Consider the following 57671-nt stretch of genomic DNA (forward strand, 5'->3'; position numbering starts at 1 on the left):
CGCCGAAGATCAGCGTGAAGCCCAGCGCGAACAGTGCATACACACAGCCCAGCGACAAGGCATTGACGAATTGTTGTTCGAACATGATGGGACTTTCCAAAGCTGTGAGGGCCCCATGCAGCGCCCACTGCATGGCCTTGAGCCTCCCGGCGGGGAGGCATTTCTTTTAGGGTGACGGCCCTGCGATAAAAAGCGCCTTGCGAGCGGCCGCGCCGCCCGCAAGGCGCATCCCCCCGCGCGGGGATGCGCAGCGCTTACTTTTCGATGACGTACTTGCCGTCCTTCGTCACGCTGACGATGGGAGCCTGGTCGGCATCGTAGCCGGCGGGCTTGCCGGCGCGGTCGTTGGCCTGACGGAACTTGAACGGGCCAGTGGCGCCGGTCCAGGTGACCGCGGGCAGCGCGTCGCGCAGGGCTGCGCGATCCTTGGGCAGGTCGCCCGAGATCTTGACGTTCTTCAGCGCCTGGGCGGCGATGTACATGGCGTCATACGACTGGGCCGCGAACTGGTCCGGCGCGCCATTGAACTTGGCCTTGTAGGCGTCGATGAACTTGACGTTCTCGGGAGCCTTGTTCTCGATCGACCAGGGGCTGCCGATCCACAGATTGTTCGACGCGCCGCCAGGGGCCAGGTCGAAAATCTTGACCGAGTTCATGCCGTTGCCGCCGATGACGGGCACGTTCAGGCCCAGTTGGCGGGCCTGCACCATGATCGGGGCGCCTTCGGCCAGCAGTGCGGACAGCACGATGGCGTCGGGGTTGGTGCCCTTGATCTTGGTCAGCTGGGCCTTGAAGTCCACGTCGCCCTTGGCGAACGTTTCGGTCGTCGTGACCGGGATCTTCTGGTCTTCCAGGGCCTTCTTGAAGTTGTCGTAGCCGCTCTTGGTGAAGACGTCGTCGTTACCGTAGAGCACCGCCACGTTCTTCAGGCCGGTCTTGGCCTTGACGGTGGCGATGGTGGCCGGCAGCACGTCGGCTTCGGTGACCGAGTTGCGGAACACGTAGTTGCCGATGGAGGTGATGCCGTCAGCAGTATTGGAGGTGCCGAAGGCGACCGTCTTGGCGGCCTGGGCGATCGGGTCGGCGGCCTGGGCCGAGTTGGACAGCGTCGGGCCGAAGACCATCAGGACGTTGTCCTTGAAGATCAGCTTCTTGAAGACGTTGATCGCTTCTTCTTTCTTGCCTTGTTCGTCCTCGACCACGAGCACGATCTTGTTGCCGTTGATGCCGCCGGCGGCGTTGATTTCATCAGCGGCCAGCTGGAAACCGTTGCGGATCGACACGCCGTACTGGGCGGCGCCGCCCGACAGGGCTTCGGCCACGCCGATCTTGATGTCGGCTGCATGGGCAGCCGGGACGATACCGGCAGCGATCAGCGCGGCCAGCAGCTTCTTGGTCTTGGATTGCATGGTTGTTACCACCTTAAAGTCTGTCTCGGAATATTGGTAATCCGGGCTGATGTAATCCTGCCGGATTGACGTCGGATGCCGCCTAAAGACGCCATGTTTGCGCGTCAAGACCCGGGATATTACTCCTTTGTATCAGGCGGCTACTCGAACGCCATTCAACAAAAGCCTACAAACCGCCCATTTTTTTGTAAAAAACGTGTGGTTACTAGCAAAAACCCTAACGCTGGCCGAATGTTATTCGGCAGGCGTAAGTGTCCTACGTTCTGGCCGATAACGCTACGCCCAGGTATTGGTCGTAGGCGCTTTCGGTCAGGCGGAACCATGGCATTTCGCTGTCGCGAAAACCCATGTAACTATCATGCATCGCCTTGAATCTGGGGTCTTTGGCGCCCAAGTCCTTGTAGAGTTGCTGCGTGGCCTCGAACGCCAGGTCCATGATGGACCGCGGGAATGTACGGATTTGCGCACCGTTTGCCGTCAATTGGGCCAGAGTGGCCGCGTTGCGGGCATCGTAGCGGGCGATGGCGGCGGCATGCGCGGCCTGTGCGGCGGCATCCACCACGGCCTGGTAGTTCTTGGGCAGCGCGTTCCAGGCCTCGTCGTTGATATACAGCGACAGCTGCTCGCCGGGCGCCCACCAGCCGGGTGCGTAGTAATACTTAGCAACCTTATTAAGACCGAGCTTGTCGTCATCGTAGGGACCCGCGCCCGCCACCGCCTGCAGGCCGTCTTTCTCGAAGGCTTCGGCCAGCTTGGCTGGATCGGCCTGCTGCGGCGCCACGCCCAGCTTGGCCAGCACGTCGCCGGCCAGGCCGCCGACGCGCATTTTCAGGTCTTTCAGGTCGCCGGCGCGCTTGATTTCCTTGGTGTACCAGCCGCCCATCTGGGCGCCGGTGTTGCCCAGCGGAAAGTTGATGATTTTTTCAGGTTTGAAGAGTTCGCGGGTCAGCCTCAGGCCGCCGCCTTCGCTCATCCAGGCGTTCATCTGCCTGGCGTTCAGGCCGAAGGGCACGCCAGCGTCGAAGCAGAAGACGGGGTTCTTGGCGTAGTAGGCGCGGGACGAGGCATGGCCGCATTCCACCTTCTTGGTGGAGACCGCTTCCATCAGGTCCGCGGCGGGCACGATCTCGCCCTCGGGGAAATGACGGATGTTGAACTTTCCGCCCGTGGCTTCGGAGACGAACTTGCAGAAGCTTTCGCCGGCGCCGATGCGCAGATCCAGGGCGCTGGGGAAGCCGGAAGACAGGCGCCAGCTCAATGAGGGCATGTCCTGCGCGAACGCGGGCGCGCTGACGGCGGCTCCGGTGGCGACAGCGCCGAGACCGGCGTGCTTCAAGAACGAACGTCGTTGCATCTCTTTGCTCCTTTACCGCAACACCTGGGACATCACGCAATACCCGCTGGATATTACACGCCGATATGGGCCGACATTAACAGGACAGCGGGTAAAGGTTTGCAAATAGAGGGCGACGCGGGTCCGCGAATGGGCAGCGTGCAGGGGCTGCAAAGCAGTGCAAGGACCGGGGGCCGTGCAAGTCCGCGGCGGCCATGATGTGGCCGCCGCTCTAGCGACGTCAGATTCCGGCGATCGCCATCTGCTCGATCAGGATCGAGCCAGTGGTCTTGGTGCCGCGCGAAATCGTGTCGGCGCCGACCGCCACGATCTGCTTGAACATGTCGGCGAGATTGCCGGCGATGGTGATTTCCTGCACCGCGTGCTGGATCTGGCCGTTTTCCACCCAGTAGCCGAACGCGCCGCGCGAGTAGTCGCCGGTGACGTAGTTCACGCCCTGGCCGATCAGTTCGGTGACGAGAAAGCCCGTGCCCATCTTCTTGAGCATGGCTTCGAAGTCGTCGCCGCGGCGGGTCTGGGTGGAACTGAACACCAGGTTATGCGAACCGCCGGCGTTGCCGGTGGTCGTCATGCCCAGTTTGCGGGCGGTGTAGGACGACAGAAAATAGCCTTCCAGCACCCCGGCCGACACCACGCTGCGGCGGCGGGTGCGCACGCCTTCGTCGTCGAAGGGCGAGCTGCCCATGGCGCCACGGATGTGCGGGTCTTCGGTCAGGTTGATGTGCTCGGGGAAGACGGGCTTGCCCAGCGCGTCCAGCAGGAAGCTGGCCTTGCGGTACAGCGCGCCGCCATTGGCAGCCTGGGTCAAGGCGCCCACCAGCCCCAGCGCCAGAGGCGCTTCGAACAGGACGGGGAACTTGCCGGTGCGGATGCGGCGGGCCGACAGGCGCGACAACGTGCGCTCGGCGGCGTAGCGGCCGATGGCCTCCGGCGAGGCCAGTTTGGCCGGATCGCGTTCGGAGCTGTACCAGTAGTCGCGCTGCATGCCATTGCCGCGTCCTGCGATGGGCGCGACCGACAGGCTGTGACGCGAGTACGGATAGCCGCCCAGGAAGCCGCGCGTGTTGCCCATCACGAACTGGCCTTCGTAGGTGCCCACGGTGGCGCCATCGGTATTGGTGATGCGCGGATCGACCTCGCGGGCGGCGCGCTCGGCGCGCAGCGCCAGCTCGGCGGCCTCTTCGGTGGACACGCCCCAGGCGCGGTGCAGGTCCAGGTCGGGGAATTCGGTGGCCAGCTGATCGGCGTCGGGCAGGCCGGCGGCCGGATCGGCGGCGGTGTGGCGCGCAATGTGCCAGGCGGCTTCGACCGTCTGGCGCAGCGCCGCTTCGGAGAAGTCGGAGGTGGAGGCCGAACCGCGGCTCTGGCCGGCGTAGACCGTCAGGTCCAGCGAACGGTCGCGGGTCTGTTCGACGGTTTCGATGTCGTTCTTGCGTACGGAGACCGACAGGCCCAGGCTTTCCGAGACTTCCGCCGCTGCGTCGGAGGCGCCGATCTGGCGCGCATAGGCGAGGGTTTGTTCGACGAGTTCAGAAAAACGCGCGTGATTCGCCGCCAGCGGCAAGGATGAGGAGGTTTTAACCATTGCTGTCCAATTTGCAGAGACGGTTATCATAGCCAAGTCTGTCATTGCGCAGTTTTCCATGAATTCCCATATTGAAGAAGAATCCGTCGACGACGGTTACGACGAGAACGGCTACGACCGTCCCAGCAAGTCGCAGGTCAAGCGCGAAATGCACGCCTTGCTGGACCTGGGCAAGCAGCTGATCGAACTGTCCCCCGAACGCCTCAAGCAATTGCCGCTGGCGGAGCGCCTCTATGAAGCGATCCGCACCGCGCAGCGCACCACCGGGCGCGAGGGCAAGCGGCGCCAGGTTCACTTCGTGGGCAAGCTGATGCGCGACGCGCCCGCCGACGAGATCCGCGCCCAGCTCGACGTCTGGGAAAACGGCTCGCGCGAGGAAACCGCCGCCATGCACCGGCTGGAGACCTTGCGCGACCGCCTGCTGGACGACGACGAGGCCCTGACCCGGCTGCTCAATAACAACCCGCAGGCCGACGTGCAACAGCTGCGCGCGCTGATCCGCGCCGCCCGCAAGGAAAAGCTGGCCAACGCCGCCCTGCTGCAAGGCCAGGAGCCGCAGAAGAAGCACTACCGCGCGCTGTTCCAGGCCCTGAAGACCCTTACCCTCTGATTTTCACCGTCCGCCGTCCATGAACGCTCCGACCGACCTGCTCGATTGCATCGAGATCGAAACCGCCCCCAATCCCACGCACGCCGTGATCTGGCTGCACGGCCTGGGCGCCGACGGCAACGACTTCGCGCCCATCGTGCCGGAGCTCGACCTGCCGGCCGGCGCGTCGGTGCGCTTCGTATTCCCCAACGCGCCGGTGCAGCGCGTGACGATCAATAACGGCATGGCGATGCGCTCCTGGTACGACATCCTGGTCATGGACCTGGTGCGCGTCGAGGACGCCAGCGGCATCCGCGCCTCCGAGGCTGCGATCCACAAGCTGATCGCGCGCGAAAACGCGCGCGGCATCCCGACCTCGAAGATCGTGCTGGCGGGCTTTTCGCAGGGCTGCGCCATGACCCTGCACACCGGCATCCGCCTGCCGGAAAAGCTGGCGGGCATGATGGGCCTGTCGGGCTATCTGCCGCTGCTGGACACGGCCGAGGCCGAACGCCACAGCGCCAATCACGACACGCCCATCTTCCTGGCCCACGGCCAGTACGACCCGGTGGTGTCGCTGCCGCGCGCCCAGGCCTCGCTGGCCGAACTGCAGCGCCTGGGTTACGACGTGCAATGGCACACCTACCCCATGCCGCACTCGGTCTGCGCCGAGGAAGTGGCGGATATCTCCAAGTTCCTGAATCAAGTCCTGGTCTGAGGACCATGCAGGGCCGCGCCCGGCGGCCCTGATCGCGGCAGATAGGCGCCCGGCGCCCCTGCCCGCCCACTTGCAGGCCCTGGCGGCCTGCGATTTCATTTTGTATACCAAGTGGTATCCCAGCCTGGAATTTTCATAGGCTGGCTTTCTTGCGTCCATAGAGAAAAACGCCAACTGCAAAAAGCTTGTCGCCTATTTGTATTGAATATAGTATTCGATCCAAGCCTTACCGGCCCGAGCAAGCAGTTCGGGCTTCCCTGTTGTTGTTGTCGATCCATCCCATTGGCCGTGTCGCGCCGGGTTTCGGCGTGGCATTCAAGACGCAGGAGAAAGTCCCGTGAAATCCTTGCCATCGCCCCGTCTGGCGGTTGCGGCGCTGCTCGCGCTGTTCGCCCCCCTGGCCGTCCAGGCCGAAGCCCTCAATCCCCCCGTGAAGGTCCGCTACGAAGAAGTGGTGCGGTCCATTCTTTACGTGCCCAAGTACGTGGCCCTGTCGCAGGGCTACTTCAAGGACGCCGGCCTGGACGTGTCCATGAAGACCTCGCAAGGCACCGACAAGGGCATGACCGCCCTGCTGTCCGGCAGCGCCGACATCGTGCTGATCGGGCCCGAAGCGTCCATCTACGTCCACAACAGCGAATCCCCGGTCAAGCCCAAGATCTTCGCCGGGCTGACCGCCACCGACGGCTTCTTCCTCTTGGCACGCAAGCCGGTAGAGAAGTTCGACTGGTCCATGCTCAAGGGCAAGGAAGTGATCGGCTTTCGCCCCGGCTCCAATCCCATCGTGTTCCTGGAAACGGCGCTGCGCAAGCATGGCGTGGATCCGCAAAAGGACGTGAAGCTGCTGAACAATATCGGCATTCCCGCGCGCGCGGGCGCCTGGATGGCCGGCCAGGGCGAATACGGCATCTTTCTTGAACCCGAGGCCGGCGAACTGGTGCGCAACGGCAAGGGCTACATCGTCGCCTCGGTGGGCCACGAAGTCGGCCAGGTGGACTACACCGTTTTCACCGCCACCGACAAGTACATCCGCGACAACCCCAAGGTCATCCAGGCCTGGACCGACGTGGTGGCGCGCGCCGAAAAATACGTGAAGGACACGCCCGCGGCCACGCTGACGCCGCAGATCATGACTTACTTCCCCGGCATGGACCAGGCCGCGGTGACCGAGGCCATCGAGCGCTACAAGAAGTACCAGATCTGGAAAACCACGCCGCTGGTGACGGCCGAAGCCATGAACCAGTTGCAGGACATGCTGATCGCCAGCGCGGTCATGAAGGACAACGCCCGCGTGAAGTACGAGGACGTGGTGGTGACCGACTTCGCGAAGAAGGCCCAATGATGGGCGCCGTTATCCACAACCTGAAGCCGGACACCGCCACGGCGAAGATCGAACTGCGCGAGGTCTGTCTTTCCTATTTCACCCAGGAAGGCGAGACGGAGGCGCTGTCGAATGTGTCGTTCACGCTGGCGGCGGGCGAATTCGTCAGCCTGATCGGGCAAAGCGGCTGCGGCAAGAGCACCCTGCTGTCGCTGATCGCCGGCCTGATTCCGCCGACCTCGGGCGCCGTGATGATAGACGGCCAGGCCGTGACCAAGCCCAATCCGCGCATCGGCTACATGCTGCAGCAGGACTACCTGTTCGAGTGGCGCACCATCCTGGACAACGTCATGCTGGGCGCGGAGATCCAGGGCCGGCGCGATGCGCGCAGCGAGGCGCGCGCCGTGCATCTGCTGGAGAAATGCGGACTGGGCGCGTTCCTGTCGCACACGCCGCGCCAGTTGTCGGGCGGCATGCGGCAGCGCGCCGCGCTGGCCCGCACCCTGGTCACCGAGCCGGACGTGATCCTGCTGGACGAGCCTTTCTCGGCGCTGGATTCGCAGACCCGGCTGGCAATCTCCGACGAAGTGGTGGACATCCTGAGGCGCGAAGGCAAGACCGTGGTGCTGGTCACCCACGACATCGGCGAAGCCATCGCCATGACCGACCGTGTGATCGTGCTGTCGCGCCGTCCCGGCCGCCTGAAGAGCCAGTACCGCATCCATTACGGCGACGGCCAGGCGCGGCCGACGCCATTCCAGGCGCGCTCGCGGCCGGAATTCAATACCTACTTCAAACAGCTGTGGGACGAGCTCGATGTCCACGTGGAGGGTTGACCCATGAACGCGCCCGTCGCCAACACCGTTCCGCTGCGCGCCGTGCGCGCGCCCAGCGAGAAGTACCTGAACTACCTCCGGCGCGACCGCGCCCGCCGCCGGCATATCCGCGTCGCGCAGGCGCTGCTCTTGGCCGTGTTCCTGTGCGCCTGGGAAATCCTGCCGCGCATGCACATTCTCAACCCGCTCCTGACCAGCTACCCCAGCGCGCTGTGGCCGACGTTCATCGAACTCTGGAACAACGGCAACCTGGGCAAGCACATCATGACCACGCTGAGCGCCACGCTGGTGGGCTTCGGCCTGAGCATGGCGATCGGCATCGTGGTGGCGGCGGCGCTGTGGTGGTCGGACTTCCTGTACAAGGTGCTGGACCCCTTCCTGGTGGTGGCCAATGCCATGCCCAAGATCGCCTTCGTGCCGATCTTCTACCTGTGGCTGGGGTCGGACTACGCGGTATACGGCATGGCCGTGGCGATCGCGGTGTTCGTGACCATCATGGTGGTGTATGCGGGCTTTCGCGGCATCGACCTGAACAAGGTGAAGCTGGCCCACACCTTCGGCGCCAGCCGCTGGCAGGTGCTGACCAAGGTGGTGCTGCCGGGCAGCGTGCCCACGTTGATCGCGGCGGTGAAGATGAACATCGGCCTGGCGCTGGTTGGGGTGATCGTGGGCGAGTTCCAGTCGGCGGATTCCGGCCTGGGCTTTCTCATCATGAACGGCAGCCAGGTGTTCAAGCTGAATATCGTCATGACCGCCATCGCCATCCTGGCCGTGATCTCCAGCGTGATGTACCTGATCGTCTACCGCATCGAAGCCGCCATCGCGCGGCGCTACGGATAAGGAGCCGCCATGGAATTCCCGCAATGGGTGCAGGACCGCGTGATCGCCCGCCAGGGCCGCCTGCATCCCTATGACGAACTGCCCGCCGCGCGCCTCGCGGTGGTGGTGGTGGACATGCAGCAGTACTTCACGCTGCCCGGCTATCAGGGCGAATGCGCGCCGGCGCGCGAGATCATCGCCCCCATCAACCGCCTGTGCGACGCGGTGCGCGCCGCCGGCGGCACCATCGTGTGGGTGCAGACCGCTTCTGATAACGCCGACTCGTTCTGGTCGCACCATCACGGCGTGATGTTGACGCCGGAGCGCAGCGCCAGGCGCCTGGAAACACTGCGCCGCGATGCTCCCGGATATGCCTTGCATCAGGACCTGCATGCGCACGACGCCGACCTGCGCGTGACCAAGCGCTTCTACAGCGCGATGGCGCCGGGCTCTTCCGAACTGGAGCCGCTGTTGCGCGGGCGCGGCGTGGACACGCTGCTGATCGCTGGCACGGTCACCAACGTGTGCTGCGAATCCACCGCCCGCGACGCGATGATGCGGGACTTCCGCACCATCATGGTGGACGACGCGCTGGCCGCCGTCACGCCCGCCGAGCACGAGCATGCGCTGCACGGCTGGATGCTGTTCTTCGGCGACGTGCTGTCGGTGGACGAATCGATCGCGCGGCTCAAGCCCGCCCAGGCGGCCAGAAAGACCGCCTGAACGGGCCTGGGATCAGGACAGGTTCAACCAGACCCGGCGCATCGTCGGATCTTCCGGATCCGCGTCGTTGGTGAAGCCCAGGCTGGTCATCAGCGACAGCATGGGCCGGTTGGTCGACAACACCAGGCCGTCGATGTATTCCAACCCCTGTTCGCGCGCCGCGTCGATCAGCGCCGACATCAGCTGGCGGCCCAGGCCGCGGCGTTGCCAGTCGTCACCGATCACCAGCGCGTACTCCGCCCCCCTGCCGTCAGGATTGCGCAGGTAGTGCGCGAAGCCCACGAGGACCTCGCGCGGATGCCCGCGGTTGGCCGGGTTGGGCACCTGCGTAGCGGCCACGAGCGCCAGCTCGCGGTGGTAGTCCACCTGCGTGTAGCGCGACACCATGCGCGGGGTCAGCTCGCGCATCATGGACACGAAGCGCATGTAGCGCGAACGCTCCGACAGGCCGCGGATGAATTCCTGCAGCGGCTCGCCGTCCTCGGGACGGATGGGACGCAGCACCCAGGGGATGCCGTCGGCGAAGCGGCGCACCTGGACCAGCCGGGCCGGATACGGGTGGATCGCCATATGCGGATAGCCTGCGGTCTGCGGCGTTTCGCAGCCGGGCTTCTCGGTCAGCGTCATGCGCAATCCGCCAGCGCGCAGATGGGTTTCTCCGGCGTATAGCGGATCGATGTCCAGGGACTCGATATCCGGCAATTCCGACACCAGCTCGGACACCAGCACCACCGCCTGTTGCAGCGCCTCGGCGGCCATGTGGCCGATGCGCGGCGCCAGCACCCGGCGCCACAGCCGGCTGCGTTCGATCAGCTGGCGGGCCAGGAAGCCGTTGAGCGGCGGCAGGTCGACGCCGCGGTCGGATTGCGACAGCACCGCGTCCGGACCGCCCGCGCCGAAGCGGATGACGGGGCCGAACTGCGGATCGCGCCGCACCCGGATCGCCATGGGGCGGGATTCCGGCTCGGCCGCCGCCACGTCCATCGGCGTGTCGCGCAGCGGCACGTAGAACAGGGCCAGCAAGCTGCGGATTTCAGAGGTATTCAGTTCGCGCCGGCATTCCGCGCGCACGCGCGCCAGGATCTCGCGCGCGGCGCCCAGGTCCGGCACATGGCTGGCCGGCTCCGGCGGCTGCGTCTGCAACAGCAGCTGCTGGTTGTAGTGATGGGTCGCCAGCACGCCGAAGGCATCGGCGGCCGATTCCGGCGTGCGGAACGCCGAGGTGCCCGCGTCGTCCAGCATGCGCCGCAGCGGCCGCATGCCGGCATCGCCCATGAAACAGGTGACGACCGGCTTTTTCGCCTTGGGTGCGATCTGCGCCAGCTCGCGCGCCACCGCCGGCATGTCGGCCAGCGCGTCGGGTGCCAGCAGCACCAGCACGCCGTCCACGCCGGCATCGTCGAGCACCGCGTCCAGCATGGCGCGGATGCGTTCGGGCGTCAGCGGCGTGAAGGTGATGACGGGATTGGCGGTGGCCGCGTCCGGCTCCAGCATGGCCGCCAGCGTCCGCTGGGTCGCGGGCGCGAGTTCGGCGCGCAGCACGGCGGCGTCCGGGCCGATCAGGTCCATGGCCAGCTGGGGCGGCCCGCTGCCGTTGGAGATCAGCGCCACGCGCCGGCCCTTGGGACGGCGCGTGTAGCCCAGCACCTTGACGGCCGAGAACAGCTGCACGAAATAGCGTACCCGCACCGCGCCCGCGCGGCGCAGCGCGGCGTCGAAGATGGCATCGGCGCTGTCGGTGTCCGCACGGCCGGCCTTCAGCACGATCACGGGCTTGATCGAAGCCGCGGCGCGCAAGGTGCTCATGAATTCGCGGGCCGGGCCCACGTCTTCCAGATAGAGCACGATGCTGTCCGTGCGCGGATCGCTGGCCAGGTAGTCCAGCACCTTGGACAGGCCCACCACCGCCTCGTCGCCCAGCGACACGGCGGTGGAAAAGCCGATGTGCACATCTTCGGCCCAGTCCATGACCGCGGCCATGATGGAGCGCGACTGCGCCAACAGCGCCACGCGGCCGGCGCGCGCCAGCACCGGGTGCTGGCTCAGGTTCAGCCCGGCGTGCGGCCGCTGGGCGCCGAAGGAGCGCGGACCCAGCAATTCGCAGCGGTTTTCCTCGGCCCAGGCGCGGCACAGCGCCAGCGTGCCGCGCGGATACGGGTCGGGCAGTTCATGCGGCAACAGGATCACCGAGCGCGGCGCCAGCGGCGACAGCCTGCGCAGCGTTTCCGGCAGGACGGCGGGCGAAACGCAAACCAGGGCCAGATCAGGCCGTTCGCCCTGGGCCAGGCCCTGCAACGTGTCCGGCAGGTCCGGCGCGGCGCCGACTTCGCAGGCCACCACTGTGGTCTTGCCCTTGAGCGCGGGCGGCAACGAGGCCGCCGCCGGCAGCGGCCGATCGGCGACGATCACCAGCGAGGCGGGCTCGAACATCGGAGCGAGAGCATGTCGCAACATGGTGTTAGCAGGCCCTAATCTAAAATACCCCTCATCGTAACAAGACAACCCCGCCCTACGTTTGACATGGGCCCAGCCTGACGCCGATTTGTGGCGCCGCAGCCGCTATCATTGCCACCTATGACTTCCAACGCCTCTACCCCCATTCGTACCCGTTTCGCGCCCTCGCCCACGGGTTTCCTGCATCTGGGCGGCGCCCGCACGGCGCTGTTCTCCTGGGCCTTCGCGCGCCACCACCAAGGCACCTTCGTGCTGCGCATCGAAGACACGGACGTCGAACGCTCCACGCCGGAAGCGGTGCAGGCCATCCTGGACAGCATGGACTGGCTGGGCATGCAGCCCGATGAAGGCCCCTTCTACCAGATGCAGCGCATGGACCGCTACCGCGAGGTGGTCGCGCAGATGCTGGCCGCCGGCACCGCATACCACTGCTACAGCTCGCCCGAGGAAGTGGAAGCCATGCGCGAAGCCGCCCGCGCCCGCGGCGACAAGCCGCGCTACGACGGCACCTGGCGTCCCGAACCCGGCAAGACCCTGCCGGCCATCCCGGAAGGCCGCAAGCCCGTGGTGCGCTTCAAGAACCCGCAGGAAGGCGCGACTTCCTGGAACGACATGGTCAAGGGCACGATCAGCTTCGACAACACCGAACTCGACGACCTGATCATCGCGCGCCCGGACGGCACGCCCACCTACAACTTCTGCGTCGTGGTCGACGACTGGGACATGGGCATCACCCACGTGCTGCGCGGCGACGACCACGTCAATAACACCCCGCGCCAGATCAACATCCTGCGCGCGCTGGGCGCCACGCTGCCCGAATACGGCCACGTGCCCATGATCCTGGGTCCGGACGGCGAAAAGCTGTCCAAGCGCCACGGCGCCGTCAACGTCATGGAGTACGACAACGAAGGCTATCTGCCGGAAGCCATGGTCAACTACCTGGCACGCCTGGGCTGGAGCCACGGCGACGACGAACTCTTCTCGCGCGACCAGCTGGTGTCGTGGTTCGACACCAAGCACCTGTCCAAGTCGGCCTCGCAGTGGGATCCGAAGAAGCTGAACTGGGTCAACGCCCACTACATCAAGCAGATGGACAACGCCGAACTGGCCGAGCGCGTGGCGCCGCGCGTGGCGAACCGCGGCGGCCATCCGGAAAAGATCGACCTGCCGGGCGTCATGGGCCTCTTGAAGGACCGCGCTGAAACGCTGGAGCAACTGGCCGACGGCGCCATGCTGTTCTGCGCCGAGTTCAAGGGCGCGCCCGCCGAGCTGGCCGAGCAACACCTGACCGCCCCCGCGCGCGAAGCGCTGGCCGACTTCGCCCAGCGCGCCCAGGACGCGGACTGGACCCGCGAAGCCCTGTCCGCCCTGATCAAGGCCGTACTGGCCGATCGCGGCATGAAGATGCCGCAACTGGCCATTCCCCTGCGCGTCGCCGTCACCGGCCAGACCCAGACCCCGGCCGTGGACGCCGTGCTGGCCCTGCTGGGCAAGCAGACGGTGCTCAAGCGCCTGGCTGCGATCTAAGCGCCTGTCCCAAAAACACCGCGGGCCTTGCTCATCCTGGAATGAGCAAGGCCCGCGGTGTTTTCAGCCGTTCCTTCAGGCTTGCTGGATGGCCGCGCGCGCCTTCAATGTGCGCGCGAAGAACGCGCCCAGCAAGGGCAACAGCGCCGCCGAGCCGCCAAACAACGCGGCAGGCCCGATCTCGTCGACCACCGCGCCCGCCAAGGCCACGCCCGCCGCCTGGCCCATGAACAGGCAGGACGCGAACCACGCGACGGCCGTGCCGCGCGCCGACGGCACCATCTGCGTCGCATTCGTCTGCAACGTGGCATGCAGCAGGTAGTAGCCGAAACCCGCCAGCACGCTGGCCAGCAAGCTCCACATCCAAACCGGACCTAGCAAATACGACAGGAACGCCACGCCCAGCACCAGTCCGCCGGCGATCGCCAGCCCGCGTTCCCCCAGGCGTTTCAGGATGCGGCCGGCAACCACCGTATAAAGCAAGCCGCCGACGGCATACACGGCCACCAGCGCGCCCGCGGCGGTCAGAGAGATACCGAAGCGTTCATGCAGGTAGGAAGGCGCAAAGGCCAGGGCGCCGAACACCAGCAGGCCTTCGACGAATACCGTCGCCAGCACGATGCGCGCCCAGGGCGTACTCAACACCAGCCGCGCCTGCGCCACGAAGCCCTGGCGCACCGCGCCGGGATCCACCTGGCCCAGGCCCGAGACCTGCTGGCGCCGCACTTCCAGCAACAACAGCACGCCCACTATCAGATAGCCGCAGACCAGCGCGGCGAACGCCCAGCGCCAGCCCACGGTGTCGGCAAACAGGCCGCCAGCCAGTTGGCCGGCCGACATGCCGAGGATGGTGCCGGTCAGGAAGCGCGCCAGGGTGGCCTGGCGGCGTTCGTAGGGCACGTTGTCGCCGATCCAGGCCATCGACAACGGCACGATGCCCGCCCCTGCGGCGCCCGAAAGGACGCGGCAGAACACCAGCACGTCCAGCGACCCGGCAACCACGGCGCCGGCGCTGCCCAGCGCGCAGGCAAAGGTCGCGATGCTGACGACGCGGTACTTGCCGTAGCGGTCGCCCAGGGGGCCGAAGAACATCTGCAACACGCCGTAGGCCACGGCGAACGCGGTCACGGCGCGCGCGGCCTGGCCTGTAGTGGTGCCGAATTCCGCCGCCAGCTGCGGCAACATGGGATCACAAATGCGGAAGGCGCTGGCGCTGACGAAAGCGGCCAGGGCAAGCAGCGCGATGGCGCGCGCTTCGGAGGACAAGGCAGGCATGGATGACCGGCTGCGGGCGATGGGTGAAGACCGCACCTTACCGCAGCCCGGCCATCTTGGCTTTGCCGCGGGGCGGAATGTCCGTCCCGCGCAACGCTCAATAAGGCAGGCGGTAGCCCGTGGGCATGCGGCGCGCGGTCATGACCTGGCCGCCGTTTTTCAGCTCGCGCATCGTCAGGCGGGTCTTCTCGACCTTTTCGACGCGGTAGCGGTTCAGGTAGATCGGATCGTTGGCGTCCACCAGTTCGCCAGCGGACTTGGTGGTCTGCATCGTGTAGATGCCGTCCGCCACGCTCCAGCAGCCGGTCTCGCGCAACGCGGGACGCGTCTTGCGGCCGATCTTCAGCAGGGATTCATAGGCCATGGTGCCATCGGCGGACAGCACGATCAGCGATTGCAGATCGCCGCTGACATCGCGCGGGCGGCTGTTCGACAGCCAGGTGCCTATCATGGGATCGCCGGCCTTGGCGGGCACGCAGGCCACCGGCTTGGGCGGTTCCGCGGGCTGGGCCTCGGTGATGGTGGCGGGCTTTCTGGCGGCGCAGCCGGCCAGGATCAGAACGGCGCAGGCGACGCCCGCCGTACGCAAATACACACTGCTCATGACTTCCTCAACACGTCTGTCGACGCGCCGCACCGAGCACCCCGGCGCGTCCCTCGCGCAGCAAACATCACGCACTCTAAAGAGCCGTTTGCGAAGAATCAACGGCGATCCGCGACCAGTGCAATTGCGCAACAGTAGGCCCCGGAATTGGCCTGTTTTATGGCCGCAAATCGCAAAAATGCGTTGGTTTCAAGCGACAGTGCGGCCGCGTTTCGCGGCCTTCGCGCGCAGCATTTCCTCCATGCGCGCGGCAGCCGGAGACAGGCTGCGGCCGGCCAGCCGGGTGATGCCCAGTTCACGCTCGATGCGCGGGGCGGATAGCGGCACGAAGGCCAGTCCGCGTGAGTCCGGCGGCACGCCCAGCCGCGCCAGCACCGTGACGCCGACGCCGCGTTCCAGCATGGCCAGAAGCGACATCATGTTGGACACGAAGACCTGCCGGTCCAGCATGAAGGCCGCCTGCGGATAGCCGGCAAGCTGGCGATGGGCGATGGTGCCGACCAGAGGCAGGTCCTCGATCTCGCGCCAGGTCACCGATTTGCGCCTGGCCAGCGGATGGCCGCGATGGCAGACCAGGCCGAAGGCGTCACGCAGCAAAGGCTCGAACGACAGTCGCCGGTCCTGCGACACCGGACTGCACACGCCCAGCTCCGCCTCCCCTGCCAGCACCATGCGCTCCACGCCTTCCGAGTTGTCGTCGAACAGGCGCAACGCCACCGCCGGATAGCGTTCGCGGTACGTCGCCACCAGTTCCGGCAACCAGTGCGTGGCCACGGTGGCAACGGACGCCATGGTCAAGGTGCCGGCCTCGTTGCTTGCCAGCCCCGACAGCGCGCCCGCCACGCGGTCGTGGTGCTGCACCAGTTCACGCGCCAGCGGCAGGCAATCCTGCCCGAATCGCGTAAGCGTGCCACGGTTGCCCGGCTCGAACAGCGGCTGCCCCAGGCGCTGCTCCATCTCGCGGATGGACAGCGACAACGCCGGCTGTGAGCGGAAGGCCCGCGCCGCGGCCGCGCGGAAGCTGCGCAGCTCGGCCACCAGCAGGAAGTGGCGGTAGTGCGTGATGGAAATCTCGGGCAAGGGGCGCATGGCTGGCCTCGATTAGTGAAACTTATCCAATCATATGAAAAATAAAGTTTTCTGATAATTCGGCCGCACCTAAGATGGCCGCACCATGAATGCCGACTCGCTGCTCCCGCCTCTTTCCACCCGCGCCGACCCGCTGGATTTCAACCGCATCGACCAATTGCCCGCGCATCCCGCCGGCCAGGGCCGCCTGATAGTCGGCGCCGATCCTCGGGACGACAGGCCAGGCCTGCTGTTCGTGCCCGGCGCTTACCACGGCGCCTGGTGCTATGCGCACTATCTGGATTTCTTCGCCCGCGCCGGCCTCGCCTGCGCGGCGCTGGATCTGCGCGGCCACGGCGCCCTGCCCCAGGACGCGGCGTTTGCGTCGGTTGGCATCGCCGACCTGGGCCAGGATGTCGTCAGCGCGCTGGACGCGCTGGCTCGTCCCACGGTCGTCATCGGCCACAGCATGGGCGCGCTGCCCGCGCTGCTGGGCGCCAGCCAGCGGACGGTGGCGGGCGTGGTCCTGCTGGCGCCGTCGCCGCCCGGCGACCTGCCCGGCGCGCAAGCGCTGCCCCCTGTCCCCGAAGGCCTGCCGCGCAGCGCGCCGAACGACGCCGAAATCCGCGCGCGCTTTCTGGCGACCTCGCCAGACCGCAACGTCGCCTCGGTATCGCGGCGCCTGTGCCCCGAAAGTCCGGAGGTGCTCAACGACCGTTATCTGCTGCGCGTGCCCGTCGACGCCGCCGCCATCCACGCTCCCGGCCTGTGCCTGGAAGCCGGCCTGGACACGCATGACCGCCATCCGCCAGGCCAGGATCTGGCGATCGCGCACCGCTTCGGTTTTTCACACGCCGTGCTTGCCGGCCAACCGCATTGCATGATGTACGCGGACCAATGGCAAGTCAGCGCCGCCGCCATCCTGGATTGGCACCGCAGCCAATTCGGTTGATCGCCCCCCCAATACCAACGACAACAACGACAACGACGCGCAATCGCGCCATCAGGAGACAAGCATGTCCATTCCCCGTTCCCTCCGTCCGGCCCTGATCGGCGCCGGCCTGCTGCTGGCCGCGGCCTCGCACGCCGCCGGCTGGCCCGAGAAACCCGTGACCCTCATCGTGCCGTCCGCCGCCGGCGGCGCGGCCGACCTCACCGCGCGCACCCTGGCGCAATACCTGGGCGAAAAGACCGGCCAGACCGTGGTGGTCGAGGACCGTCCCGGCGCCGGCGGCATCGTCGGCACCAACGCCGCAAAGAACGCCGCGGCGGACGGCTATACCTTCCTGCTGTCCACCAACTCCACCCACTCGGCCAACCAGTTCCTCTACAAGAGCCTGCCCTACGACGCGCAGAAGGACTTCCGCCAGGTCGGCATGCTGGGCACCTTCGGCACGGTCGGCGTGGTGTCGCCCGACAGCCCGTACCGCACGGTGCCCGACCTGGTCGCCTATGCCAAGCAGCATCCCGGACAGGTCTTCTTCGGCTACTACAGCTCGTCCTCGCAAGTGCCGTCCGAACTGTTGAAGCAACGCGCCGGCATCGAGATCACCGGCGCTGCCTACAAGAACATCACGCAGATCATCACCGACCTGCGCGGCAAGCAGATCAACTTCGCCTTCGTCGACTACTTGACCGCGATGGGCCAGATCGACGGCAAGGGGCTCATCCCCATTGCCGTCACCGGCGCCCAGCCGCATGCGGCCTGGCCCAGCGTGCCGACCATGGCCACCTACTATCCGGATTTCGTCGTTGCCGGCTGGCTCGGCCTGTCGGCCCCGGCAGGCACGCCGCAGGACATCGTGGAAAAGATGAACGCCCACATGCAGGCGGCGGTGAAGGACGAAGCGACTGCGAAGAAGCTGCGCGCCCTGGGCCTGACGCCGGAATCGATGGACGTGGCGCGCTTCGATGCCTTTGTGAAGGAAGACACCGCGCGCTGGAAGGAATGGATCCGGATCTCGGGCATCCAACCCCAATAAATTCGGGGCCCTCCTATATCTATATAGAGAGGGCCCGTTTTATCTACAGCGGCAGGCGCTGCTCGTGCTTGATTTCGCGCAGCGCGACGATGGTGCGCGTCTGCCGTATGCCCGGCATGTTGAACAGGAACCGGTGCAGGAAACGGTCATAGGCCTCCGGGCTTTCGACCAGGATCTTCAGCAGGAAGTCCGAATCCCCCGTCACCGCGTAGCACTCCAGGATTTCGGGCGCGTCGCGCACCGAGCGCTCGAAGTTTTCGACCGTATTGGCGGAGTGCCGTTCCAGGCTGATCTGCGCGAACATGCAGCCCAGCCCCACCTTGCTGCGGTCCACCTGGGCGCTATAGCCCTGGATCACCCCGCTGGCCTCCATCGCCTTCACCCGCCGCCATACCGGCGCGGCCGACAGCCCCACCTTCTCTGAAAGCTGCTGCGCCGAGGCCCGGCCGTCCTCCTGCAAGGCCTTGAGGATGCCGATATCGGTCTTGTCCATCGCTTAGTCTCCTGGTTTTTATCGAACACGAAACGTTCATTGCGAATTATAGGGATAGCACGATCCAAAAACGCAATAAACCTGATGGCTCGCGAACCTATCATGGTGCCGAAACCAGGAGTATTCACCATGGACGGTACCCCCGCCGCCGAACCCCAGCTGGACCTCGAGTACCAGCTCGCCGACAACCTCACCCGCAGCTCCGGCCGCATCTTCATGACCGGCACCCAGGCGCTGGTGCGCATCATGCTCACCCAAGCCCGGATGGACCGCGAACGCGGCCTGAACACGGCCGGCTTCGTCTCGGGCTACCGCGGCTCGCCGCTGGGCGGCGTGGACATGGCCATGTGGAAGGCGCAAAAGGCGCTGGACGCCAACCAGATCACCTTCCTGCCGGCCATCAACGAAGACATGGCGGCCACCGCGGTCATGGGCACCCAGCAGGCCGGCGTGCGCGCCGACCGCAACGTCGATGGCGTCTATGCCATGTGGTACGGCAAGGGCCCCGGCGTGGATCGCGCCGGCGACGCGCTGCATCATGGCAACGCGGCGGGCGCATCGCGCAACGGCGGCGTGCTGGTGGTGGTGGGCGACGACCACACCGCCGTCTCGTCCTCCATCCCGCACTCCAGCGAGGCCTCGCTGATCGGCTGGCAGATGCCCATCGTGCATCCCGCCTCCATCGACGAATACGAAACCTTCGCGCTGTGGGGCTGGGCCCTGTCGCGCTACTCGGGCACCTGGGTCGCCTTCAAGGCCGTGTCCGAAACCATCGAATGCGGGCATTCCTTTGTTCCCGCCCCTGCCCAGCGCTACGACATGCCGGCGGATCCGGACATGCCGCCCGAATCGCTGGAATATTCCGCGCGCGACTTCCTGTCGCTGGCGATCGAAACGCGCATGAACCTGCGCATGAAGGCCGTGGCCGCATTCGCGCGCCGCCACAGCATCGACCGCCTGACCTGTCCGGCGCCCAAGGCCACTGTCGGCATCGTCACGGTGGGCAAGGCGCACCTGGACACCTTGGAAGCGCTGTCGCGCCTGGGCGTGGACACCGTCACCGCCAACGCGCCGGTGCGCATCTACAAGCCCGGCCTGACCTGGCCGCTGGATAGCGAACGTCTGCTGGAATTCGCGCGCGGCCTCTCGCACATCCTGGTGATCGAGGAAAAGGGCGCCGTGGTCGAAAGCCAGATCAAGGACCTGCTGTTCAACCTGCCGGACCGCCCCACCGTCATCGGCAAGAAAGGCTTCGACGGCGAAGCGCTGGTGCCCTCGGCCGGCCAGCTGCGCCCTTCCCTGCTGGCGCAGCCGCTGGCCAGCTGGCTCAGCCGCGCCGCCGGCCTGCCGCTGGCGGCGGACCTGTCCGCATTCGCGTGCCAGGCGCCGTTGTCCAACGATGCCGACGGCATGCGCCGCCGCCCCTATTTCTGTTCGGGCTGCCCGCACAGCACCTCGACCAAGGTGCCCGAAGGCAGCCAGGCCCTGTCGGGCGTGGGCTGCCACTACATGGCCGCCTGGATGGACCGCGACACCGGCGGCCTGACGCAGATGGGCGGCGAAGGCGTGGACTGGATCGGCCTGTCGCGCTACACCAAGATGCCGCACATCTTCCAGAACATGGGAGAAGGCACCTATTACCACTCCGGCTATCTCGCCATCCGCCAGGCCGTGGCCGCCAAGGCCAACATCACCTACAAGATCCTGTTCAACGACGCCACGGCCATGACGGGCGGCCAACCCATCGACGGCCCGATCTCGGTGCCCAGCATCTGCCAGCAACTGCGCGGCGAGAACGTGGCCCGCATCGTCGTCACCACCGACGAACCCGAAAAGTACCAAGGCGTGGACCTGGGCGCCGGCATCAAGGTGCACCACCGCCGCGAACTGGACGCGCTGCAGCGCGAGCTGCGCGAGATCCCCGGCGTGACCGTGCTGATCCATGACCAGACCTGCGCCGCTGAAAAGCGCCGCCGCCGCAAGAAGAACCAATTTCCCGACCCGGCGCGCCGCATGCTGATCAACAGCGCCGTCTGCGAAGGCTGCGGCGACTGCGGCGTGCAATCGAACTGCCTGTCGGTGGTGCCGCTGGAAACGCCCTATGGCCGCAAGCGCGCCATCGACCAGTCCAGCTGCAACAAGGACTATTCCTGCGCCGAAGGCTTCTGCCCCAGCTTCGTCTCCGTGATGGGCGGCAAGCCCAAGAAGAGCGCGGCGCCCAAGGCCGACCAGGAACGCCTGCAGAAATTGATCGCGCAATTGCCCCTGCCGGCCATGCCCGCGCTGGACCATCCCTATCGCCTGCTGGTCGCCGGCATGGGCGGCACCGGCGTCATCACCATCGGCGCCATCGTGTCGATGGCGGCGCATCTGGAAGGCCTGTCCGCCGCGGTGCTGGACCTGACCGGCCTGGCGCAGAAAGGCGGCACGGTCGTCAGCCACATCCGCCTGGCGCCTGCCGGCGCGCCTGCCGGCCCGGTACGCCTGGACTGGCAGCAGGCCGACGCCGCGATCCTGTGCGACCCGGTCGCCTCCGTGGCGCCGGACTCGCTGGGCGCGCTGCGCCGCGGCCACACCCAGGTCACGGTCAACAGCTACGTGGCCCCGGTCTCCGACTTCACCCGCAACCCGGACGCGGCCATGCGGCCCGAAGCGCTGCTGGCCAAGATCCGCCACGCCGCGGGCGAATCCAACACCGTCGCGATCGACGCGCACGAGGCCGCGCTGGCGCTATTCGGCGACAGCATCCTGTCCAATATGTTCATGCTGGGCTATGCCTGGCAGCGCGGCGGCGTGCCGCTGTCGCAGGCCGCAATCAACCGCGCCATCGAACTCAACGGCGTGGCCGTGGCCGCCAACCGGGCTGCCTTCGACAGCGGCCGTCTGGCAGCGCACCAGCCCGACGCGCTGGAAGGCGCGCTGCGCCCGCGCGCCCAGGTCGTGCAACTGCACGTGCCCGAATCGTTCGAACGCGCCGTCGCCCGCCGCATCGAAGACCTGACCGCCTATCAAAACGCCGACTACGCCCGCCAGTTCCAGGACGTGGTCGAGGCCGTCGCGGCGCGCGAACGCGAATTGGCGCCCGACGCCAAGACGCCGCGCCTGGCGCTCGCTGTCGCGCGCGGCCTCTTCAAGCTCATGGCCTACAAGGACGAGTACGAAGTCGCGCGGCTCTACACGGGCGCCTCCTTCCAGGCGCAGTTGCAGGGCCAGTTCGAAGGCGACTACAGCCTGCGCTTTCACATGGCCCCGCCCATCTTCGCCCGCAAGGACCCGCGCACCGGCGTGCCGCGCAAGATGACGCTGGGCCCGCGCACCATGACCGCGCTGAAAATGCTGACGCGCCTGAAGGGCCTGCGCGGCACCTGGTTCGATCCCTTCGGCCACACCGCCGAACGCAAGATGGAACGGGCGCTGGTGCGCGAGTACCGCCAGACCATAGACCAGTTGCTCGCAGGGTTGACCCGCGACAAGCTGGCTCAAGCGGCTACAATCGCCGGCCTTGCAGAAACCATCCGCGGCTTCGGTCACGTGAAGGCTGCAAACGTCGAGAAGTATCGGACGGAGTTGGGCCGCTTGATGCAAACCTATACGGCGCCTGCCCCGCGCGATATGCCCCTGCGGAAGACCGCATAAACATTCGCTCCGAGCGGCACCTTCCTGGGCGCGCCTTGCTGGGCGCGCCTAGTGCATTTGGTAACAACCTTTTGTGAACTTCGTCTTATTTTTTTCTTGTCCCTGTCGTACTCGATCACTAGAATTAGTGTCCAACGAGGGGTGCTACACTATATGTTGTGGTCGCTTAAGAGCTGATTCCCGTCGGCCACGCCTTTTGGACTAAGCCGTCCTAGCGTTACGACCCCCTCAAAAGATCCGATTTTGTACCTGACATGACGCCGTCATGTCGCTATCTACGCGCTTTTCGCACAGGAGCTTCCATGCAGACTACGATCGCCTCTGTGACCCGGCCCTCGGCCGTGCCGCCCTCCCAAACCGATTCCCCTGCCGACCCCAATGGCGGGCAATGGGCCAGCTACAACATCATTCGCCGCAATGGCTCGGTGGTCGGGTTCGAACCCAACAAGATCGCCATCGCCATGACCAAGGCCTTCCTGGCCGTCAACGGCGGCCAGGGCGCGGCCTCCGCGCGCGTGCGTGAGCTGGTCGAGAACCTGACCGGCCAGGCCGTCAACGCGCTGGTGCGCAACCGCCCCAACGGCGGCACCTTCCATATTGAAGACATCCAGGACCAGGTCGAACTGGCCCTGATGCGCTCGGGCGAACACGACGTCGCCCGCGCCTACGTGCTGTACCGCGAAAAGCGCACGCAGGAACGCGCTGCCGCCGCTGCCGCCGCCGCCGACAACCAGGAAAAGGCCGCCGCCCCGCAGGAACACGTGTTGAACGTGACCGACGCCGGCGTGCGCCGCCCGCTGGATCTGGCTGAGCTGCGCGCCACCATCGAAGCCGCCGGCGAAGGCCTGGCCGAATTCATCGACACGGAAGCGATCCTGAAGGAAACGGTCAAGAACCTCTACGACGGCATCCCCGTCGACGAAGTGTTCAAGTCCGCCATCCTGTCCGCGCGCGCGCTGGTCGAAAAGGACCCGGCCTACAGCCAGGTCACCGCCCGTCTGCTGCTGCACACGATCCGCAAGGAAGTGCTGGGCGAAGAAGTCTCGCAGGACGGCATGGCCGCCCGCTACGCCGAGTACTTCCCCACCTTCATCGCCCGCGGCATCGAAGGCGGCCTGCTGTCGCCCGATCTGGCCAGCTATGACCTGACCAAGCTGGGCCACGCCCTGAACGCCAAGCGCGACCTGCAATTCGGCTACCTCGGCCTGCAGACCCTGTACGACCGCTACTTCCTGCACATCCGCGGCACGCGCATCGAACTGCCGCAGGTGTTCTTCATGCGCGTGGCCATGGGCCTGGCGCTGCGCGAGACCGACCGCGAAGCCCGCGCCATCGAGTTCTACGAGATCCTGTCCTCGTTCGACTTCATGAGCTCGACGCCGACGCTGTTCAACTCGGGCACGCTGCACTCGCAGCTGTCGTCGTGCTACCTGACCACCGTCTCCGACGACCTGGAAGGCATCTACGACGCCATCAAGGAAAACGCGCTGCTGGCCAAGTACGCCGGCGGCCTGGGCAACGACTGGACCCCGGTGCGCGCGCTGCGCAGCCACATCAAGGGCACCAACGGCGAAAGCCAGGGCGTCGTGCCGTTCCTGAAGGTCGTCAACGACACCGCCGTCGCGGTCAACCAGGGCGGCAAGCGCAAGGGCGCTGTCTGCACGTACCTGGAATCGTGGCACCTGGACATCGAAGAATTCCTGGAACTGCGCAAGAACACCGGCGACGAGCGCCGCCGCACGCACGACATGAACACGGCGAACTGGATTCCCGACCTGTTCATGAAGCGCGTCATGGAAGGCGGCGAGTGGACGCTGTTCTCGCCGTCCGACTGCCCCGACCTGCACGACAAGTACGGCCGCGCCTTTGAAGAAGCCTACGTGGGCTACGAAGCGCGCGTTGCCAGCGGCGAGCTCAAGCTCTTCAAGAAGATGCCGGCGCTGAACCTGTGGCGCAAGATGCTGTCGATGCTGTTCGAAACCGGCCACCCCTGGATCACGTTCAAGGATCCTTGCAACATCCGTTCGCCGCAGCAGCACGTCGGCGTCGTGCACAGCTCGAACCTGTGCACCGAGATCACGCTGAACACCAACGAATCCGAAATCGCGGTGTGCAACCTGGGTTCCGTGAACCTGGTCGCGCACATGAAGCCGGCTGCCGGCGGCGGTTTCGAACTCGACCACGACAAGATCAAGCGCACGGTCAGCATCGCCATGCGCATGCTCGACAACGTGATCGACATCAACTACTACGCCGTCGACAAGGCCCGCAATTCCAACGCGCGCCATCGTCCGGTGGGCATGGGCATCATGGGCTTCCAGGACTGCCTGCAGATGATGCGCGTGCCTTACGCATCGCAGTCCGCTGTCGAATTCGCCGACCGTTCGATGGAAGCCGTGTGCTATCACGCGTACTGGGCCTCGAGCCTGCTCGCTGAAGAGCGCGGCCGTTATCAATCGTATGAAGGCTCGCTGTGGTCGCGCGGCATCTTGCCGCAAGACACGTTGAAGATGCTGCGCGATGAACGCGGTGGTCACGTTGAAGTTGATGAGTCGAGCACGCTCGATTGGGATACGTTGCGCGCGCGCATCAAACAACATGGCATGCGCAACTCCAATTGCATCGCAATCGCCCCAACCGCGACTATTTCCAATATCATTGGTGTATCTGCGTGCATCGAACCCACTTTCCAGAACTTGTACGTCAAATCGAATCTCTCCGGCGAGTTCACGGTCGTTAACGATTACCTCGTGCGTGACCTGAAGAAACTCGGTCTCTGGGACGAAGTCATGGTCGCCGACCTCAAGTACTTCGACGGCAGCCTGTCCCGCATCGATCGCGTACCTTCCGAACTCCGCGACCTCTACGCCACCGCGTTCGAAGTCGAACCGAGCTGGCTGGTTGAATGCGCGTCGCGCCGCCAGAAGTGGATCGATCAAGCACAGTCGCTGAACATCTACATGTCGGGCGCGTCGGGCAAGAAGCTGGACGACACCTACAAGCTGGCCTGGAAGCGCGGCCTGAAGACGACCTACTACCTGCGTACGCTTGGCGCCACCAGCGCCGAGAAGTCCACGGGACGCGGCGGCGAATTGAACGCCGTCTCGGCGGGCGCACCGTCCGCTGGTCCTGCTGTCGCTGCTGCACCTGTTTTGCCGGAACCCGAAGTTCTCGGGGCGGTTTGCACCATGCGGCCGGGCGACCCCGGCTTCGAAGAGTGCGAAGCCTGCCAATAACCGCCTCCGGAGAATGAATCATGATTAATTGGGAAGACGACACCATCGCCACGCAACCTGCACAATCGCCCGCACCCGCGGCGGGCGGGCAGGCTGCGCCCGCAGTCCGGGCGGCGACCGGTGTTTTCGGCGACACCGCCATGCCGACGCCTGCCGCGCCTGAACACGCGGCTGGCCTGGCCGCCAGCGGCTCCGCCACCTCGCAACGCGTGAAGGTTGCCGACAAGCGCATCATCAACGGCCAGACCGACGTCAATCAGCTCGTGCCCTTCAAGTACAAGTGGGCATGGGAGAAGTACCTGGCGACTTGCGCCAACCACTGGATGCCGCAAGAGATCAACATGTCGCGCGACATCGCCCTCTGGAAGAACCCGAACGGGCTCACCGAGGACGAGCGCCGCATCGTCAAGCGCAACCTGGGTTTCTTCGTCACCGCCGACTCGCTGGCCGCGAACAACATCGTGCTGGGCACCTACCGCCACATCACGGCGCCCGAGTGCCGCCAGTTCCTGCTGCGCCAGGCGTTTGAAGAAGCGATCCACACGCACGCCTATCAATACATCGTCGAAAGCCTGGACCTGGACGAAGCGGAGATCTTCAACGCTTACAACGAAGTGCCGTCCATCCGCGCCAAGGACGAGTTCCTGATCCCGTTCATCGACGCGATCGCGGACCCCAACTTCAAGACGGGCACCCCCGAAGCCGACCAGACGCTGCTGAAGTCGCTGATCGTCTTCGCTTGCCTGATGGAAGGCCTGTTCTTCTACGTTGGCTTCACGCAGATCCTGGCGCTGGGCCGCCAGAACAAGATGACCGGCGCCGCCGAGCAGTACATGTACATCCTGCGCGATGAATCCATGCACTGCAATTTCGGCATCGACCTGATCAACACCGTCAAACTGGAAAATCCGCATCTGTGGACGCCGGAATTCCGCGAAGAAATTCGAGAACTCTTCCGCAAAGCGGTCGAACTCGAATACGCTTACGCCGAAGACACGATGCCGCGCGGCGTGTTGGGCTTGAACGCACCTATGTTCAAATCCTACCTGCGCTTCATCGCCAACCGTCGTTGCCAGCAAATCGGTATCGAACCGCTCTACCCGCAGGAAGAAAATCCCTTCCCGTGGATGGCGGAAATGATCGATCTTAAAAAGGAACGCAACTTTTTTGAAACTCGCGTGATCGAATACCAAACCGGTGGCACGCTGAGCTGGGAGTAAAAGCAGTACGTCATCAGGCCCGGCGCGGGCACGCTCCAGATGCAAGGAGCGTCGCGTTCGCGACAGGCTTGATGATGTTCTCCCTGGTCAGGGTGTTTTGCCGCCGGGCCGCCCCAAGGCAAAACGCGCCCCCTCGGGGGGCAGCAAGCCGAAGGCGCGGCGTGGGGGCAATCGAACACACGTAGAACAAGCGGTCGGCGGCCTGTGATCAGGTCGTCTACCGGCGCCATTTGAAATGGCTCGCGCCAAAGGAGCGGGGGCCATATCAAATGGCTGTGCCGAATTCATTAGCGCAAACCGTAGTAGCTGTTGCTCGCACAGAACAGCGGCTTGCGCCGATGAATAGCCCGGGCACGATGCGCCTTGTTGGCGGATCGGGGCACGGGTTTAAGTTCTGGGACCCCTGAACCTAAGGAGCATGACCATGGCAACAGCCAAGAAAGCCGTAAAGAAAGCGGTGAAGAAGCCCGCCGCCAAGAAGGCAGTAGCGAAGAAGGCCGCACCGGCCAAGAAAGCTGCCGTCAAGAAGGTAGCCGTCAAGAAAGTCGCTGCCAAGAAGCCGGCAGTGAAGAAGGTTGCCGCCAAGAAGCCGGCAGTCAAGAAGGTCGCCGCCAAGAAAGCGGTAGCCAAGAAGGCCGTCGCCAAGAAGGCAGTCGCCAAGAAAGCGGTAGCCAAGAAAGCGGTAGCCAAGAAGGTTGTCGCCAAGAAGGCCGTGGCCAAGAAAGCTGTCGCCAAGAAGGCGGTTGCCAAGAAAGCCGTAGCCAAGAAGGTCGTCGCCAAGAAGGCCGTCGCCAAGAAAGCGGTAGCCAAGAAGGCCGTCGCCAAAAAGGCTCCTGCTGCCAAGAAGGCGGTTGCCAAGAAGGCCGTAGCCAAGAAGGCGCCTGCCGCCAAGAAGGCTGTTGCCAAGAAGGCCCCCGCTGCCAAGAAGGCTCCTGCTGCAGCCAAGCCTGCTGCTGCCAAGAAGCCTGCTGCCGCCAAGAAGCCCGCTGCGAAGAAAGCCGCTCCGAAGAAGCCCGCAACGCCGCCGTCCACGGCTGCTGCTCCGGGCGCGAAGACCGCGCTGAACCCCGCCGCGTCGTGGCCGTTCCCGACGGGTGGCCGTCCTTAATCCGGACGGTTCGAAGCACTAGCTTCGCAGAGCCGCCTGGCTTAAGCCGGGCGGCTTTTTCGTGCCCGCGCGGCCCGGCATCGGCCAGCATCCTCCAGAACGGCGAGCGCGCGCGGCCTGCAGGCGATTTTTCGCCTGGGCATGCGACAATTGACTCCTCTTTTTCAGGGTGACCGTGTCCATGCTCGATGAAATCTTGCGTTTCCTTCTCGAAATCGTGTTCACGCTGTTTGGCGCGGCGCTGATTGCGCGCGCCTGGATGCACGCGATACGGCTGCACCCCTTCAACCCGTTGTCGCGCTTCATCTACCAAGTCACCAACTGGCTGGTGATGCCGCTGCGCAAGATCATTCCCGCCGGCAACAAGATCGACTGGACCAGCCTCGTCGCCGTGTGGTTGTCCGCGTTGGTCTATCTGGTGCTGATCTGGCTGGTGGTGATCGGTGCGCTGATTCCGCTGGATTACCTGCCCAGGGTCATGGGCTCGGCGCTGATCATGGCCGTCAAATGGGCGCTGAACCTGGTGGTATGGCTGACGCTGATCCAGGCCGTGCTGTCGTGGGTGAATCCGATGGCGCCCATGATGCCGCTGCTGCAGGCGCTGACCGCGCCCATGCTGGACCCCATCCGCCGCCTGCTGCCGCGCACCGCGATCGACTTTTCGCCGCTGGTGCTGCTGATCGTCGCGCAGGTGCTGTTGATGGTGCTGTCCAACATCAGCCAGCGCATGGTGGGTCTGTAAAGCGGCGGGGCCACGCCCCGCCGGCCCTTACGCCGGAATACCGGCGTAGATCTCGACCAGCTTCTTGCGGTCGATCTTGTGATTGTTCGACATCGGTAGCGCCGCGCAGGCCACCAGCTCGGACGGCACCATGTAAGGCGGCAGGCGCTGCGCCAGCCGCTCTTTCCAGCCCGCCAGCGCCTCAGGCGCCAAAATGCGCGGCGCCTGCTCCTCCACCCCCGCCACGAATCCGATCAAGCGCACCGCCGTGCCGTCGGGCCTGCGCAGCACTGCGCAGGCGCCGCCCTCCACGCCCGGCAGGCCATGCAGCGCTTCGTCGATCTCGGCAAGCTCGATGCGATAGCCGTTCAACTTGATCTGGTCGTCCATGCGGCCGCGGCAGAACAGCAGGCCGTCGCTCTCCATCTGGCCCAGGTCGCCCGTGCGGAAGGCGCGGCGGCCGTCGGCGTAGGTGTAGAGCTTGGCTTCGTTCAGGTCCGGGCGATTCAGATAACCGCGCATGACGTGGTCGCCCACGATGCAGATCTCGCCTTCGTCCACGATCAGCACGCTATCCGGCTTGGCATGCCCCACGGGCAGCGGGTCGTGCGCGGCCAGGACGGCGTCCGTGACTTCGATCCAGGTGGTCGCCACGGTGGCTTCCGTGGGGCCGTAGGTATTGAGGATGACGGCGTCCGGGAAACGCTGGCGCAGCTTCTTGGCCAGCGCCGCGGGCAGCGGCTCGCCGCAAAACAGGAAGGTGCGCAACCCAGGCAATGCAGCCGGCGAGAAATCGCGGTTGGCCAGTTGCTGATGCGCGAACGACGGCGTGGACACCCAGACCGTCACACCGTGCTCCGCCAGGCGGGCCATCCAGGCAGCAGGCGCGGCAATCTGTTCGCGTGCATTCAGCACGCAGCAACCGCCCGCGGCCAAGGTGGCGAACACTTCGTACATGGACAGGTCAAAGCTGAATGGCGCCTGGTTCATGAACACGGGCGCTTCGCCCAGACCGAAGCTGCCCAGCATCCAGTCGCCCAGCAGGCCCACGCTTTCGCGGCCGATCTGCACGCCCTTCGGGTCACCCGTGCTGCCGGACGTGAACATGACGTAGGCCAGGCCGCGCTCGGCCAGCATGGCGCCCTCGCCCGACGTGAAGCTGCCGCTGGCGGCATCGAACACGGCGGCGGCGCGCACGATCTCGACGATGCGGCGCAAACGCTCTTGCGGATAGATGGTATCCACCGGCACGAACGGCGCCCCGATCAGCAAGGCGCCGACCATGGCGACGAAGAATGCAGCTTCCTTGTGACCATAGATGGCCACCGGCACGTCCGGCGCCACGCCATGCCTGCGCGCCTCGTCGGCCCAGGCACCTGCCTCGGCGCGCAATTGCGACCAGCTCAGGCTGCGGTCGGCGGCGACGACCGCAGGCGCGTCGGGCGCATATCCGGTATCTGTGAACTGGAAAGACTTCAGATCGAAACGCATGCCGAAACTCCCGGCGTCAGATGGGACTGCGGCCGCTGAACACGTACAGCGCCAGCGCAGCAAGAATCAGGGTGAGCACGCGCCCGAGAAAGCGCATGACGGGCTGCGCCAGCGCAGCCTGCAAGGCCGGGCGGGTGCGCGCCGCGTTGATCAGCAGGTTGTGGCCCACCGAGTACGCACCGAACATCAGGCCGCTGACGATGTAGTGCAGCGACAGGCCATTCCAGACGCCCATGGCCAGCAAGGTCGCGAAGATGCCGATGTTCTGCGCCGCCATGCGGTGGCGTCCAAAGAACTTGGTCTTGCTCAGCGCCTTGTAGATGGGCATGAACACCACGTCGCGCAACCACTCCGACAGGCTGATGTGCCAGCGGCGCCAGAAATCCTGCGGGTTCAGTGTGGCCAGCGGATTGCGGAAGTTGATCGGCAACGTGAAGCCGAACAGCATGCCGATACCGATCGCCATGGTGGAATAGCCGGCGAAGTCGAAGAACAGATAGGCGCTGTAGAGCGTAGCGTTGAGCGCCACGCCAGTGAACGAATAGTCATGCGCGTCCAGCGTCGCAAGGCCGTAGCGCCAGATCAGTTCGGCCACGCCGAACTTCTGGATTACGCCCAGCATGATGAGCTCCAGGCCGCTGAGCCAGGTGTTCAGGTTCACGCCTTCGTAGCCGCGCTTCAGGTCCGCCTGGAAATTCCGCCAGCGGTACATGGGACCGGCCAGCAACGTCAGCGGGAAAAACAGGTAGATGAAGTAGTCCAGCGGCGACACGCGTTCGTTGCGCTGCGCGAACAGCAGCACGTCGATGGCGCGGAACGTGGCGAAGGACAGCCCCAGCATGGCACCCAGGTGCGACACGCCCGTCTTCACCAGCAGCAGCGGCGTCATGGTGATGATCACGGCCAGCCAGGTGGGGATGTAGTTGCGCCGCACCGCCCACAGCGCGGTGCCGGAAATGGCCAGCAAGGCGATGGGTTGATACGGGCGCGCCCAGAACACCGCCATCCACACGCCCAGGCAGATCACGCCGATGATGTGGCGGTAGCCGATACGGAACGGCATGCCGAAGGAGCGGTAGGCCAACAGGCCCAGGCCGCCGCACAAGGCGCCGCCGAAAAAGCTCAAGCTTGCGAACAATTCCATGGCGGGCTCAGAACTGTTGGTATTGGAATTCGACCTTGATCGGCCCGCCGCTGCCCGTGGTGGGCTGCGCCTGCAGCACGAACACCAGGATCACGCCGATATACAGGCATAGGTGCCAGAGAAATCGGCGGCCCCAGGCGACGGCCGCCTTGCGGGTTTCCTGCCCTTCAACAGCGCGGCCGGCCTCGGGCGCGGCCGCGGGAAGAATCTTGCTCATCGGGAAAAGTACTCCGCAATGCCTTGATCGGCCATGGCCCAGCCAAGTTCGGCGAGGTGCATGTCGTCGCGCAGCATGCCCGGTTCAAAGGGGATGCTGTAGAGATCCAGGCAGCCCATCTGGTAGCGCTCGCACATACCCGTGATGGCGGCCACCACCGGGTCGAAGCGTTCCACGTCCAGGATGAGCTTGGGATTGAAGGGCTGGATGACGAAGTAGGCGTGGACCTTGCGCTTCTGCAGCAAGGCCATCACGCGCGACAGGTCGCCGAGTTCCGTGCGGGTGATCGGATCGATGTCGGCGAACTCGTTGCGGGCTGGCGAATACAGCGCCGCCAGGTACTGCTTGTAGTAATCGTCGCGCACGTCGTAGGGGTTATGGCCGCCCAGGTCCTGTTCGACCACGCGCGCCTGATGCGTCAGCCGGCCCCACTGGCCCTGGTCCAGGCGTGCGGCCGACGGCCACGACACGTAGCGGTGCGCCGGCACGGATAGCTTGGTGCGCGGACGATCGGGTGCAGGTTCCTTGCGCGCATGCCACCACAGCGCCAGCTTGTCCTTCAGCTCGGCAACCTGGCCATTGGCGATGAGCCACAGCAGGCCCCAATTGGCGTTGTCGCTGATCCAGTTCTGCATCTGTTCGCGCGTGTTGGGCTGGTCCCAGAGCCGGTCCCAGACCGGTCCCGTGACGTGCTCCGCGAACGCGCTGCGCGGCAACTGCCCGCCCGAGGCAAACCAGGCCGGCGACAGCATGATCACCAACCGTGTATTGGGCGTGAGCGAATCCGCCACCGACTCCAGCACGCTGACGATGCCATAGGACTGGAACATGGCGTGGCCATAGGCCAGCGTCGGCACTTTCAGCTCTTCGGGGAAGAAGCGGTAAGGCACGAAGCGCAAGTCGTGGCTGGACAGTTCGGACGAGCCGAGTACGACCAGCGTGCCATCGCTCAGGGCGTTGCCCAGGCGGTTCAGGTTGACGTGCTGCGTACCCCAGTCCGGCCCCAGGTTGGGCAGGTAGTTGCTCTTGGCGGAGCCCGCGGCCGAGGGCGCCGACATGGGATTCACGACGCGGCTGAGCAGATCGTCCGCGCCGCAATACGTACCCACCGCCAGAGCCACCGCCGTCGCGGCTGCCGCGACGTGAGACAACAGCCGGGTATTACGAAGTATGGGCAGCGACATAGCCGGCAAGCGTGCGGACCGACTGTAGGTGCTCCGCGATCTCGGGAGCCGGAATGCTGCAGCCGTACTCCGACTCGACCGCCAGCGTGATGTCCACGGCGGCGAGCGAATCGACCAGGCCTGTGGCAATCAACTGCGTATCGGGGGAGACTTTCTTCATGACGATCGACTCGACGATCTCGCCGATCTTGGTGTGGAGTTCTTGCTCGGTATGCATAGATAGTGCGGCGTTACAGGCCTGATCGGCCAACAATCCCCCGCCCCGGGATTCAGGACGACGAGATTACAGAGAAACTGCTGAAACCAGGCTGAATATCCAGCCCCCCGGCAATCGACGTTCCGATGCACTCAGTTACATGATTTTCGCAATGCGACGTCGATCGCAGGCGCAATCATGGCACCACGTTCGTCAAATCGCCATGACGCTTTTGGAGGAAATCGCGAGAAAACGCTGGCAAACGTAACGTTCGCGGGTAAGTCCCTGGGCGCCGCGTTGCGGCCGAGCGACAGATTTTTACGCTTATCCAGCTTTTGCCGCCTTGCCCCCCTTTTCACCCCATGCGCCGGCAATAAAAAAGCCCCCTGACGGGGGCTTTTGCGTGGCCGCGCCGCAAGCGGCGCTGGACTGGTCATTACATCGGCGTAACGCGGGTCGGGCCGGAGCCGCTGATCACCTGCACGCGCTGTCCCACGCTGATGGGCACATCGGCTTCCTGCGCGACCACGCGGGTTTCGCCGTTGTCCAGGCGCACGGTGATTTCGTAGCCGGAATTCTTGCCGGTCTGGTTCTCGATGGCGTTACCCGCCAGCGCGCCCAGGATGACACCGCCCACAGTGGCGATGGTGCGGCCGGTGCCGCCGCCGATGGCGTTACCCGCCACGCCGCCCAGCGCGCCGCCGGCCACCATGCCGACGCCGCTGGACTTGTCGTTCTGGATCACGATAGGACGCACGCCGGTGACCGTGCCGGTACGGACGATCTGCTCGCGCTGCGCCTGGTCATAGCTGTAGACGCCGCTGGACGCGCTGCGGTTGGCGCAGCCGCCCAGGACCGCCATCGAGGTCACGACGGCGGCGATCGCCAGCCAGCGCCCCGCGCGCGGCGTCACCAGGGAAAAAGTTTTGCTTTGATTCATTTGGACTCCTCGATCGGCCGTTGCCGACGATGTACTCATCATACCCTGGCCCCGAATTGGGGCCAGCGATGCTGCAACACACTGAAACGCACCGCCAGAAGCTGAAAAACACAGCCGCAAAAGACGCCGGAACACGGCGTCTTCAACCCTCGCCAACGCTTCGACCGCAGCGCAACTGCAGGGTTCCCGAGGGGCTTAGAGCGGCAGATGAATACCGTAGGTCGCGTGCAGCACGGCGTCGATCTCGGCGCGCGATGGCGCATGGTTTTGCGGGCCGCGCGAAGCGATCTTGATGGCGCCCATGACGTTGCCGAGACGGCAGCTGTCTTCCCAGTTCCAGCCGCTGGTCAGGCCGTAAAGCAGGCCGCCGCGCTGCGCGTCGCCGCAGCCGGTCGGGTCGACCACCTGGGCCGCGCGCACCGGCGGAATCTGGATGGTCTTGCCTTCGGTCAGTAACGTGGCGCCTTCCGCGCCGCGCGTCACCACCACGGCCTGCAAGCTGCGGGCGATGTCGTCCATGCTGCGGCCCGTGCGCTGTTCCACCACGCCGGCTTCATAGTCGTTCACCGTCAGCGCCTGCGCCAGCTTGAGCATGCGCTCCAGGTCCGCCCCATCGAACAGCGGCATGGCCTGGCCCAGGTCGAAAATGAACGGAATGCCGCGCTTATGCAGGCGCTCGGCATGGGCGAACATGCCTTCCTTGGCGTCGGGCGCAACGATGGCCCAGGCCGCGTCGGCGTCGCTCAGATCATTTTCCGCCGCGTGCGACATGGCGCCCGGGTGGAAGGCAGTGATCTGGTTGTCGTCCAGATCGGTGGTGATGAAGCACTGCGCGGTGAACGTTTCCGGAATCACCTTCACGCGGCTGACGTCGATGCCCAGGCCAGCCATGCGCTCCATGTACTCGCCCGCGTCTTCACCCACGGTCGCGACAGGCACTGGCTTGCCGCCCAGGAGGTTCATGTTGTAGGCGATGTTGCCCGAGCAGCCGCCGTATTCCTTGCGCATGCTGGGCACCAGGAACGACACGCTCAGCGACTGGATGCGGTCGGCCAGAATGTGTTCCTTGAAACGTCCTTCAAACACCGCGATGGTGTCGAACGCCATCGAACCGCAAACCAGAACTGGGGTAGCCATGCGAGTCATCCCTTAAGGAAAGAATTTATTGATTTGAAAGCCATTGACCTGGACGCCAGTCACTTCAATCGGCACGGAAATCTTCAATTCGCCCTGAGGCGCGAAAGGACCGCGCAGTTGCTCGGGCGTCAGATAATCTTCGGGCTTGAGCGCGCGGCGCACCACCACCGTGTCCGACAGGTCGTTCAGGTCCAGCATCAGAGCGGGCCAGTGCTGCGGCTTGTCGTGACGGTTGCGCATCACCACCGTCAGCACCAGGCGGCTGCGGCCGTCATCGATCGCTGCCGCGCCGGTCGGCGGCTGCAGCGACGAGGAGGTGATGTGTATGAGTTCCAGGCGACGCGCGTACCCCACGGTGCAGCCCAGCGGCTGGCACGCCATCTCCAGCGCCGGCCGCAGAATGGGCACGGAATTGGCGATATCGGTGCGGTACACGTATGCCAGTTGCAGGCCCAGCGCGATCAGGCCGATCAGGCAGGCGTAGCCCCATAGCTTGCGCAGCAGGCCTTGCCGCTCCTCGCGGTCCTGGTCGAGGAATTCGGGCGGCGCGCGGCCCACGTCGGTGGCGCTGGAATAACGCGTGCGGGTGTCGCCCAGCACGGGCTCGCCAGCGTCTTCGCGATCGGGGCCGTGATCGTCGCGGTAGTGTTCCCGGTAATCGTCGGGGTCGTCGTCGCGATGCTCGTCGGCGTACTCGTTGTCGTACTCGTCGTCGCGCGCTTCGTCACGCACGTCGGCGCGAGCGCGCCCTATGGTGAAGGACGGCTCCGCATGCTGGCCGCGCACGGCCGTGTCGGCATGATGCCCCGCCCTCGAAGCCGCGGGCGCAGTCCAGCGCAGCGGATCCTCGTCATCGCCTACGTCGTCGTCGGCCAGGTCGTCCGATTCATGACGGCTTGCATCTTCCTCGCCTGGGATCGGTTCGGCGCGCCGGCGGATATCGTCGCGGCCGCGCAGCACGGCAGGCGGCACCGCGGGCGGACTGTAGGGCGCCGCCACGGGTGCGCGCGGCGGTTCGGGCTCGTCGTCCCAGGGCGCGATCTGTGAAAAATCCACCGCGGGCGCGGGACGCTCCGGCGGCGGTGCGGCGGGAGGCAGAGGCGCAATGGGGGCAACCGGCACCTGCGGCGCAACGGGCGTCGCCAAGACTGGTGCGGCCTGGCTGGCGGCGGGCGTCACCGGCATCGGCGGTGCGGCCGGCGGCACGGATTGCGGCGCCGCGCCCGCGGCCGGCAGCAGGCAGGCGCGCCCGTCAAACACGGTCGAGCAGGCGCCGCAGCGCACCAGGCCATTACGGACCCGCAGCTGGTCAGGCACCACCTTGAAGGTGGTGCCGCACTGCGGGCAACGGGTGGTCAGGGCCATGGCGCGATCCAGCGGTGGCAGCGCTCAGGCCTTCTGGCCGTGCAAGCACACCCAGCCGTCGCGCGCGCGCCAGACCGACATGGCGATCCAGGGCGCGTAGGCGGCGGCCACTTCCTCGGCCTGCCGTTCCAGCACGCCGGACAAGACCAGATGGCCGCCCGCGGCGACGCGTCCGGCCAGCATGGGCGCCAGCACCTTCAGGGGGTTGGACAGGATGTTGGCGACCACCACTTCGAACGTGCCATCCGCCAGCCCGTCGGGCAGCATGGCCTGCAGCTCGACGTGGTTGACCTCGGCATTGAAGATGGTGCTCTGCACTGCCTGGGCGTCGATATCCACCGCCTGAGTCGGACCCGCGCCCAGCTTGCGCGCGGCGATCGCCAGGATGCCCGAGCCGCAGCCGTAGTCCAGCAGCGTGGCGCCGGCCGGCAACTCGGCTTCCAGCCAGGCCAGGCACAGATGCGTCGTGGGATGGCTGCCGGTGCCGAAGGCCAGGCCCGGATCCAGCTCGATGTGGATTGCGCCTTCCTGGGTGGCGGCGTCCGGCTCGAAGGCCGGCACATCGGGATTGTCGCGGTGCCAGCTGGGCACGATCCACAGGCGTTCGGCGATATGGATGGGGCCGAACTGCGACTGTGTCAGGCGCACCCAGTCGGCGTCGGGCACGTCACGCAGGCTCCAGCCCTCGAACACGGTGGGATCGAGTTCGCCCGCGGCGGCGGCTTCTTCCATGATCTGCGCGGGATCGGCTCCGTCGGGCAGCAGGGCGACGACGCGGTTGCGGTCCCAGGCCTGCACGTCGGGCTCGGTGCCCGGTTCGCCGAACAAGGGACGCTCGTCGTCGGTGCCCAGGTCGGCATCTTCGACGGATACCGACAGCACGCCTGCTTCCAGCAGGGCATCCGAGAGGGCTTCGGCCTGCGCCTCCAGGCAATGGAGCACGAGTTCACGCATGATGATTCTTCCATCTGGTCAACGGGCCGCGGCTTGCGCCGCGGCCCGTTGACCGTAAAACAAAACAGGAGCGGCCCGGGAGCGGAAAGCCCCCGGATCGCGGTCAGGGACGCTGAGCCAACTTGTGTTCCAGGTAATGGATGCTGGTGCCGCCTTCGATGAAGCGGGCGTCCTGCAGCATTTCGCGATGCAGCGGGATGTTGGTGGAAATGCCTTCCACCACCATTTCCGACAGCGCGGTGCGCATGCGGGCCAGTGCCTGGTCGCGCGTGTCGCCGTAGGTGATGACCTTGGCGATCATCGAGTCGTAGTTCGGCGGCACGAAATAACCGTTGAACGCATGCGAATCGATACGCACGCCCGGGCCGCCCGGCGTGTGCCAGTTGGTGATGCGGCCGGGGCTGGGCACGAAGCGGAACGGATCTTCCGCGTTGATGCGGCATTCGATCGCGTGGCCCTTGAAGGTGATGTCGCGCTGGCGCAGCGTGAACTTTTCGCCGGCGGCGATCAGGATCTGCTGCTGGACCAGGTCCACGCCGGTGATCAGCTCGGTAACCGGGTGTTCGACCTGGATGCGGGTGTTCATTTCAATGAAATAGAACTCACCGTTTTCATACAGGAACTCGAACGTGCCCGCGCCGCGGTAGCCCATCTTGCGGCAGGCGTCGGCGCAACGGTCGCCGATGCGCTCGATCAGGCGGCGCGCGATGCCGGGCGCCGGCGCTTCCTCGATGACCTTCTGGTGACGGCGCTGCATGGAGCAGTCGCGCTCGCCCAGCCAGACCGCGTTGCGGCCGCCGTCGGCAAGCACCTGGATTTCCACGTGGCGCGGATTCTCCAGGAACTTCTCCATATAGACTTCGGGGTTGTTGAACGCGGCGCCCGCTTCGGAACGCGTCATGGTGACGGCGTTCAGCAGCGCAGCCTCGGTGTACACCACGCGCATGCCGCGGCCACCGCCGCCGCCTGCCGCCTTGATGATGACCGGATACCCGACTTCGCGCGCAATGCGGACGATTTCCTGAGGATCGTCGGGCAAAGCGCCTTCCGAACCCGGCACCACCGGCACGCCGGCTTCGATCATGGCGCGCTTGGCGCTGACCTTGTCGCCCATCAGGCGGATGGTGTCGGGACGCGGACCGATGAAGACGAAGCCACTCTTTTCGACGCGATCAGCGAAGTCGGCATTTTCGGACAAGAACCCGTAACCCGGGTGGATTGCCTCGGAATCCGTGACTTCGGCCGCCGAAATGATGGCCGGCATGTTCAGGTAGCTTTCACGCGACGGCGCGGGCCCGATGCACACCGATTCATCGGCCAGGCGCACGTACTTGGCTTCGCGGTCGGCTTCGGAGTGCACCACCACGGTCTTGATGCCCAGCTCGCGGCAAGCGCGCTGAATGCGCAGGGCGATTTCGCCCCGATTGGCGATCAGGATTTTTTCGAACATTTTCAGCTATCAGCCAATGACGAACAGGGGTTGACCGTACTCGACGGGCTCGCCGTTTTCGACCAGGATTTCTTTGATGACGCCGGACTTGTCGGCTTCGATTTCATTGAGCAGCTTCATGGCTTCAATGATGCACAGCGGATCGCCTTCCTTCACCGTGGCGCCGACGTCGATGAACGGCGCGGCGCCCGGGTTCGGCGCGCGATAGAACGTGCCGACCATCGGAGCCTTCACGACATGGCCCTGGATCACCGGCGCAGCTTCGGCGGCGGCGGGCGCGGCCGGAGCGACGGCCTGGGCCACCGGCGCCGCCGGCACGCCGGCTTCGGGGTGGTGGTAGGCGACCGGTTGCAAGGTCTGCGAGAACTTGACGATCCTCACCTTGCCTTCGCCTTCGGTGATTTCCAGCTCGGCGATGCCCGATTCAGCCACCAGGTCGATCAGGGTTTTGAGTTTTCGGAGGTCCATAGAAGCTGCTTCCCGAGATAGTGTCGGCGACGTCCCAGCGTCGGGTCCGCGCCGTATAAGATGTAAATGCTGTGGTTTGGTGCGAGATCAGTGCCGCACTGCGTAACGCAGAGCCGCCTCGTAGCCATCCGCGCCCAGGCCGCTGATGAGGCCTACCGCCAAGTCGGACAGATAAGAGTGATGCCTGAAGGGCTCTCGCTTATACAGATTGGACAAATGTACTTCAATAAATGGGATCGCGACCCCAGCCAGCGCATCGCGAATTGCGACGCTGGTGTGCGTATATGCCGCCGCGTTGATGATGATGAAGTCGGTGCCGTCTTGCCGGGCCGCCTGGATGCGGTCAACCAGCGCGCCTTCGTGATTGCCTTGCCACGCTGTCAGCGTGGCGCCCAGTTCGCCTGCGAGCAGCTCAAGTCCCTCGTTGATCTGTTGCAGCGTAAGGCTGCCGTAGATGTGAGGTTCTCGGGTGCCGAGCAGGTTCAGGTTCGGGCCATGCAATACCAGTATGTTTTGCGCCATGCGCTTGCCAATGAGTGGTTTGCCAATTGTTGGCAAAACAGCCGATAAACCAGCTTTTTACGCCAATTCCTACTATTTGTCCAACAGACTTACGCCTTTAAACCAGATAGGGTGCGATCCAGGTCGTCGGGCTGGATTTCACCCAATATCTTCCGGTTAATTCCGCCATCTGCATTGAAAACAATAGTAAAAGGCAGGCCGCCGCTGGGATTTCCCAGCTTACGCAATGTATCGATGGCGCCGGCCCCTATCACCCACAAGGGGTAGGAAACCTGTACTTTCTCGACAAATTTTTGCATATTCGCAGCCGAATCGACACCAATGCCGACAAATCGTACATGCGGGTACTTTTTCTGCAAAACGTCGAGCTCGGGCATTTCTCGGACGCACGGCGCGCACCAGGTTGCCCAGAAATTGACCACGATGGGCTGGCCTTTCCAGCCCGCCAGCGTATGGGACGCCCCGTTCAGGTCGGGCAGCGGCATCTGCATCAGGGCGGCGACGGGATCGCCGGCATCGGCTGCGGCCGAGGGCGTCGAGGTCTTGCGGCCCATCAGGGTGTAGCCGCCCGCAACCGTGGCGGCTATGGCCACGCCGGCGGAAAGAAGTAGGCGTCGATTCATGGCGCGATCATAACCGCTGCCGCAGGTTTGCGCCGCGCGGGCCGCGGCTGGCCGCCACTCTATATATATACAATGCAGGACAGGAGAGTTTTCAATGCACCTGCATATTCTTGGCATCTGCGGTACGTTCATGGGCGGTCTGGCGCTGATCGCGCGCGCCGCCGGCCACAAGGTCACTGGTTGCGATGCGGGCGTGTACCCGCCCATGAGCACGCAACTGTCCGAACAAGGCATCGAGCTGATCGAAGGCTTCGGCGCCGAACAGCTGGCGCTCAAGCCCGATCTCTTCGTGATCGGCAACGTGGTCAGCCGCGGCAATCCTTTGATGGAGGCCATCCTGGATTCGGGCGCGCGCTACGTGTCCGGCCCGCAATGGCTGGGCGACAACATCCTGCCCGGCCAGCACGTGCTGGCGGTGGCGGGCACCCACGGCAAGACCACCACCAGCTCGATGCTGGCGTGGGTGCTGGAAGCTGCGGGGCTCGCGCCCAATTTCCTGATCGGCGGCGTAGCACAGGACCTGCACGTGTCCGCGCGCTTCGATCCGTCGCGCCGCCCCTTCGTGATCGAGGCGGACGAGTACGACACCGCCTTCTTCGACAAGCGCTCGAAGTTCGTGCACTACCGTCCGCGCACGGCCATCCTGAACAATCTTGAATACGATCACGCCGACATCTTCCCCGATCTGGCAGCGATCGAGACCCAGTTCCATCATCTGGTGCGCACCATCCCTGGATCGGGCCGCATCGTGCGCCCGGCTCACTGCGCGGCGCTGGACCGCGTGATTGCGCGCGGATGCTGGTCCGAAACCGTCACGTTCGGCGCCGATGGCGCCTGGCAGGCGACGGCTCCGGATGCCGAGGGCGCATTCAGCGTGCTGCGCGGCGGCGTGACTGCCGGCACCGTGCGCTGGAACCTGACGGGCGAGCACAACCGCATGAACGCGCTGGCGGCTCTGGCCGCCGCCGAACACGTGGGCGTGCCGGCAGCCCAGGGCATCGAGGCCCTGAGTCGCTTCGCGGGGGTGAAGCGCCGCATGGAACTGCGCGGCACGGTCAACGGCATCAAGGTCTACGACGATTTCGCGCATCATCCCACCGCCATCGCCACCACCCTGGAAGGCCTGCGCCGCCAGGTCGGGCCGGCCCGTATCCTGGCCGTGCTGGAACCGCGCTCCAACACCATGAAACTGGGCACCATGGCCGCCCGCCTGCCCGAGGCCCTGGCCGACGCCGATCTGGTGTTCTGCTTCGGCGCCCATTCCGGCAAGCACGCCCTGGGCTGGAATCCGGCCGAAGTGCTGGCGCCCCTGGGCGACCGCGCTTCCAGCTACGATGACATCGGCGCGCTGGTCGCCGCCGTGGCGGGCGCGGCGCGTCCGGGCGACCAGGTGCTGGTCATGAGCAACGGCGGCTTCGGCGGCGTGCACGGCAAGCTGCTGGACGCCTTGCAGGCGCGCGGCTGATTCCGGCAAAGACACCGCAAAGGCGAGCCATGATTCTTTATCTGCACGGTTTCCGTTCCTCGCCGACCTCCTTCAAGGCCCGGATGATGGCCGACGCCATGGCCGAACGCGGCCTGTCGGCGGCCTGGGCCTGCCCGCAACTGCCCGCCAGCCCGCGCGAAGCCGTCGCGCAGGCGTTGGACATCGCCCGGCGCCAGCTGGCAGGCGCGGACTCGCCCCGTGCGCTGACCATCATCGGCTCGTCGCTGGGCGGCTTCTATGCCACCTGGCTGGCCGAACAGCTGGGCTGCAAGGCGGTGCTGCTGAATCCGGCGGTCGAGGCCGCCCGCGACCTCGCCACCCAGATCGGCGAGCACCGCATGTATCATTCCGACGCGCCGTTCGTCTTCCTGCCCGAATACGTGGACGAACTGGCCGCCATCCATGTCCCCCGCATCTCCCAGCCCGACCGCTACCTCCTGGTAGCGGCCACCGGCGACGAGGTGCTGGATTGGCGCGAGATGCGCGACCGCTACGCGGGCTGCCGCCAGCGCATCGTGCAAGGCAGCGACCACGGTTTGTCCGATTTTGCGGACTGGATGCCCGAAGTGCTTGAATTCGCCCTTGGCGACAAGCAGGTTCGCCCCCAATAATCAGTATCAGACTTCTACACTCTATAAGCAGCGCAAGGCGGCGCGTGCGCGCCGCCCAGGACGATCCCCACCATGTATGTGTTTTACGAAGACGACGGCAGCTTCAAGGCCGGCAATATCCTGTCCGAGACCGACGCCAGCCTGCAGGTGGAATCGGAATCCGGCAAGCGCAGCAAGATCAAGCGCGCCAACACCTTGTTCAACTTCGCCGCGCCCGAACCGGCCGCGCTGATGAGCCAGGCGGCCGCGACCGCCGAAACGCTGGACCTGCAATTCCTGTGGGAATGCGCGCCGCAGGATGAATTCGACTCCCCCGCGCTGGCCGCCGACTACTTCGGCCACGCGCCCACGCCGGTGGAACAGGCCGCGCTGCTGATGCGCCTGCACGGCGCGCCGGCGTACTTCCACCGTCGCGGCAAGGGCCGCTACCGCCCCGCCCCGCCGGACATTCTGGCCGCCGCCCTGGCCGCGCTGGAGAAAAAGCAGCGCCAGGCCGAGCAGCAGCAGGAATGGGTGGATGAAATGGCTGCCGGACGCCTGCCCGAGCCCATCGCCCAGGCCGCGGAGTCGCTGCTGATCCGCCCGGACAAGAATTCGCAGCAATGGAAGGCGCTGGACGCCGCCTGCACCAAGCTGGGCAAGAGCCCCGACCGCCTGCTGCTGGAACTGGGCGCCTGGCCGCATGCGCTGGCGCTGCACAAGCGCCGTTTCCTGGCGGTGAATTTCCCGCGCGGACTGGCGTTCCCGGACCTGGAACTGCCTGCCATCGACCGCGAGCTGCCGTTGTCCGACGCCGAAATCTATTCGGTGGACGACGTCACGACCACGGAAATCGACGATGCGCTGTCCGTCTCCACCTTGCCCGACGGCCGCCTGCGCGTCGGCGTGCACGTGGCGGCCCCGGGCATTACCGTGACCCGCGACAGCGATTTCGACAAGCTGGCGCGTGCGCGCCTGTCCACCGTCTACATGCCGGGCGACAAGATCCCCATGCAGCCGGACAGCATCATCCAGGCGTTTTCGCTGGACGCCGGCCGCGAAGTGCCGGCGCTGTCCCTGTACGTGGTGGCCGATCCGGAAACCGGCGAAATCATCGAATCGGAAACCCGCCTGGAACGTATCGTGGTGCGCGAGAACCTGCGCCACAACATGCTGGACGCCCAGGTCACGGAAGCCAGCCTGTCCGATCCGTCGGCCGACCTGCCCTACGGCCACTGGCTGCGTCCGCTCTGGAAGCTGGCCCAGGCCCTGTCGGCGCAGCGCGAGAACGTGCGCGGCAAGCCTGAGAACAATTCGCGGGTGGAGTACAGCTTCTACCTGGACGGCAACCCCGACGATCCCGACACGCCGGTACGCCTGGTGCCGCGCCAGCGCAACGCGCCGCTGGACCGCATGGTGGCGGAATACATGATCCTGGCGAACAACCTCTGGGGCGGCCTGCTGCACCAGCATGGCGTGCCGGGCATCTACCGCTCGCAACAGGCGGGCCGCGTGCGCATGAGCACCCAGGCCCTGCCGCACGAGGCCATCGGCGTGCCGCAGTACGCCTGGAGCACTTCACCGCTGCGCCGCTATGTGGACCTGGTGAACCAGTGGCAGTTGATCGCTGCGGTCGAGCACGGCGTGTCCGCCCGCCTGGTCGCCCCTTTCAAGCCGCGCGACGCGGACCTGTTCGCCATCATCGGCGCCTTCGATGCGCAATACGCGGCCTGGGCGGAGTTCCAGAGCGCGATGGAACGCTACTGGTGCCTGCGCTGGCTGAAGCAGCACAACGTGACCCGCACGGTGGCGCACGTGCTGCGCGAGGATCTGGTGCGGTTCGCGAATGCGCCGCTGGTGACTCGGGTGGGGGGGATGCCTGAGTTGGAGCGGGGGACTGCGGTGGAGATTGATATTCTGGGGATGGATGAGTTGTCTCTGGAGCTGGATTGCCGGTATATCGGGGAGATCAGTCCTGCTGTGGGTGGACAGGAGTAGGTTTCTTTTGCTCCGGCGTCTTTGGGCGATGCGCTGCGATTTCTTCGTAGGCCGCCCGTCGGCGCGGGCGCCTGAGGGGCGGGCGCCCACGATTGCGGTCCGGAGCCTTCGCTCCGGACTGCCCCTTCGTCATCTTCGTCCAGGCCTTCGGCCTTCCCTTCAGATTCCCTCGGGCGCATCGAGGTTGCCCACCCCTCAGGCGCCCGCGCCGACGGGCTGCTTGAATCTTGGACTGATGCGCTGCTAGAGCCGTGGTCAGGGTCGATTCTTGTGCTGCCCGTCATTCTCGGCCGCGCGGGCGGCCGTGAATGACATACGTGATTTTCTGAATTTCGATTGTGTTCGCTTGCGCGAATGCGACGAATCGTTTGCTATTGGTCTCCAGCTCTTGGGGGATGGCGGTGATGGGTGGCGCGCGACGGACAGCCGCTTGCGCATGCAGATCCGGACGCGCGCCACCCATCCGGCATCCGCGTTGAAGTGACGATTACTGGCCGACCGCGTGCTTGGCCATCTCCCCAACACAACACCATACCCAGACCTGATTCTCGCTTGCCATATGCGTCACAAAGAGAACGCCTCCACCACCAACGCGCAGCGCCATCGCGCGACGCAAGACGCCGTGTAAGCCCCAAAAGGCCGCCCGCGCGGCCGGCCTGGGGCGGGCCCCGCAAGACACGCCCCCACCCACTATCCGTGGCAAGGACGCCAAGCACACCGACCGCCCCAAGCGCCCGTGAAGATTCAACTGACAGAGCCTGTCGCGTCGGCGGCCTGCGGGGCGCGGGGCGTCGATAAGCCCGAGGGAATCTGAAGGGAAGGCCGAAGGCCTGGACGAAGATGACGAAGGGGTAGTCCGGAGCGAACGCTCCGGACCGCAATCGTTGCCCCGCGCCCCGCAGGCCGCCGACGCGACAGGCGTCTTAAGAACCAAGCCCGCGCCCGCATCAAGACCCACAGAACCCTCACACCCCTATAAACTCCCCCGAAAGCCACAAAAGACACGGAGACAACACATGCGCATTTTGCTGGTCGAGGACAATCTCGATCTCGGCGATGCCGTGGAAAGCAAGCTGCGTTTCGCCGGCCATAGCGTGCAATGGGTACGCGACGGCGTGGCGGCGTTGCGTTGGGGCCTGGGCGAGACCTGGGATGCCCTGGTGCTGGACATCAACCTGCCCGGCAAAGATGGTTTCACCGTCATCCGGGAACTGCGCGCCGCCGGTCTGGAAGCCCCTGTGCTCGTCATGACCGCGCGTTCCGAAATCGAAGACAAGATCGACATGCTGGACCTGGGCGCCGACGACTATCTGGTCAAGCCCTTCGACCTGCGCGAACTCGAAGCCCGGCTGCGCGCGCTGATGCGCCGCCCCGCCGGCCAGACCAGCAGCGTCACCGTCTATGGCAATCTCAGCCTGGACCTTGCCAACCGCAATGTCAGCGTGGCCGGCGCGCCTCTGGAGCTGGGCCGGCGCGAATTCCGTCTGCTGGAGATCCTGCTTGGCAAGCTGGGCCAGACCGTCGCCAAGGAACGACTGATGAACCAGCTCTTCGACCTGGACGACGGCACGCTCAATGCGCTGGAGCTGCTGATATCGCGGCTGCGCAAGAAGCTGACGGGCGCCTCGATCGATATCGTCACCGTGCGCGGCGTCGGCTATCAGGCCCGCAGCCATGAAGAACCCTGAAAACTTTTCCATCCGCCGCCGTGTCTTCGCGCTGGGCGTGCTGCTGCTGGCCTGCGCGCTGATCGGGCTGGTGTTCTTCCTGCGCGGCTACGCGCAGCGCGCGGCGGAACAGGCGTTTGACCGGCTGCTGGCGGCGTCGGCGCTGACCATCGCCGGCTCGGTGCAGATCGAAGACAACAACGTCACCGTCGAACCGCCGGTGTCCTCATTGGCCATGCTGTCCGGCGGCGAGCGCGTGTTCTACGAGGCCCGCACCTCGAACGGCCGCCTCATCACCGGCTACGACGACCTGGCGCCCGGCATGGCGCTGGCGCAGTCGGCCACGCCGGTGTTCGCCTATCTGCGCTATCACGACGAACCCGTGCGCGTCGCCACCGTAGGCCGGCTGGTGTCCGCCAGCCAGCATGCGGGTTGGGTGACGGTGCGAGTGGCCGAGACGCTGGGCTCGCGCGAGGCGTTGGCCGACGAGATCCTGGGGCGCACCGCACTGCCGCTGGTAGTGGTGTCCCTGGTGGCGCTGGGCCTGCTGTGGTTCGGGGTGCAACGGGCCTTCGCGCCGCTGGCCGTGGTGGAGCGCGAATTGCGCAGCCGCGCGCCCGACGACCTGGCGCCGCTGGTGACGCCTGTGCCGCAAGAAGTGCGACGGCTGGTCGAAGCGCTGAACGCCTTCATGCAGCGCCTGTCCGGCGTCATGGGCACGCTCAACACCCTGGTGGCGGATGCCGCCCACCAGGTCCGTACGCCGCTGGCCTCGCTGCGCGCCCAAGCCGAAGTCGCCCTGGAAGAAACCGATCAGCAAAGGCTGCACGCGCGCCTCGAACGCATCCATCTGAACGCCACCCATGCCAGCCAGTTGATCAATCAGCTGCTGATGGATGCCACCATCACGCACCGCCTGGGCAAGGGATCGCGCACGCTGGTGGGCGTAGCCGAGACCGTCAACGAAACGCGCCGCCGCATCGGCCCGCTGGAAGCGCAGCGCCTGCGCATCGAGATCGCGCCCGAGGTCCGCCGCGCCCGCATCGCCGGCGACCGGGTCGCCTTGCGCGAAATGCTGCGCAACCTGGTGGACAACGCCCTGCGCTATGCGCCCGACGGCCCCGTGGACATCCAGGCCACGCCCGTGGCGGGTTTTCGCGTGGCGCTCACCGTGTCGGACCGCGGGCCGGGCGTGGCCGACGACGAAAAGGACGCCGTGCAGCAGCGCTTCACCCGCGGCCGCGCCGGCGAAACGCAGCCCGGGTCGGGATTGGGGCTTTCCATCGTGCGCTCGGTGGCGGCCGCCCACGGCGGTTCGCTCTGGCTGCAGGACCGTCCGGGCGGCGGCCTGACGGCGCGCGTGATCCTGCCGCTGGCGCGTTCCGCGCCGGGGCGCGCAGCAGCCGCCTGCCTGGGCGCGCTGTGCATGGCGGGCCTGCTGCTGGGCTCGGCCCCCGCCGAGGTACGTGCCGCCGACATCGCGGAAGTCGTCACCCGCTACCCCGCGCCGCAGCCCACTTCCCGGGTCCTGACCATCGCCGGACCCACGGACACGCCGGTGGTCGCGCCGCTGATCCAGGGCTTCCAGTCGCAACGGCCGGACGTCACCGTGGTGTACCGCGAGATGGGCAGCCGCGAGCTCTACGAAGCGGCCGTCGCCGGACAGTTGAAGGACGTGGACGTGCTGATGAGTTCGGCCTCCGACCTGCAGATCCGGCTGGCCAACGACGGCTATGCGCTGAGCTATTCCTCGCCCTACGCCGCCAAGCTGCCCTCCTGGGCCATCTGGCGCCACGAGGTCTATGGCTTCACCTTCGAGCCGGCCGTCATCGTCTACAACCCCAAGCGCTATACCGAAGCCACCGTGCCGCGCTCGCGCCAGGACCTGTTGCGCCTGCTGGAACGCGACGCCGCGAAGCTGCGCGGCCGCATCGGCACCTATGACATCGCAGCCAGCAGCGTGGGCTATCTGCTGGCCGAGCAGGACGAGCTGGTGTCGTCGAACTTCTGGGGACTGGCCAACGCCATGGGCCAGGCCGGCGTGCGCCTGTCGGCCACCAGCGCCGAGATCCTGGACGCCATCGAGAACGACCAGATCGACATCGGCTACAACATCCTCGGCTCCTACGCGCTGTCGCGGCAGGCCGCGGGCGCGCCCATCGGCGTGGTCTTTCCGCAGGATTACGTGCTGGTGCTGGCGCGCTCGGTGCTGATCGCGCGCACCGCGCCCAGCCCTGAGCTGGGCCGGGCGCTGGTGGACTGGCTGCTGTCGCCGGCCGGACAACAGGTGGCGTCCAGCCATGCGGCGCTGGGCTCCATCATGGAAGACACGCCTGGCCGCTGGACCTCCGAAGCGGTGCTGGCGCGTTCCCAGGGCATCGTGCAGCCGGTGGTGCTGAGCCCGGCCCTGCTGGTCGGCCTGGACCAGCGCCGCCATTCGCGCTTCGTGCAGAACTGGATCCGGCTGGTGACGGACACACCCGCGCGGCCGTAAGGATCGAACGCGCGCGCGCCCACGCCGCCCAGGGATTTCCCCTAGACGCATCCTGCCGCCATGACAGGACGACGACAGACGCCGGCTCCTAAGATGCCCGCAAGCTGGACACGGATCCCGCTCCAACCACAAGACTCATCGGAGACACACCCATGCTTGCCAAGTCCCAACTGGCGGCCGCCTGCGCCGCTGCATTCGCCCTTGCCGCCGGCAGCGCCTTTGCGCAGCAAGTGCCGGCCGGCTACCCGGCCGACTACCAGAAGATCCTGGACGGCGCCAAGAAGGAAGGCAAGGTCGTCATCTATTCGACCACCGATACCAAGGCCGCTGGCCCCGTCATCAAGGGCTTCGAAGCGCTGTATCCGGGCATCAAGGTCGAATACAACGACATGAACAGCACCGAGCTCTACAACCGCTACATCAGCGAGCAGGCGGCGGGCGGCACCAGCGGCGACGTCGTCTGGAGCTCGTCGATGGACTCGGCCCTGAAACTGGCCAGCGACTACGCGCTGCAGTACAAGTCGCCGGAAGTCGGCAAGCTGCCGGCCTGGGCGGTGTGGAAGGATTCCGCCTACGGCACGACCTACGAACCGGCCGTGTTCATCTACAACAAGCGCCTGATCCCCGCCGCCGAAGTGCCCACCACGCACGGCGCCCTGGCCAAGCTGATCGCCAGCCAGCCGGACAAGTTCAAGAACAAGGTCACCACCTACGACATCGAGAAGTCGGCCGTGGGCTTCATGCTGGCGGTGCAGGACAAGGTCAACGACCCCAAGTACTTTGAAACGCTCAAGGGCATCGCCGCAGGCGGCCTGATCGTGCAGTCGTCCACCGGCACCATGATGGAACGCGTGTCCTCCGGCGAAAACCTGATCGGCTACAACATCCTGGGTTCCTACGCCGAAACGCGCGCCAAGAGCGACCCGTCGCTGGGCGTGGCCTACCCGACCGACTACGCGCTGGTCCTGTCGCGCGTGGCCTTCATCAGCAAGAAGGCCAAGAACCGCAACGCCGCCAAGCTGTGGATGGACTACATGCTGTCGCAGAAAGGCCAGACCATCCTGGCGAACCAGGCCGACCTGGCCTCCGTGCGCGACGACATCGAAGGCGACAACGATGTGGACGGCATGACCAAGAAGCTGGGCGCCTCGCTCAAGCCGATTCCGGTCAACGAAACGCTGCTGGACTACCTGGAACAGAACAAGCGCCTGCAGTTCATCAAGGACTGGCGCGCCGCGGCTGGCAAGTAATGCCGCGCAGCCCGGAGCCACGGTTCCGGGCCGCCTCGCGCGTAGGGGACGGCGGCGCGCCGCAGTCCCCCTGACCGCCGCCGGGGCGGTCGCCCCCGACCCGGCCGCGCGACCTTCGCGCCATTCAAGAACACAGGATTCCCCATGCAGTCATTGCGCTCGAAATGGCAGTCCCTGCCCCGCGGCGTGGTGGTGCTGATCACGGCGTTGGCCATCTACGTGCCGCTGTCGTTCATCATCATCCAGAGCTTTCTGTCCGCGCCCTTTTTCACGCCGTCCAAGACCTTCAGCCTGGACGCGTTCCGCTTCATCTTCGCGGACCCCGATTTCTACAAGGCCCTGAAAAGCGGCTTCATCCTGGCCTTCGGCCTGGCCGTCATCGCCATCCCGCTGGGCGGCATGCTGGCCTTCCTGATGATACGCACGGACCTGCCCGGCCGCCGCTGGATCGAGCCGCTGATCCTGGTGCCGGTGTTCGTGTCGCCCATGGTGCTGGGCTTCGGCTATGTGGTGGCCGCGGGCCCGGTGGGCTTTTTCTCGACCTGGGCGCAAAACATCCTGGGCTTCGTGCCCTGGAACGTCTATTCGCTGACCAGCATCGTCATCATCGCCGGCCTGACCCACGTGCCGCACGCCTACCTGTATATCTCGTCGGCGCTGCGCAGCATGGGTTCCGACGTCGAGGAAGCCGCGCGCGTGTCCGGCGCCTCGCCGCTGCGCGTGATGGTGTCGGTCAGCCTGCCCATGGTGCGTCCGGCCATGCTGTACGCCACCGTGCTGCTGTTCTTCCTGGGGCTGGAGGTGTTCGGCCTGGTGCTGGTGCTGGGCGATCCCGAAGGCAACCTGGTGCTGGCGACCTATCTGTACAAGCTCACCAACAAGCTGGGCATCCCGTCCTATCACCTGATGGCCGCCGTGGCCGTGGTGCTGATCTGCATGACGATCCCCCTGGTGATGCTGCAGCGCCGCCTGATGCGCACCGCCAACCGCTTCGTCACGGTCAAGGGCAAAGCCTCGCGCGCCCGTGCCCTGCCGCTGGGCAAGTGGCGCTGGGTGGCCGGCGGCGTGGTGGCGTTCTGGCTGCTGGTGACCATCGTGGTGCCGCTGTTGGGCGTGCTGCTGCGCGCCTTCGTGTCCAACTGGGGCATGGGCGTGTCGTTGTTCGACGTGCTGTCCCTGGACGCGTTCCGCACCGTGTTCTCGCAGCCCAACCTGATGCGCGCCATCGTCAACTCGGTGGCCATCGGCGTGTTCGGCGGCGCGCTGGCCGTGTTCTGCTACATGTTTGTGGGCCTGGCCATGCACCGCAAGCCGGACAACGTCACGCGCTTCATGGACTACAGCGTGCTGGTGCCGCGCGCGGTGCCGGGCCTCCTGGCCGGTCTGGCGTTCCTGTGGGTGTTCCTGTTCGTGCCGATGTGGCTGGACAACGCCCTGGACGAAGGCGGCTGGCTGTCGGCCCTGCCCTTCGCGGAATGGCTGCGCGAGAACTTCATCGAATGGCTGCGCGCCATGCGCAGCACCATCTTCAGCGTGTGGCTGGCCTACACGGTGGTGTGGATGGCCTATGGCCTGCGGCTGATCTCCTCGACCCTGCTGCAAGTGGGCCCCGAGCTGGAAGAAGCCGCCCGCAGCGCCGGCGCGCGCCGCGGCCAGGTCACCCGCCACGTCACGGTGCCGCTGGCCAAGTACGGCCTGATCGGTTCCTGGCTGCTGATGTTCCTGATCTTCGAGCGCGAGTATTCCACCGGCGTCTACCTGCTGTCGCCCGGCACCGAAACCATCGGCTCCATGCTGGTGTCGCTGTGGGCCTCGGGCGCCATCGACATCGTGGCCGCGCTTTCCTTCATCAATATCGTTCTGGTCGTGATCGGCCTGGGCGTCGCCCTGCGATTCGGAGTCAAACTTCATGATTGAGCTTTCTGTAGAAGACCTGCACCTGGATTACGGCGACAACCCGGTGCTCAAGGGCGTGTCGATGCAGCTGCGCCAAGGCGAAGTGGTGTCGCTGCTGGGCCCTTCGGGCAGCGGCAAGACCACGCTGCTGCGCGCCGTGGCCGGCCTGGAAGGCCCCAAGCGCGGCCGCATCACCATCGGCGAACGCGTCGTCTATGACGGCGCGGCAAAGAAAGAGGTCCCGGCCGAGGAGCGCAACCTGGGCCTGGTGTTCCAGTCCTACGCGCTGTGGCCGCACAAGACCGTGTTCGAGAACGTGGCCTATCCGCTCAAGCTGCGCAAGGTGCCCGGCGCCGAGGTGCGCGAACGCGTGCAGGCCGTGCTGGACCAACTGGGCCTGGGCAAGCTGGGCCAGCGCCATCCGCACGCCCTGTCCGGCGGCCAGCAGCAGCGCGTGGCCATCGGCCGGGCGCTGGTGTACAGCCCGCCCGTCATCCTGCTGGACGAACCGCTGTCCAACCTGGACGCCAAACTGCGCGAGGAGGCCCGCGCCTTCCTGCGCGAGCTGATCATTCGACTCGGCCTGTCGGCCTTGATGGTGACCCATGACCAGAGCGAAGCGATGGCGATTTCGGACCGCATCCTGCTGCTGAACAACGGCAAGATCGAACAGCAGGGTACGCCGCAGGAAATGTACGGCTCCCCGTCCACCCTGTTCACCGCCGAATTCATGGGCAGCAACAACCGGCTGGACGGCAAGGTCACCGAGGTGCGCGACGGCCAGGCCCGCATCGAAGGGCGCGGCTGGTCGCTGTGGGGCAAGGCCAGCCCGGGGGTGGCCCAAGGCCAGGACGGCACCGCCGTGATCCGGGTGGAGCAGGTACGGCTGGCGGACGACCCCGACGGCAACCACGTCGACATGCCGCTCCTGACCAGCATGTATCTGGGCGACCGCTGGGAGTACCTGTTCCGCACCCCCGACGCCGACCCGGCCCATACCCTGGCCCTGCGCGCCTACGGCCCCGAAGGGCGCGAGCCCGGCCCTTGCCGGCTGTCGCTGCCCGCCAGCAAAGTCTGGGTCTTCCCCCGCACGGTCGCCTGAGGCGCCTGCTGGCTTGCGCCCCGGTCTGTTACAGACCCGGGGCCCAGGGCTTACGCGCGCCAGGCCTAGGCTTTCCGTGTGAGCCGCTACTGGCGCCCGGCAGACCTGGACTCGCTCTACAATGCGCAGGTGCAACGCCTCGCTGATTCCCCCTCCTCGCTGAGCCGTTACCTGCGGTGGCTGGGCGCACCCGCCCAGCATTACCTGCGCATCGGCATCGCGATATCGCTGTTGGTGCACGCCGGCGCCCTGGCGTGGCGCTTCGGCGCGCCCGCGCTCTCGCGCCCGCCGGCCACCAGCCTGGAAGTCGTGCTGCTCAATGCCCGCAGCGAGACGCCCCCGGAAACCCCGCGCGCGCAGGCCCAGAACCAGATGACCGGCGGCGGCAACGCCGAACGCGGCATGTCCACCACTCCCCTGCCCCGCACCGGCGAATCGGCCGAAACCATCGTGCTGGAGGCCATGCGGCGTCGCCAGGTGCAGCTGGAAGCCGAACAGACCCGCCTGATGACCCAGCTGCGCGCCGCTGACAAGGCTGGCGCCGAGCGCCAGGCCGTCAACCCCTGGCCCGACGGCGCCGACCTCGGCCGCGACGCCGAGGACCAGGCCAGCATCATCCAGAGCGCCCAGGTGGCCGCCCTGGCGGCGCGGGTCCAGCAATACAGCGCCGAACCGCGCAAGCAATTCGTCGCGCCTTCCGCCGAGGCCTCGCGCTACGCCGCCTACCTGGACGCCTGGCGCACCCGCATCGAAACGGTCGGCACCCAGCATTACCCGGACGAGGCCCGCGGCCGCATCTACGGATCCCTGCGCATCACGGTGTCGGTGCGCGCCGACGGCAGCATCGCCAACGTCGAGATCGACCAGCCTTCGCCGCATGCCGTGCTGAACCAGGCGGCCCGCCGCATCGTCCAGCTGGCCGCCCCTTTCCCGCCCTTCCCGCCCGATATCGCGCGCGACACGGACGTGCTGGTCATCACCCGCACCTGGCATTTCGTCAACGACACCCTGGAAACACAAGCCCCATGACCGAGGCGCTCCCTCTCGCCAGATACGCCGTCATCGGCAACCCCATCGCGCACAGCCGCTCGCCCCAGATCCACGCCATGTTTGCCGAACAGACCGGCAAGCCGCTGCGCTACGAGCGCCTGCTGGCTCCGGTGGACGGCTTCGCCCAGGCGGTCGCCGCCTTCGTCGCCGAAGGCGGGCTGGGCCTGAACGTAACCGTGCCCTTCAAGCTGGACGCCTATGCCCTGGCTGCCGGCCGCCTGTCCAGCCGCGCCCGCCTCGCCGGCGCGGTCAACACCCTGTCCTGGCGCGACGGCGCCTGGCATGGCTGCAATACCGATGGCGTGGGCCTGGTGTCCGACCTGCTGCGCCTGGGCGTGCGCCTGACCGGGGCGTCCGTGCTGCTGGTCGGCGCGGGCGGCGCCGCCCGCGGCGTGCTGCAGCCGCTGGCCGAAGCCGGCTGCGCCCGCATCCATATCGTCAACCGCACCGCATCCAAGGCGGAAGAACTGGCCGCTTCCTGGCGCGAGAGCGGCGTGTCGCCGCAGACGGCGGTCACGGGCGGCAGCCTGGCGGACGCCGCCCTTGCCGGCGGCTGGAACCTGGTCATCAACGCCACCGCCAGCGGCCTGCAGAACGCCGCCCCGGACCTGCCCCCGGGCCTCTATGCGCCCGGCGCGGCCGCCTACGACATGATGTACGGCGCCCAGCCCACCGCCTTCATGCAACAAGCCCAAGCCGACGGCGCCGCACTTGCGGCCGACGGCCTGGGCATGCTGGTGGGTCAGGCGGCCGAAAGCTTCTACATCTGGCATGGCGTGCGTCCTGACCCCGCCCCCGTGCTGGCCGCGCTGCGCGAGGCGCTCAAGGCCGGGCAATAGACGGCATGGCGACGCGCAAGGGCCGCTCCTGGTTCCGGATCATCAGCGGCGCGCTGATGGCGCTGGTGTGCCTGGTGCTGCTCTATCAGTTCTGGCTGTTCGCCCAGGTGGTCTGGTACAACTACCGCCCCCCGGGCAGCAGCGCCATCATGCGCGAGGAACGATCCCGCCTGAGCGACGGCAACCCCGATTTCGAGCTGAAGTACGAATGGGTGCCCTACGACAAGATCAACCGCAACCTCAAGCGCGCGGTCGTGGCGTCCGAGGACTCCAACTTCACCGAACATGACGGCGTCGAATGGGACGCCATCCGCAAGGCCTGGGAATACAACCAGAAGCAACAGGAAGCCGGCCGCAGCAAGATGCGCGGCGGCTCCACCATCACCCAGCAGCTGGCCAAGAACCTGTTCCTGTCCAGCTCCCGCAGCTACATCCGCAAGGGCCAGGAACTCGTACTCACCTACATGATCGAACACGTCATGAGCAAGGAACGGATCCTGGAGCTGTATCTGAACGTGGCGGAATGGGGCGAAGGCGTGTTCGGCGCCCAGGCCGCCGCCAAGCACTATTTCAATACCTCCGCCGCCAACCTCGGGGCCAGCCAGTCGGCCCGGCTGGCGGCCATGCTGCCCAACCCGCGCTTCTATGACGCCCACCGCAATACCCGGTACCTGAACTCCCGGGTGGGCGTCCTGACGCGGCGGATGCAGATGGTCGACATCCCCTGACACGGATCCGGCCCTCCGGCCCCACCCTGAGCGGCGGGATTTGTTAAGCTTTCGGGTTTAGGCGTTCCTCCTTTTCTTCATGCGTACCGCACGTCGCTACCTGGCCCGCGAGATCTATCGCTCTTGCGCAGTGGTCCTCATGGCCCTGCTGGGCCTTTTCACGTTCTTCGCGCTGGTGGACGATCTGGACAACGTCGGCGACAAGTTCTCCATGATGGCCCTGCTGTACATGCAGGCCCTGGCGATCCCGACCCGTCTCTACGACCTGTTGCCCATCGGCCTGCTGATCGGCGCCATCCTGGCGCTGGCGGGGCTGGCCCAGCGCAACGAACTGGTCATCCTGCGGGTATCCGGCGTCAGCGGCATGAAGCTGCTGCGCATGCTCTGGATCGTCACGATCCCGCTGATGATAGGAGCGGGCCTGCTGTCCGAGTACGTCACGCCCTGGGCCGAAATCAAATCCGGCGAGGCCAACCTGCTGTTCCGCGGCAAGGCCGGCGGCGACCGCCTCAAGAGCGGTTACTGGTTCAAGGAACCCACCGCCAACGGCGGCACCCGCATCATCAACATCGGCGAACTCAAGGGCGACGGGCAGGTCAACTCCGTGATCCTCTACGAATTCAAGAAAGACCAGACGCTGTCCGCCCTGTCAACCGCGCCGACCGGCCTGTTCACGCAGGGCGACCTGCTGCTCAAGGACGTCACCGAAACCCGGCTGGACGACGACGCCGCCGAGGCGCTGGCCAACGCGCGTCCGCCCAAGAACCCGCCCGCCACCGTGGTCAAGGTGCCCGAGCGCAATATCGACACCACGCTCAGCGCCGAGCGCCTGCTGGCCCGCGTGCTGACCCCTGAACGCATGTCCATCGCCACGCTGCTGGACTATGTGGACTATTTGCGCAACAACCAGCTGCAATATGGTCGACAGGTCGTCGCCTTGTGGCGCAAACTGGCGTATCCGTTCACCCTGCTGGTCATGATCACCATTGCCGCTCCCATCGGCTTGATGCAGACACGCCGCGGCGGCGTAGGCGCCAAGGTTTTCATCGGCATCCTGTTGGGCGTAGGCTTCTTCATGCTGAACCAGTTGGCCCTGAACGTGGGCATGCTGGGCAAATGGCCGGCCTGGCTGACCGCCCTGGGTCCGAACATCGGCGCCATGATCGTGGCGTTGGGCGCCATGGGCTACATGGAGTACCGCCACACCATCACGCGGATCGCGCAACAACGTTGGCCTTGGAGCAAAAGTCCCGCATGAACGGCAGTATCTGGATGATCGGCGACGTGCAGGGCTGCTGCTCGCCGCTGGATCGCTTGCTGTCCCACCCCGAACTGGTCGGCGACCCCCAGTCGCGCTTCTGGTTCGCCGGAGACCTGGTCAACCGCGGTCCCGAATCGCTGGAAACCCTGCGCCGCATCATCGACCTGGGCGACCGCGCGACCTCGGTGCTGGGCAACCATGACCTGCACCTGCTGGCCACCGCCGCGGGGGTACGCAAGCCGTCCAAATCGGACACGCTCGAGGACGTCCTGCGCGCGCCGGACGCGGCCGACCTGATCAACTGGCTGCGCTTTCGCCCGCTGGCCCACTTCGAACAGAACCACCTGCTGGTCCATGCCGGCACGCTGGCCAAATGGGACGTGGCCAAGACGCTGGCGCTGGCCGGCGAAGTCCAGGACGCCCTGCGCGGGCCGAACTGGCAGAAGGCGCTGCAAAAGATGTACGGCAACGAGCCGGCCACGTGGAAGGAAGACCACAAGGGCGGCAAGCGCATGCGGGTCATCATCAACGCGCTGACACGCATCCGCCTGTGCACGCCCAATGGCCACATGGAATTCGCCACCAAGGTGACGCCGGGCGCCTGGCCGACCGGCCTGGTACCTTGGTTCGACGTACCCAACCGCGCCACGCGGAACGTCACGACGGTGTTCGGGCACTGGTCTACGCTGGGGTTGCTGCAGCGGCCGGACGTGATCTGCCTGGATACGGGGTGCGTTTGGGGTGGGTCGCTGACGGCTTTGCGGTTGCAGGATCGGAGGCTGGTGCAGGTGAAGTGTTCGCAGTTTCAGGATCCGTTGTCGGAGTAGGGTTGAGGCTTGCTCCGTCGCACCGGGTGCTTCGTAGGCCGCCCGTCGGCGCGGGCGCCTGAGTGGCGGGCGCCCACGATTGCGGTCCGGAGCCTTCGCTCCGGACTGCCCCGT

The 57671-nt window shown here is 65.9% G+C and carries 49 protein-coding genes (1 of these 49 only partly in view); 27 read left to right on the top strand and 22 right to left on the bottom strand.

All coding sequences use genetic code 11. The features are described 5' to 3' along the window. The 4 genes from IB259_RS22440 to pmbA all read right to left on the bottom strand — a co-directional run. Positions 1-85: the 5' end (the start) of a branched-chain amino acid ABC transporter permease gene (locus IB259_RS22440; RefSeq protein ID WP_054458379.1), read on the bottom strand. Its footprint begins 797 nt before the window's first position; only the first 85 of its 882 coding nucleotides appear in the window; it begins with the start codon at positions 83-85; its stop codon lies off the left edge, out of view. 169 nt (positions 86-254) lie between these two features. Continuing rightward, complete coding sequence (locus IB259_RS22445) at positions 255-1409, bottom strand: ABC transporter substrate-binding protein (protein ID WP_054458376.1); 1155 nt, start codon at positions 1407-1409, stop codon at positions 255-257. A 256-nt stretch (positions 1410-1665) separates the two neighbouring features. Next, entirely contained in the window at positions 1666-2763 is a 1098-nt protein-coding gene (locus IB259_RS22450) for a TRAP transporter substrate-binding protein (protein ID WP_175161248.1), read from the bottom strand. Positions 2764-2983: 220 nt separating this feature from the next. After that, a complete protein-coding gene (gene pmbA, locus IB259_RS22455) occupies positions 2984-4348 on the bottom strand; it encodes a metalloprotease PmbA (RefSeq protein WP_054458372.1) in 1365 nt (454 codons plus the stop codon). A 58-nt stretch (positions 4349-4406) separates the two neighbouring features. On the opposite strand from pmbA, the gene yjgA reads away from it, so the two are divergent. The 6 genes from yjgA to IB259_RS22485 all read left to right on the top strand — a co-directional run bounded on the left by yjgA (position 4407) and on the right by IB259_RS22485 (position 9354). Further along, on the top strand, positions 4407-4958 hold the full coding sequence (yjgA, locus tag IB259_RS22460) for a ribosome biogenesis factor YjgA (protein ID WP_054458370.1): 552 nt from the start codon (positions 4407-4409) through the stop codon (positions 4956-4958). Between the two features lie 19 nt (positions 4959-4977). Then, complete coding sequence (locus tag IB259_RS22465; RefSeq protein ID WP_054458369.1) at positions 4978-5655, top strand: alpha/beta hydrolase; 678 nt, start codon at positions 4978-4980, stop codon at positions 5653-5655. Between the two features lie 337 nt (positions 5656-5992). Continuing rightward, a complete protein-coding gene (locus IB259_RS22470) occupies positions 5993-6997 on the top strand; it encodes an ABC transporter substrate-binding protein (protein ID WP_166738364.1) in 1005 nt (334 codons plus the stop codon). Then, on the top strand, positions 6997-7812 hold the full coding sequence (locus IB259_RS22475) for an ABC transporter ATP-binding protein (protein ID WP_042797538.1): 816 nt from the start codon (positions 6997-6999) through the stop codon (positions 7810-7812). Before IB259_RS22470 ends, IB259_RS22475 begins: the two co-directional genes overlap by 1 nt. A gap of 3 nt (positions 7813-7815) precedes the next feature. Further along, entirely contained in the window at positions 7816-8652 is an 837-nt protein-coding gene (locus tag IB259_RS22480) for an ABC transporter permease (protein ID WP_054458365.1), read from the top strand. Between the two features lie 9 nt (positions 8653-8661). After that, entirely contained in the window at positions 8662-9354 is a 693-nt protein-coding gene (locus IB259_RS22485) for an isochorismatase family cysteine hydrolase (RefSeq protein WP_175161246.1), read from the top strand. A gap of 12 nt (positions 9355-9366) precedes the next feature. On the opposite strand, the gene IB259_RS22490 is transcribed toward IB259_RS22485, so the two are convergent. Continuing rightward, the gene (locus tag IB259_RS22490) at positions 9367-11808 is read right to left on the bottom strand and encodes a GNAT family N-acetyltransferase (protein ID WP_119450709.1); all 2442 of its coding nucleotides are present in this window, start codon (positions 11806-11808) and stop codon (positions 9367-9369) included. A 120-nt stretch (positions 11809-11928) separates the two neighbouring features. On the opposite strand from IB259_RS22490, the gene gltX reads away from it, so the two are divergent. Beyond that, complete coding sequence (gene gltX, locus IB259_RS22495; protein ID WP_054458359.1) at positions 11929-13335, top strand: glutamate--tRNA ligase; 1407 nt, start codon at positions 11929-11931, stop codon at positions 13333-13335. Positions 13336-13410: 75 nt separating this feature from the next. Here the strand turns inward: gltX and IB259_RS22500 are convergent, their stop codons facing one another. From IB259_RS22500 to IB259_RS22510, 3 genes are all read right to left on the bottom strand, one after another. Then, complete coding sequence (locus tag IB259_RS22500) at positions 13411-14610, bottom strand: MFS transporter (protein WP_192330140.1); 1200 nt, start codon at positions 14608-14610, stop codon at positions 13411-13413. A gap of 97 nt (positions 14611-14707) precedes the next feature. Further along, positions 14708-15214, bottom strand: a complete 507-nt coding sequence (locus IB259_RS22505) for a hypothetical protein (RefSeq protein ID WP_054458355.1) — start codon at positions 15212-15214, stop codon at positions 14708-14710. A 189-nt stretch (positions 15215-15403) separates the two neighbouring features. Next, a complete protein-coding gene (locus IB259_RS22510) occupies positions 15404-16303 on the bottom strand; it encodes a LysR family transcriptional regulator (protein ID WP_054458353.1) in 900 nt (299 codons plus the stop codon). Between the two features lie 85 nt (positions 16304-16388). Here IB259_RS22510 and IB259_RS22515 point away from each other — a divergent pair, with 85 nt between their 5' ends. Next, complete coding sequence (locus IB259_RS22515) at positions 16389-17234, top strand: alpha/beta hydrolase (RefSeq protein WP_192330142.1); 846 nt, start codon at positions 16389-16391, stop codon at positions 17232-17234. A gap of 64 nt (positions 17235-17298) precedes the next feature. Then, complete coding sequence (locus tag IB259_RS22520) at positions 17299-18264, top strand: tripartite tricarboxylate transporter substrate binding protein (RefSeq protein ID WP_054458547.1); 966 nt, start codon at positions 17299-17301, stop codon at positions 18262-18264. 43 nt (positions 18265-18307) lie between these two features. Here the strand turns inward: IB259_RS22520 and IB259_RS22525 are convergent, their stop codons facing one another. Next, positions 18308-18757, bottom strand: coding sequence for an Lrp/AsnC family transcriptional regulator (locus tag IB259_RS22525; protein ID WP_008159001.1), 450 nt, complete (start codon positions 18755-18757; stop codon positions 18308-18310). 129 nt (positions 18758-18886) lie between these two features. Here IB259_RS22525 and IB259_RS22530 point away from each other — a divergent pair, with 129 nt between their 5' ends. The 5 genes from IB259_RS22530 to IB259_RS22550 all read left to right on the top strand — a co-directional run bounded on the left by IB259_RS22530 (position 18887) and on the right by IB259_RS22550 (position 28699). Beyond that, complete coding sequence (locus tag IB259_RS22530) at positions 18887-22393, top strand: indolepyruvate ferredoxin oxidoreductase family protein (RefSeq protein WP_192330144.1); 3507 nt, start codon at positions 18887-18889, stop codon at positions 22391-22393. Positions 22394-22695: 302 nt separating this feature from the next. After that, positions 22696-25629: a ribonucleoside-diphosphate reductase subunit alpha gene (locus IB259_RS22535; RefSeq protein ID WP_054458348.1), complete on the top strand. Its 2934-nt coding sequence runs from the start codon at positions 22696-22698 to the stop codon at positions 25627-25629. Between the two features lie 20 nt (positions 25630-25649). Continuing rightward, complete coding sequence (locus tag IB259_RS22540; RefSeq protein WP_054458346.1) at positions 25650-26849, top strand: ribonucleotide-diphosphate reductase subunit beta; 1200 nt, start codon at positions 25650-25652, stop codon at positions 26847-26849. Between the two features lie 424 nt (positions 26850-27273). After that, positions 27274-27957: a histone H1-like DNA-binding protein gene (locus IB259_RS22545; protein WP_192330146.1), complete on the top strand. Its 684-nt coding sequence runs from the start codon at positions 27274-27276 to the stop codon at positions 27955-27957. A gap of 181 nt (positions 27958-28138) precedes the next feature. Then, entirely contained in the window at positions 28139-28699 is a 561-nt protein-coding gene (locus IB259_RS22550) for a YggT family protein (protein WP_054458342.1), read from the top strand. A 27-nt stretch (positions 28700-28726) separates the two neighbouring features. Here IB259_RS22550 and IB259_RS22555 read toward each other — a convergent pair whose 3' ends face one another. From IB259_RS22555 to IB259_RS22615, 13 genes are all read right to left on the bottom strand, one after another. Beyond that, the gene (locus tag IB259_RS22555) at positions 28727-30169 is read right to left on the bottom strand and encodes a D-alanine--poly(phosphoribitol) ligase (RefSeq protein ID WP_054458340.1); all 1443 of its coding nucleotides are present in this window, start codon (positions 30167-30169) and stop codon (positions 28727-28729) included. 16 nt (positions 30170-30185) lie between these two features. Beyond that, the gene (locus IB259_RS22560) at positions 30186-31313 is read right to left on the bottom strand and encodes an MBOAT family O-acyltransferase (RefSeq protein ID WP_054458338.1); all 1128 of its coding nucleotides are present in this window, start codon (positions 31311-31313) and stop codon (positions 30186-30188) included. 7 nt (positions 31314-31320) lie between these two features. Continuing rightward, the gene (locus IB259_RS22565; protein WP_054458336.1) at positions 31321-31530 is read right to left on the bottom strand and encodes a hypothetical protein; all 210 of its coding nucleotides are present in this window, start codon (positions 31528-31530) and stop codon (positions 31321-31323) included. Then, complete coding sequence (locus tag IB259_RS22570) at positions 31527-32714, bottom strand: D-alanyl-lipoteichoic acid biosynthesis protein DltD (protein ID WP_054458333.1); 1188 nt, start codon at positions 32712-32714, stop codon at positions 31527-31529. Before IB259_RS22570 ends, IB259_RS22565 begins: the two co-directional genes overlap by 4 nt. Then, positions 32692-32931: an acyl carrier protein gene (locus IB259_RS22575; RefSeq protein ID WP_192330149.1), complete on the bottom strand. Its 240-nt coding sequence runs from the start codon at positions 32929-32931 to the stop codon at positions 32692-32694. Before IB259_RS22575 ends, IB259_RS22570 begins: the two co-directional genes overlap by 23 nt. A gap of 415 nt (positions 32932-33346) precedes the next feature. Next, positions 33347-33850 carry a glycine zipper 2TM domain-containing protein gene (locus tag IB259_RS22580; RefSeq protein ID WP_013391382.1) on the bottom strand — a complete coding sequence of 168 codons (504 nt, stop codon included), beginning with the start codon at positions 33848-33850 and terminating at the stop codon, positions 33347-33349. Between the two features lie 195 nt (positions 33851-34045). After that, positions 34046-34987: a carbohydrate kinase family protein gene (locus IB259_RS22585; protein ID WP_054458332.1), complete on the bottom strand. Its 942-nt coding sequence runs from the start codon at positions 34985-34987 to the stop codon at positions 34046-34048. 12 nt (positions 34988-34999) lie between these two features. Further along, positions 35000-36352, bottom strand: coding sequence for a DUF3426 domain-containing protein (locus IB259_RS22590; RefSeq protein ID WP_054458330.1), 1353 nt, complete (start codon positions 36350-36352; stop codon positions 35000-35002). A gap of 24 nt (positions 36353-36376) precedes the next feature. Next, a complete protein-coding gene (gene prmA, locus IB259_RS22595; RefSeq protein ID WP_192330151.1) occupies positions 36377-37306 on the bottom strand; it encodes a 50S ribosomal protein L11 methyltransferase in 930 nt (309 codons plus the stop codon). 103 nt (positions 37307-37409) lie between these two features. Then, positions 37410-38756, bottom strand: a complete 1347-nt coding sequence (gene accC / locus IB259_RS22600) for an acetyl-CoA carboxylase biotin carboxylase subunit (protein ID WP_054458326.1) — start codon at positions 38754-38756, stop codon at positions 37410-37412. 9 nt (positions 38757-38765) lie between these two features. Then, positions 38766-39224: an acetyl-CoA carboxylase biotin carboxyl carrier protein gene (gene accB / locus IB259_RS22605; RefSeq protein ID WP_054458324.1), complete on the bottom strand. Its 459-nt coding sequence runs from the start codon at positions 39222-39224 to the stop codon at positions 38766-38768. Between the two features lie 87 nt (positions 39225-39311). Further along, positions 39312-39746, bottom strand: a complete 435-nt coding sequence (gene aroQ / locus IB259_RS22610) for a type II 3-dehydroquinate dehydratase (RefSeq protein ID WP_013391376.1) — start codon at positions 39744-39746, stop codon at positions 39312-39314. A gap of 89 nt (positions 39747-39835) precedes the next feature. Beyond that, positions 39836-40369, bottom strand: coding sequence for a TlpA disulfide reductase family protein (locus IB259_RS22615; RefSeq protein ID WP_054458322.1), 534 nt, complete (start codon positions 40367-40369; stop codon positions 39836-39838). A gap of 94 nt (positions 40370-40463) precedes the next feature. On the opposite strand from IB259_RS22615, the gene mpl reads away from it, so the two are divergent. The 13 genes from mpl (at position 40464) to IB259_RS22680 (ending at position 57557) form a co-directional block, all read left to right on the top strand. After that, positions 40464-41834 (top strand): UDP-N-acetylmuramate:L-alanyl-gamma-D-glutamyl-meso-diaminopimelate ligase, encoded by a 1371-nt coding sequence (mpl, locus tag IB259_RS22620; RefSeq protein WP_119450716.1) that lies wholly within the window; start codon positions 40464-40466, stop codon positions 41832-41834. A 29-nt stretch (positions 41835-41863) separates the two neighbouring features. Beyond that, positions 41864-42466, top strand: a complete 603-nt coding sequence (locus IB259_RS22625) for a YqiA/YcfP family alpha/beta fold hydrolase (protein ID WP_054458319.1) — start codon at positions 41864-41866, stop codon at positions 42464-42466. A gap of 72 nt (positions 42467-42538) precedes the next feature. Next, positions 42539-44443 carry a ribonuclease catalytic domain-containing protein gene (locus IB259_RS22630; protein ID WP_175163491.1) on the top strand — a complete coding sequence of 635 codons (1905 nt, stop codon included), beginning with the start codon at positions 42539-42541 and terminating at the stop codon, positions 44441-44443. A 1016-nt stretch (positions 44444-45459) separates the two neighbouring features. Further along, the gene (locus IB259_RS22635) at positions 45460-46131 is read left to right on the top strand and encodes a response regulator transcription factor (RefSeq protein WP_192330153.1); all 672 of its coding nucleotides are present in this window, start codon (positions 45460-45462) and stop codon (positions 46129-46131) included. After that, positions 46118-48604, top strand: a complete 2487-nt coding sequence (locus IB259_RS22640; protein WP_192330155.1) for an extracellular solute-binding protein — start codon at positions 46118-46120, stop codon at positions 48602-48604. Before IB259_RS22635 ends, IB259_RS22640 begins: the two co-directional genes overlap by 14 nt. Before the next feature lie 152 nt (positions 48605-48756). Then, a complete protein-coding gene (locus IB259_RS22645) occupies positions 48757-49854 on the top strand; it encodes an ABC transporter substrate-binding protein (protein ID WP_192330157.1) in 1098 nt (365 codons plus the stop codon). Between the two features lie 144 nt (positions 49855-49998). Then, positions 49999-51771, top strand: coding sequence for an iron ABC transporter permease (locus IB259_RS22650; protein WP_054459000.1), 1773 nt, complete (start codon positions 49999-50001; stop codon positions 51769-51771). After that, on the top strand, positions 51764-52852 hold the full coding sequence (locus IB259_RS22655; RefSeq protein WP_125471209.1) for an ABC transporter ATP-binding protein: 1089 nt from the start codon (positions 51764-51766) through the stop codon (positions 52850-52852). Before IB259_RS22650 ends, IB259_RS22655 begins: the two co-directional genes overlap by 8 nt. Before the next feature lie 129 nt (positions 52853-52981). After that, positions 52982-53881 (top strand): TonB family protein, encoded by a 900-nt coding sequence (locus IB259_RS22660; RefSeq protein ID WP_119450721.1) that lies wholly within the window; start codon positions 52982-52984, stop codon positions 53879-53881. Further along, a complete protein-coding gene (gene aroE, locus IB259_RS22665; protein ID WP_192330159.1) occupies positions 53878-54741 on the top strand; it encodes a shikimate dehydrogenase in 864 nt (287 codons plus the stop codon). Before IB259_RS22660 ends, aroE begins: the two co-directional genes overlap by 4 nt. Positions 54742-54746: 5 nt before the next feature. After that, entirely contained in the window at positions 54747-55469 is a 723-nt protein-coding gene (gene mtgA, locus IB259_RS22670; RefSeq protein WP_054458994.1) for a monofunctional biosynthetic peptidoglycan transglycosylase, read from the top strand. A 79-nt stretch (positions 55470-55548) separates the two neighbouring features. Then, positions 55549-56727, top strand: a complete 1179-nt coding sequence (gene lptG / locus IB259_RS22675; protein WP_054458992.1) for an LPS export ABC transporter permease LptG — start codon at positions 55549-55551, stop codon at positions 56725-56727. Continuing rightward, the gene (locus IB259_RS22680; RefSeq protein WP_054458990.1) at positions 56724-57557 is read left to right on the top strand and encodes a symmetrical bis(5'-nucleosyl)-tetraphosphatase; all 834 of its coding nucleotides are present in this window, start codon (positions 56724-56726) and stop codon (positions 57555-57557) included. The genes lptG and IB259_RS22680 overlap by 4 nt, the downstream gene beginning before the upstream one ends. Positions 57558-57671 lie beyond the last annotated feature (114 nt).

The organism is Achromobacter sp. ACM04 (assembly GCF_014851465.1).
Classification (GTDB): domain Bacteria; phylum Pseudomonadota; class Gammaproteobacteria; order Burkholderiales; family Burkholderiaceae_B; genus Achromobacter; species Achromobacter aegrifaciens.

Excerpts from the sequence above, each read along its gene's own strand:
- IB259_RS22445 (WP_054458376.1), bottom strand. The coding sequence starts at position 1,409 with ATGCAATCCAAGACCAAGAAGCTGCTGGCCGCGCTGATCGCTGCCGGT.
- IB259_RS22450 (WP_175161248.1), bottom strand. The coding sequence starts at position 2,763 with ATGCAACGACGTTCGTTCTTGAAGCACGCCGGTCTCGGCGCTGTCGCC.
- pmbA (WP_054458372.1), bottom strand. The coding sequence starts at position 4,348 with ATGGTTAAAACCTCCTCATCCTTGCCGCTGGCGGCGAATCACGCGCGT.
- yjgA (WP_054458370.1), top strand. The coding sequence starts at position 4,407 with ATGAATTCCCATATTGAAGAAGAATCCGTCGACGACGGTTACGACGAG.
- IB259_RS22465 (WP_054458369.1), top strand. The coding sequence starts at position 4,978 with ATGAACGCTCCGACCGACCTGCTCGATTGCATCGAGATCGAAACCGCC.
- IB259_RS22475 (WP_042797538.1), top strand. The coding sequence starts at position 6,997 with ATGGGCGCCGTTATCCACAACCTGAAGCCGGACACCGCCACGGCGAAG.
- IB259_RS22480 (WP_054458365.1), top strand. The coding sequence starts at position 7,816 with ATGAACGCGCCCGTCGCCAACACCGTTCCGCTGCGCGCCGTGCGCGCG.
- IB259_RS22485 (WP_175161246.1), top strand. The coding sequence starts at position 8,662 with ATGGAATTCCCGCAATGGGTGCAGGACCGCGTGATCGCCCGCCAGGGC.
- IB259_RS22490 (WP_119450709.1), bottom strand. The coding sequence starts at position 11,808 with ATGTTGCGACATGCTCTCGCTCCGATGTTCGAGCCCGCCTCGCTGGTG.
- gltX (WP_054458359.1), top strand. The coding sequence starts at position 11,929 with ATGACTTCCAACGCCTCTACCCCCATTCGTACCCGTTTCGCGCCCTCG.
- IB259_RS22500 (WP_192330140.1), bottom strand. The coding sequence starts at position 14,610 with ATGCCTGCCTTGTCCTCCGAAGCGCGCGCCATCGCGCTGCTTGCCCTG.
- IB259_RS22505 (WP_054458355.1), bottom strand. The coding sequence starts at position 15,214 with ATGAGCAGTGTGTATTTGCGTACGGCGGGCGTCGCCTGCGCCGTTCTG.
- IB259_RS22510 (WP_054458353.1), bottom strand. The coding sequence starts at position 16,303 with ATGCGCCCCTTGCCCGAGATTTCCATCACGCACTACCGCCACTTCCTG.
- IB259_RS22515 (WP_192330142.1), top strand. The coding sequence starts at position 16,389 with ATGAATGCCGACTCGCTGCTCCCGCCTCTTTCCACCCGCGCCGACCCG.
- IB259_RS22520 (WP_054458547.1), top strand. The coding sequence starts at position 17,299 with ATGTCCATTCCCCGTTCCCTCCGTCCGGCCCTGATCGGCGCCGGCCTG.
- IB259_RS22525 (WP_008159001.1), bottom strand. The coding sequence starts at position 18,757 with ATGGACAAGACCGATATCGGCATCCTCAAGGCCTTGCAGGAGGACGGC.
- IB259_RS22530 (WP_192330144.1), top strand. The coding sequence starts at position 18,887 with ATGGACGGTACCCCCGCCGCCGAACCCCAGCTGGACCTCGAGTACCAG.
- IB259_RS22535 (WP_054458348.1), top strand. The coding sequence starts at position 22,696 with ATGCAGACTACGATCGCCTCTGTGACCCGGCCCTCGGCCGTGCCGCCC.
- IB259_RS22540 (WP_054458346.1), top strand. The coding sequence starts at position 25,650 with ATGATTAATTGGGAAGACGACACCATCGCCACGCAACCTGCACAATCG.
- IB259_RS22545 (WP_192330146.1), top strand. The coding sequence starts at position 27,274 with ATGGCAACAGCCAAGAAAGCCGTAAAGAAAGCGGTGAAGAAGCCCGCC.
- IB259_RS22550 (WP_054458342.1), top strand. The coding sequence starts at position 28,139 with ATGCTCGATGAAATCTTGCGTTTCCTTCTCGAAATCGTGTTCACGCTG.
- IB259_RS22555 (WP_054458340.1), bottom strand. The coding sequence starts at position 30,169 with ATGCGTTTCGATCTGAAGTCTTTCCAGTTCACAGATACCGGATATGCG.
- IB259_RS22560 (WP_054458338.1), bottom strand. The coding sequence starts at position 31,313 with ATGGAATTGTTCGCAAGCTTGAGCTTTTTCGGCGGCGCCTTGTGCGGC.
- IB259_RS22565 (WP_054458336.1), bottom strand. The coding sequence starts at position 31,530 with ATGAGCAAGATTCTTCCCGCGGCCGCGCCCGAGGCCGGCCGCGCTGTT.
- IB259_RS22570 (WP_054458333.1), bottom strand. The coding sequence starts at position 32,714 with ATGTCGCTGCCCATACTTCGTAATACCCGGCTGTTGTCTCACGTCGCG.
- IB259_RS22575 (WP_192330149.1), bottom strand. The coding sequence starts at position 32,931 with ATGCATACCGAGCAAGAACTCCACACCAAGATCGGCGAGATCGTCGAG.
- IB259_RS22580 (WP_013391382.1), bottom strand. The coding sequence starts at position 33,850 with ATGAATCAAAGCAAAACTTTTTCCCTGGTGACGCCGCGCGCGGGGCGC.
- IB259_RS22585 (WP_054458332.1), bottom strand. The coding sequence starts at position 34,987 with ATGGCTACCCCAGTTCTGGTTTGCGGTTCGATGGCGTTCGACACCATC.
- IB259_RS22590 (WP_054458330.1), bottom strand. The coding sequence starts at position 36,352 with ATGGCCCTGACCACCCGTTGCCCGCAGTGCGGCACCACCTTCAAGGTG.
- prmA (WP_192330151.1), bottom strand. The coding sequence starts at position 37,306 with ATGCGTGAACTCGTGCTCCATTGCCTGGAGGCGCAGGCCGAAGCCCTC.
- accC (WP_054458326.1), bottom strand. The coding sequence starts at position 38,756 with ATGTTCGAAAAAATCCTGATCGCCAATCGGGGCGAAATCGCCCTGCGC.
- accB (WP_054458324.1), bottom strand. The coding sequence starts at position 39,224 with ATGGACCTCCGAAAACTCAAAACCCTGATCGACCTGGTGGCTGAATCG.
- aroQ (WP_013391376.1), bottom strand. The coding sequence starts at position 39,746 with ATGGCGCAAAACATACTGGTATTGCATGGCCCGAACCTGAACCTGCTC.
- IB259_RS22615 (WP_054458322.1), bottom strand. The coding sequence starts at position 40,369 with ATGAATCGACGCCTACTTCTTTCCGCCGGCGTGGCCATAGCCGCCACG.
- mpl (WP_119450716.1), top strand. The coding sequence starts at position 40,464 with ATGCACCTGCATATTCTTGGCATCTGCGGTACGTTCATGGGCGGTCTG.
- IB259_RS22625 (WP_054458319.1), top strand. The coding sequence starts at position 41,864 with ATGATTCTTTATCTGCACGGTTTCCGTTCCTCGCCGACCTCCTTCAAG.
- IB259_RS22630 (WP_175163491.1), top strand. The coding sequence starts at position 42,539 with ATGTATGTGTTTTACGAAGACGACGGCAGCTTCAAGGCCGGCAATATC.
- IB259_RS22635 (WP_192330153.1), top strand. The coding sequence starts at position 45,460 with ATGCGCATTTTGCTGGTCGAGGACAATCTCGATCTCGGCGATGCCGTG.
- IB259_RS22640 (WP_192330155.1), top strand. The coding sequence starts at position 46,118 with ATGAAGAACCCTGAAAACTTTTCCATCCGCCGCCGTGTCTTCGCGCTG.
- IB259_RS22645 (WP_192330157.1), top strand. The coding sequence starts at position 48,757 with ATGCTTGCCAAGTCCCAACTGGCGGCCGCCTGCGCCGCTGCATTCGCC.
- IB259_RS22650 (WP_054459000.1), top strand. The coding sequence starts at position 49,999 with ATGCAGTCATTGCGCTCGAAATGGCAGTCCCTGCCCCGCGGCGTGGTG.
- IB259_RS22655 (WP_125471209.1), top strand. The coding sequence starts at position 51,764 with ATGATTGAGCTTTCTGTAGAAGACCTGCACCTGGATTACGGCGACAAC.
- aroE (WP_192330159.1), top strand. The coding sequence starts at position 53,878 with ATGACCGAGGCGCTCCCTCTCGCCAGATACGCCGTCATCGGCAACCCC.
- mtgA (WP_054458994.1), top strand. The coding sequence starts at position 54,747 with ATGGCGACGCGCAAGGGCCGCTCCTGGTTCCGGATCATCAGCGGCGCG.
- lptG (WP_054458992.1), top strand. The coding sequence starts at position 55,549 with ATGCGTACCGCACGTCGCTACCTGGCCCGCGAGATCTATCGCTCTTGC.
- IB259_RS22680 (WP_054458990.1), top strand. The coding sequence starts at position 56,724 with ATGAACGGCAGTATCTGGATGATCGGCGACGTGCAGGGCTGCTGCTCG.